The 57671-nt window shown below is 38.6% G+C and carries 45 protein-coding genes, 1 pseudogene and 1 other annotated feature (1 of these 47 running past the window's edge); of the genes and pseudogenes, 7 read left to right on the plus strand and 39 right to left on the minus strand.

All coding sequences use genetic code 11. The annotated features are described in order from the left end of the window. The first annotated feature begins 363 nt into the window (after positions 1–363). Positions 364–1416: an acyltransferase gene (locus SOS22_RS01945; protein WP_320596169.1), complete on the plus strand. Its 1053-nt coding sequence runs from the start codon at positions 364–366 to the stop codon at positions 1414–1416. Between the two features lie 457 nt (positions 1417–1873). Here the strand turns inward: SOS22_RS01945 and SOS22_RS01950 are convergent, their stop codons facing one another. The 19 genes from SOS22_RS01950 to SOS22_RS02040 form a co-directional block, all read right to left on the minus strand. Next, positions 1874–2065, minus strand: coding sequence for a hypothetical protein (locus SOS22_RS01950; RefSeq protein WP_320596170.1), 192 nt, complete (start codon positions 2063–2065; stop codon positions 1874–1876). 423 nt (positions 2066–2488) lie between these two features. Continuing rightward, on the minus strand, positions 2489–3613 hold the full coding sequence (locus SOS22_RS01955) for a 5-methyltetrahydropteroyltriglutamate--homocysteine S-methyltransferase (RefSeq protein WP_320325073.1): 1125 nt from the start codon (positions 3611–3613) through the stop codon (positions 2489–2491). Positions 3614–3738: 125 nt separating this feature from the next. After that, positions 3739–4143, minus strand: coding sequence for a VOC family protein (locus tag SOS22_RS01960; RefSeq protein ID WP_320325074.1), 405 nt, complete (start codon positions 4141–4143; stop codon positions 3739–3741). Between the two features lie 190 nt (positions 4144–4333). Then, positions 4334–9043, minus strand: a complete 4710-nt coding sequence (locus SOS22_RS01965; protein WP_320596171.1) for an EAL domain-containing protein — start codon at positions 9041–9043, stop codon at positions 4334–4336. Positions 9044–9305: 262 nt separating this feature from the next. Continuing rightward, positions 9306–9485 carry a hypothetical protein gene (locus tag SOS22_RS01970; RefSeq protein ID WP_320596172.1) on the minus strand — a complete coding sequence of 60 codons (180 nt, stop codon included), beginning with the start codon at positions 9483–9485 and terminating at the stop codon, positions 9306–9308. Further along, positions 9463–9879 (minus strand): hypothetical protein, encoded by a 417-nt coding sequence (locus SOS22_RS01975; RefSeq protein WP_320596173.1) that lies wholly within the window; start codon positions 9877–9879, stop codon positions 9463–9465. Before SOS22_RS01975 ends, SOS22_RS01970 begins: the two co-directional genes overlap by 23 nt. A gap of 244 nt (positions 9880–10123) precedes the next feature. Then, positions 10124–10825 carry a YoaK family protein gene (locus SOS22_RS01980; protein ID WP_320596174.1) on the minus strand — a complete coding sequence of 234 codons (702 nt, stop codon included), beginning with the start codon at positions 10823–10825 and terminating at the stop codon, positions 10124–10126. A gap of 31 nt (positions 10826–10856) precedes the next feature. Continuing rightward, a complete protein-coding gene (gene brnQ / locus SOS22_RS01985) occupies positions 10857–12170 on the minus strand; it encodes a branched-chain amino acid transport system II carrier protein (protein ID WP_320596175.1) in 1314 nt (437 codons plus the stop codon). Positions 12171–12220: 50 nt separating this feature from the next. Further along, positions 12221–13183 (minus strand): type I phosphomannose isomerase catalytic subunit, encoded by a 963-nt coding sequence (locus tag SOS22_RS01990; protein ID WP_320596176.1) that lies wholly within the window; start codon positions 13181–13183, stop codon positions 12221–12223. A gap of 20 nt (positions 13184–13203) precedes the next feature. After that, the gene (locus SOS22_RS01995; RefSeq protein WP_320325081.1) at positions 13204–13401 is read right to left on the minus strand and encodes a type II toxin-antitoxin system HicB family antitoxin; all 198 of its coding nucleotides are present in this window, start codon (positions 13399–13401) and stop codon (positions 13204–13206) included. A gap of 71 nt (positions 13402–13472) precedes the next feature. Beyond that, positions 13473–13763 carry an HU family DNA-binding protein gene (locus SOS22_RS02000; protein WP_320325082.1) on the minus strand — a complete coding sequence of 97 codons (291 nt, stop codon included), beginning with the start codon at positions 13761–13763 and terminating at the stop codon, positions 13473–13475. Then, complete coding sequence (locus tag SOS22_RS02005; protein ID WP_320596177.1) at positions 13760–14758, minus strand: NAD(P)H-dependent glycerol-3-phosphate dehydrogenase; 999 nt, start codon at positions 14756–14758, stop codon at positions 13760–13762. Before SOS22_RS02005 ends, SOS22_RS02000 begins: the two co-directional genes overlap by 4 nt. A gap of 9 nt (positions 14759–14767) precedes the next feature. Then, positions 14768–16075, minus strand: coding sequence for a ribosome biogenesis GTPase Der (gene der / locus SOS22_RS02010; RefSeq protein WP_320325084.1), 1308 nt, complete (start codon positions 16073–16075; stop codon positions 14768–14770). A gap of 14 nt (positions 16076–16089) precedes the next feature. Further along, a complete protein-coding gene (gene cmk, locus SOS22_RS02015) occupies positions 16090–16749 on the minus strand; it encodes a (d)CMP kinase (protein WP_320596178.1) in 660 nt (219 codons plus the stop codon). 1 nt (position 16750) lies between these two features. Next, positions 16751–17650 (minus strand): hypothetical protein, encoded by a 900-nt coding sequence (locus SOS22_RS02020; protein ID WP_320596179.1) that lies wholly within the window; start codon positions 17648–17650, stop codon positions 16751–16753. Between the two features lie 80 nt (positions 17651–17730). Further along, the gene (locus SOS22_RS02025; protein ID WP_320325087.1) at positions 17731–18600 is read right to left on the minus strand and encodes a DegV family protein; all 870 of its coding nucleotides are present in this window, start codon (positions 18598–18600) and stop codon (positions 17731–17733) included. Beyond that, the gene (locus SOS22_RS02030) at positions 18597–19199 is read right to left on the minus strand and encodes a VanZ family protein (protein WP_320325088.1); all 603 of its coding nucleotides are present in this window, start codon (positions 19197–19199) and stop codon (positions 18597–18599) included. The genes SOS22_RS02025 and SOS22_RS02030 overlap by 4 nt, the downstream gene beginning before the upstream one ends. A gap of 69 nt (positions 19200–19268) precedes the next feature. Continuing rightward, on the minus strand, positions 19269–19829 hold the full coding sequence (gene efp, locus SOS22_RS02035) for an elongation factor P (RefSeq protein ID WP_320325089.1): 561 nt from the start codon (positions 19827–19829) through the stop codon (positions 19269–19271). Between the two features lie 272 nt (positions 19830–20101). Beyond that, complete coding sequence (locus tag SOS22_RS02040) at positions 20102–22033, minus strand: FAD-dependent oxidoreductase (RefSeq protein ID WP_320596180.1); 1932 nt, start codon at positions 22031–22033, stop codon at positions 20102–20104. Between the two features lie 126 nt (positions 22034–22159). On the opposite strand from SOS22_RS02040, the gene SOS22_RS02045 reads away from it, so the two are divergent. After that, entirely contained in the window at positions 22160–23395 is a 1236-nt protein-coding gene (locus tag SOS22_RS02045) for a PucR family transcriptional regulator (protein ID WP_320596181.1), read from the plus strand. A 35-nt stretch (positions 23396–23430) separates the two neighbouring features. On the opposite strand, the gene hpf is transcribed toward SOS22_RS02045, so the two are convergent. Then, positions 23431–23958: a ribosome hibernation-promoting factor, HPF/YfiA family gene (gene hpf / locus SOS22_RS02050; protein ID WP_320596182.1), complete on the minus strand. Its 528-nt coding sequence runs from the start codon at positions 23956–23958 to the stop codon at positions 23431–23433. 237 nt (positions 23959–24195) lie between these two features. Here hpf and SOS22_RS02055 point away from each other — a divergent pair, with 237 nt between their 5' ends. Continuing rightward, complete coding sequence (locus SOS22_RS02055) at positions 24196–25146, plus strand: TIGR01212 family radical SAM protein (protein ID WP_320325092.1); 951 nt, start codon at positions 24196–24198, stop codon at positions 25144–25146. On the opposite strand, the gene tyrS is transcribed toward SOS22_RS02055, so the two are convergent. Further along, positions 25125–26357 (minus strand): tyrosine--tRNA ligase, encoded by a 1233-nt coding sequence (tyrS, locus tag SOS22_RS02060; RefSeq protein ID WP_320596183.1) that lies wholly within the window; start codon positions 26355–26357, stop codon positions 25125–25127. The two genes, SOS22_RS02055 and tyrS, sit on opposite strands and share 22 nt — an antisense overlap. Before the next feature lie 381 nt (positions 26358–26738). Here tyrS and metF point away from each other — a divergent pair, with 381 nt between their 5' ends. Genes metF through SOS22_RS02075 form a run of 3 tightly spaced genes read left to right on the plus strand, consistent with a single transcriptional unit; the run spans position 26739 to position 30632 of the window. Then, positions 26739–27620, plus strand: a complete 882-nt coding sequence (metF, locus tag SOS22_RS02065) for a methylenetetrahydrofolate reductase [NAD(P)H] (RefSeq protein ID WP_320596184.1) — start codon at positions 26739–26741, stop codon at positions 27618–27620. Further along, on the plus strand, positions 27601–28251 hold the full coding sequence (locus SOS22_RS02070) for a vitamin B12 dependent-methionine synthase activation domain-containing protein (protein ID WP_320596185.1): 651 nt from the start codon (positions 27601–27603) through the stop codon (positions 28249–28251). The genes metF and SOS22_RS02070 overlap by 20 nt, the downstream gene beginning before the upstream one ends. Beyond that, complete coding sequence (locus tag SOS22_RS02075) at positions 28248–30632, plus strand: homocysteine S-methyltransferase family protein (protein WP_320596186.1); 2385 nt, start codon at positions 28248–28250, stop codon at positions 30630–30632. Before SOS22_RS02070 ends, SOS22_RS02075 begins: the two co-directional genes overlap by 4 nt. Before the next feature lie 50 nt (positions 30633–30682). On the opposite strand, the gene SOS22_RS02080 is transcribed toward SOS22_RS02075, so the two are convergent. From SOS22_RS02080 to SOS22_RS10870, 17 genes and pseudogenes are all read right to left on the minus strand, one after another. Continuing rightward, positions 30683–31147, minus strand: a complete 465-nt coding sequence (locus SOS22_RS02080) for a hypothetical protein (RefSeq protein ID WP_320596187.1) — start codon at positions 31145–31147, stop codon at positions 30683–30685. A 25-nt stretch (positions 31148–31172) separates the two neighbouring features. After that, positions 31173–31586, minus strand: a complete 414-nt coding sequence (locus SOS22_RS02085; protein ID WP_320596188.1) for a DUF4430 domain-containing protein — start codon at positions 31584–31586, stop codon at positions 31173–31175. A 9-nt stretch (positions 31587–31595) separates the two neighbouring features. Continuing rightward, positions 31596–33992, minus strand: coding sequence for a leucine--tRNA ligase (gene leuS / locus SOS22_RS02090; RefSeq protein WP_320596189.1), 2397 nt, complete (start codon positions 33990–33992; stop codon positions 31596–31598). Positions 33993–34024: 32 nt separating this feature from the next. Further along, positions 34025–34223 (minus strand) — a binding site (T-box leader). A gap of 7 nt (positions 34224–34230) precedes the next feature. Then, on the minus strand, positions 34231–34605 hold the full coding sequence (locus tag SOS22_RS02095; protein ID WP_320596190.1) for a hypothetical protein: 375 nt from the start codon (positions 34603–34605) through the stop codon (positions 34231–34233). After that, complete coding sequence (locus tag SOS22_RS02100; RefSeq protein WP_320596191.1) at positions 34592–34987, minus strand: hypothetical protein; 396 nt, start codon at positions 34985–34987, stop codon at positions 34592–34594. Before SOS22_RS02100 ends, SOS22_RS02095 begins: the two co-directional genes overlap by 14 nt. Next, entirely contained in the window at positions 34953–35120 is a 168-nt protein-coding gene (locus SOS22_RS10860; RefSeq protein WP_414144405.1) for a prepilin-type N-terminal cleavage/methylation domain-containing protein, read from the minus strand. The genes SOS22_RS02100 and SOS22_RS10860 overlap by 35 nt, the downstream gene beginning before the upstream one ends. Further along, a complete protein-coding gene (locus SOS22_RS02105) occupies positions 35104–35487 on the minus strand; it encodes a type II secretion system protein (RefSeq protein WP_320596192.1) in 384 nt (127 codons plus the stop codon). Before SOS22_RS02105 ends, SOS22_RS10860 begins: the two co-directional genes overlap by 17 nt. After that, positions 35465–35764: a competence type IV pilus major pilin ComGC gene (gene comGC, locus SOS22_RS02110; RefSeq protein WP_320596193.1), complete on the minus strand. Its 300-nt coding sequence runs from the start codon at positions 35762–35764 to the stop codon at positions 35465–35467. The genes SOS22_RS02105 and comGC overlap by 23 nt, the downstream gene beginning before the upstream one ends. An 8-nt stretch (positions 35765–35772) precedes the next feature. Next, positions 35773–36675, minus strand: a complete 903-nt coding sequence (locus tag SOS22_RS02115; RefSeq protein WP_320596194.1) for a type II secretion system F family protein — start codon at positions 36673–36675, stop codon at positions 35773–35775. 1 nt (position 36676) lies between these two features. After that, positions 36677–37660 carry an ATPase, T2SS/T4P/T4SS family gene (locus SOS22_RS02120; RefSeq protein WP_320596195.1) on the minus strand — a complete coding sequence of 328 codons (984 nt, stop codon included), beginning with the start codon at positions 37658–37660 and terminating at the stop codon, positions 36677–36679. 50 nt (positions 37661–37710) lie between these two features. Then, positions 37711–38319, minus strand: coding sequence for an MBL fold metallo-hydrolase (locus SOS22_RS02125; protein WP_320596196.1), 609 nt, complete (start codon positions 38317–38319; stop codon positions 37711–37713). 39 nt (positions 38320–38358) lie between these two features. Beyond that, positions 38359–38508: a 50S ribosomal protein L33 gene (gene rpmG, locus SOS22_RS02130; RefSeq protein WP_320596197.1), complete on the minus strand. Its 150-nt coding sequence runs from the start codon at positions 38506–38508 to the stop codon at positions 38359–38361. A 124-nt stretch (positions 38509–38632) separates the two neighbouring features. Continuing rightward, positions 38633–50230, minus strand: a complete 11598-nt coding sequence (locus SOS22_RS02135) for an InlB B-repeat-containing protein (protein ID WP_320596198.1) — start codon at positions 50228–50230, stop codon at positions 38633–38635. 708 nt (positions 50231–50938) lie between these two features. Beyond that, the gene (locus tag SOS22_RS02140; protein ID WP_320596199.1) at positions 50939–52036 is read right to left on the minus strand and encodes a carcinine hydrolase/isopenicillin-N N-acyltransferase family protein; all 1098 of its coding nucleotides are present in this window, start codon (positions 52034–52036) and stop codon (positions 50939–50941) included. Between the two features lie 114 nt (positions 52037–52150). Continuing rightward, positions 52151–53152, minus strand: a complete 1002-nt coding sequence (locus SOS22_RS02145) for a response regulator transcription factor (RefSeq protein ID WP_277634184.1) — start codon at positions 53150–53152, stop codon at positions 52151–52153. A gap of 230 nt (positions 53153–53382) precedes the next feature. Beyond that, positions 53383–54081: an IS1380 family transposase gene (locus SOS22_RS10865; RefSeq protein ID WP_414144406.1), complete on the minus strand. Its 699-nt coding sequence runs from the start codon at positions 54079–54081 to the stop codon at positions 53383–53385. Between the two features lie 35 nt (positions 54082–54116). After that, positions 54117–54698 (minus strand): annotated as a pseudogene (locus tag SOS22_RS10870) (transposase); the annotation flags it as partial. A 569-nt stretch (positions 54699–55267) separates the two neighbouring features. Between SOS22_RS10870 and SOS22_RS02155 the strand changes: the two are divergent. After that, positions 55268–55837, plus strand: coding sequence for a hypothetical protein (locus SOS22_RS02155; RefSeq protein ID WP_320596200.1), 570 nt, complete (start codon positions 55268–55270; stop codon positions 55835–55837). Positions 55838–55955: 118 nt separating this feature from the next. On the opposite strand, the gene SOS22_RS02160 is transcribed toward SOS22_RS02155, so the two are convergent. Then, the coding region annotated (locus SOS22_RS02160) for a penicillin-binding protein 2 (protein ID WP_320596201.1) crosses the window boundary (this coding region is incomplete at its 5' end): on the minus strand, positions 55956–57671 show 1716 of its 1922 nt. The annotated region continues 206 nt past the right edge of the window.

Raw genomic sequence — 57671 nt, forward strand, 5'->3', positions numbered from 1 at the left:
TTTATATAAATCTATTTTATTACATAATATATATTATGCGAAGTAATAGATTCGAAAATTGATCCTATTACTAATGTGTTCTCCTTTATGAGAGGAAAGAAATCATATATCTCTTTCCTGTCCTCTTTACAGGGATGAGAATACAAAAGAAAGGACCACAAATGAACATCATAAGATTCCATCTTTCCATCACTTTGTGCCATTCTATATGCAATACATTTGTCCTGCTAATCCACAAATGATTTATCTCTATCTTATTGTCCGTTTCCATTCTTTGCATTTTTTAAAAATATTTATTATTTTATAAGCATTTATTTATCTTCATTTTAAGTTTATCCGGTAACTTATGCATGAGGTGATGATGTGAATAACTGGTCTATTTTCAGTAAATATCGGAATCAGATCTTTGGATTGGCAAGTTTAAGTATTATCGTTTACCATTTGACCAAAGATATTGAAACATATCACATCCATGGAACATGGGCTACATTCAGTTCAGTCTATCAAACATGGATTGGTGCCTGCGGTGTAGATTGGTTTCTATTTTTATCCGGTATGGGTTTGTTTTTTTCATTACATAAAAATCCAAATATTATTTCTTTTTTCAAACGACGCATTCATCGTTTATTGATTCCTTATATTTTAATTGGAATCACATATTGGATACTTTATGACCTTGTTTTGAACCATAGTTCTTTATTGGCATTTATGAGTGATGTTTGTTTTGTAATGATCTTTACCCCTACTCATCATATTCAATTTTGGTATGTTTGTTTTGTGATCGTTGCTTATTGTATGTATCCACTCCTATTTTCTCTGTGCAATGGAAAACATGAATCTCGTAAACTATGGATTGGCTTCGGTTTGATATTGAGTAGTATCTACGTATTGTCTCAATATAACTACTACATGTATTATCATACACATGTTTTCTTTACCCGTTTTATGATTTTTTACATTGGTTGTATATGTGCTCATAAAATCTATCAAAAAGAATCCATTTGTACATTCGATTCATTATTGTTTACCCTGGGCATACCATTAAAGATCTTATATGAAACTTTGCCGTTAGTGTATTCCCCGATCCTTTATCGATTTGTTGAATGTTTCTGGGCACTATCATTATTATATTTGATCATTTATTTTATGAAACATTTAAAAACAAGTCAATTTTTGGAATTTTGTGGGAAATGGTCACTCGAAATCTATATGTTGCATATTTCGTATCGCTTGCTATTTAAGATATTGATTTATGATCAAACCCAAATTCCTTTTGTAGGAGTCCATGCTTTGGTCATCGCATGTACTTTTCTTTCTATTCCTATTTATAACGAGATACAAACGCAATTATTTCACATATATCGTAAAGAAAAATGTATCTTTCCAACTATTTGCGATATATACAAAAACTCTTAAATCCAATTTCATACTAGGCTGTACACATTAAAATCGTATGTAATGAAAACATTCATCCGATATTCATTGTCTGGGTCTTTTCATAAACAGCAGGCACATAGACGATCGCACTTTTCTCATAGTTTTTGCCTTTAAAAGTGATTGGATAGGTAACCTTTCCCCAATGACCATTGCGGATGGAAGAGGCATTTTCTTGGATCGATCATTGCTTCTGTTTATTGGCTTCTACCAGATCGCACAATGAAACATTTTCATTGCGATATCGCGCCGTTGGATTCGGTTGTTCATATCCAAGAACAGGATTCATTTGGATGGCAAGTTTGGACACACATGAATACAAGCTTGACAATTTTCTGGGGTACGCACGGCAGATGATTTTCAAGATGAATACAACCAACCGGACATAACGATGTACAAATACCACAACCAATACCATCCTCGGTAAAGCGAAGTCTGCTCAAATGGTTTCAGACTGATTTGCGACATTGTTCAAATAATTTTGATGTACCTGTCGATTGGAATCCGCCACAACTTCATGATCATTTCGCTTTGTTTGAATGTCTTTACGAATATTCTCAAATTGAACATCCACATGTTTATCCATGGATGTCTGTTGAACCCTTTCAAAAGCTGGTAAAAAATTATCCATTATCAAGATCGTATGAATATAGTTCACTTGTTTATGCACTTGTTCAAATCCTTTTGTGCCAATTCCACCGCATTGGCATGACGATTTCCATATGTTAAAACTCAATATATATCGTTTGCATCAAACGTTGCTCTCTGCATAAAATCTTTGACCATTTTTGGCATTTCATGCCCATATATCGGACTCACTCCTCTTTAAAATGAAGATCTGAATGAATCATTTGTGGAATACTATACGAGTTTTTATCCAATTCTGTTGCTGAAAAAAATGCGTACTGACCTCCCACAATCATATGTATCCTACCGGTCCCATTTCTTCTTTATACAATATTAGATCTGCATACGAGTATTCATTTTTTGTATTGCATAAAAAAATGCCGATATTACTCGACATTTGATCCTATTTTAATTTTTTGTCAAACGGTCATTCAACTTGCCAAACTTCTTGAGCGATTTCTTTGACTAATTTTAATTTTTCCCATTGTTGGTCTTCACTCAATTGATTTCCAATCTCACAAGACGCAAAACCACATTGTGGACTGAGATACAAACGATCCAAAGGAACATATTTGGCCGCTTCATGGATACGAGCAATGACTTCTTCTTTGTTTTCAAGTTTAGGTGATTTGGTCGTCACTAGACCCAATACCACTTTCTTATCATTGGTTACTTTGGCCAATGGCTCAAAGCCACCAGATCGTTCATCATCAAATTCTAAATAATAAGCATTCACATTTTCTTGGCCAAACAACACATCGGCTACGGGATCATAAGCACCACTATTGGCATATGTCGAATGAAAATTACCACGACATACATGTGTATTGATGATCATATCTTTTGGAGCATTCGCAATGACTTGATTATTGATATCTTTATATGTTTTTTGGATATCCAATACACCTTCTGGGCTCACGCCATAGGCTAAATGACCATTTCGATCGGCCATCATGCCCCATGTACAATCATCCAATTGCAAGTTACGACAGCCTGCATTGTAAAGATCTTGAATGAATTTTCCATATCCCGCAACAATATCGGCCACTAGATCTTCATCGGAATCATAATATTTTTCGGTAGCCAAACGGTTAAATGGCATTGTAAATTGAGCTAAAAATTGCGCTGGTGCCGGAATGGTTTGTTTCGCAATCGTTGTTTCATCTTCAAATTGTTTCACAAAGGAAAAATGATCCACAAACGGATGCTTTTTGGAAAGACCAACCTTTCCTGTAATATATGTATCATCAATCATGGCTGCTTCATCATGAAATGGAAGACCGGTCTTCGTTGGTGCGTGACCGATTCCATCAAATGCCCACATAAAGTCTAAATGCCAAGTTGCTCTACGAAATTCTCCATCTGTGATCACATGATAGCCTAGAGATTTGATCTTGGTGATCAATGCCGTGATAGCTTGGTCTTCCACTTCTTTTAATTGATCATAGCTCAACAAGCCTTGGTCAAATTGGGCTCTGGCTGCTTTTAATTTTTCAGGTCGTAGGAAACTTCCTACATAATCATATCGAAAAGGTGTTTGTAACTTACACATATCTTATTCCTCCTATCAATGAAACTATTATATTTTATATTATCTTTTTCGTATAATATGATTAAACTAGTATTTATATAGTTTCAATCTATAGGTCAATTTAAAACGCCTTTCCTTACGCTTTTTTATGGATTCAATTCCTGAAAAAACTCTATTTCTTCTCCAACCGGTCCAATACAAAAGGCCATTCGTAAAGAATAAGGTGGATTGCTTGGAAGATTCACATTATTTGGTCCTTTTGTGATGGGATATCCCGCTTTTCGAACGGCATCTACACATCCATCCACATCATTTGTAGCCAACGCAAAATGACGAATGGTTCCTTGTGGCAGATCATCAATATCTTCTGTAAACACTTCGATGCCACCATTTCCTGTATCAAACGTAGCACAAGGATGTTTGTCATCTCCCCAACTTCTTAAGATGTCTAGACCTAAGGTCGTCACATAAAATTCTTTTACTTTCGTAAATTCTTCTTTATTCTTGCATTTGATGCATACGTGCTCAATTCCTTGAATGAAATCTTTCATGATCCATTTCCTTTCTTTTTTTATCAATGGTACTACTTTTCTCAAAAATCATCTTCATTTGACTAAGAACCCCGTCCTATGAGGAATTTTCAATCATTTTTTTATTCAAAAGATATTGTACATGATGTGAGACAGGGGGCAAATTGGTAAATTTAATATTGGCATTCACAGAAATAAGTCCTATCCGATATCATCGATCTTCTCGTCTGCGACGGAAGCTATGTCCTTTATCTTGATACATATTTAAATCGGCTTTCGTAAGCAGGGCATCAAAATCCGTTACTTTTCCACGAATGTATGCATAGCCGATGGCCATGCTGATGCCATTGATAGTTGCACTATCTCGCATATGCCGAATCAACAAAAGAATATCTCGTTGTTCAAGGTCCTCTGTCACAACAACAAACTCGTCTCCACCCGTTCGAAAAACGCAATCTTCGCCTGCACATTCCATGAGAATTCGCGCGGATTCACGGATCAGCATATCGCCAGCATGATGGCCCTTGGTATCATTTGTATTTTTTAATCCATTCAAATCGATGGAAATCACACCTAATATGCCATCTCCCTGCCATGTTCGGATCCTCTGCTCCAATGCTCGACGGTTTCCCGCACCGGTCAGTAAATCTATTGTACTTTGTCTTTCCAACTCACGTATACTGTTTCGGTTACGAACCATCACGGCAATGAAATCCGTCAATGTTGAATAGATCACGCTGCCTCTACGGAAACTTTCTTCGGATGGGTTGACAACCATCGTAAAGCCTTCTGTCTGATTTTGAAGTAAAAGTTGGCCAGATATAAAGCTTTGCAAGCCATGCATTCTTAGTTTAAAATCTGGATATTCCTTTTGAAAGGCCTTCATATCGTGAACCATGACCAGTCGCTCGGAAACAAATCTTGTATACAATGCACGTAGTTCTGTTCTTGGTATACTTTGCAGTTCTTCCTTCAATGGAATCACACCCGGTTTGGTCCATTCATAGGTAGCACTGACCGTATTGTCATCTCTTTCTTCAAAAATGAGGAACCGCTCTGGCTGCATGTATTCTGCAATACTTGACATTGTCATCTCAATGCCTTTTTCAGGATCTTCCTCTTCCATGCCACGGGATATTGCCTCATTGGCTCGCATCTCCTGATAAAACATCTCACGATCACCCGCTAACGTATCCAAGTACTCATTTATATTAAACGCAAAGGTAACCTTCAGTGTACGCTTTTCCCATATGGTCAAAAACGAACGGATAATCAGATTATCGCCTGTTTTGTGATTCATATGAGATAATGAGAGTGCACGATCCATTCGAAGCATCAAATTGGGACAATTCTTGCATGGCCCGTCATATCCTTCCAACGTCTGATAACAGAAACATCCTTTCAAACTGCATTCCCTGTCCAATCCAACATCATCTCGGGCAGCTTGATTCATATAGACAAGCTCAAACGTTTTGGGATCACTGATGATCACTCGTTCCGGTAAATCATCCAACAACTCCCGACGGACATAGATTCGATCCTCCGTATAAGTTCTTTCTCCATATGCTTCTTTTTCCGCACTATGCAGTCGACGAATCAGAAGTTGAAACATTTCATCAAGACTCATGACTTCAGAACCATAGACAATGGCATGCGTCATCAAAAGATTGATCTGAATACCAAGTTTTCGACACAATGATGGAAAGATTCCAGAAATTGTAGTCAGTTTTTCTTCGATTTGTTCTGCTTTCTCTCTTTGGCTGAAGCAAAGAAAACAACAAATTCCAATTCTTGCGATGGCCCAACCTGGTGTTAATTCTTCTCGAAGTGTTTCGGTAAGTTTTTCCAAAATGACTTTCGCATTCTCACTATTGTCACGCATCAGTTCAGCATACATAGGCACATCAATCAAAAGGCCCACATAATCAAGCTTTTCTATACGATATAGATCCGCATATAACAAGCCGGCTTCAATCGCTCCACGAAAGCTAAGAACGTCCGTTTCCTTATCAACCAATCCTAGATGCAATTCATCATTCTTTTTATCCGAACTTGTTTTATGAACCATACCCAATGTTCCTGCAAACTCCTTATCCAGATACCAGGGGATGCGTGAAATTTGAACTGGTTTGAATCGACCACCTGTCAACATCAACTCTTCCACTTGGGTTGTCGGATTTCCCAAATGAGGCTTCTTTTCTTTATCGGAATGCTTGTCAAGTAAAGGGAAACTGAAACCAATTTCTTCCTCGGATTTACCAATAAAATCGGATGTATCATGAAAATCTTCCATTGTCTGAAGACTTTTGCTGGCACCAAGAATGCGACCTTTCTGATCTTTCCAGTAAAATAAATATGGCGATGTTTCGCAAAGTACACGAAAAAGACTACTCTCTATCCTTGTTTCTAGTTGAATGGTGTCCGTTGTTGATATGCCAAAAGATTGGCAGAAGATTGGAAGTAGAGTGTTTCTATCTCTCTTGCACTCCCATATATCTTCGCGTTCACAAAGCAGAATATTCTTGGTCGCGCTCTTGTAGATCATCAATGTCTCGAACACTGTCCATCGAAAAGTGCCATCTGCTTTTCGGATGCGCAAAAGTTCGGTTTGGACAACACCTTCACTTTTTGTCTTTGTTTCTATATTTGCAGGATCAATAAATGCCGCAAAGCGTGCTCTATCATCTGGATAAACCAGCGTTTCAGAAAAATAAGCCAAAAAATCCTCAATCGATTGAACAGGTTCCGGATTCAATTCCGGATGGTTGGATCGCAGGATCTTAACTTCACCTTTTCCTCGTTCCATCACATAAAAGCCCTCATAGAATTGGAAGATATCACGCAGTGTATTGTCTAAGGTTTTCGCCTGTTGAATGGCTTCGTTGTTGCTGATATTGTAAATATGGGCTTCACCAATCCAGTGCTCTTCATCTCCAGCAATCCAACGAACACTAACCCTCATATATTGTCCATTATCGGCATAGGTCAGGGTTTCCTGGGATCTGGAATGCAACGCTTTTATCAAAAGTTGCTGAAACCTTCCTCGAAATGGATAGCTTGAATCCATAAGATACGCATTGGCTTCGTCCATCCCTTGCGTTCCCGTACTTCTCAATTCTCTTTTGTAGGCATCATTTTCAATAAGAAGTTCAATATTGGTTCCATCAAAACGGAAAAGTGCAGTGGGAGAATCCGAAATCACGTTAACACTTTCGGCAGCATCCATCAAATGAGCTTCCTCCGATTGCTCAAATTGGAGTCCCCTGCCATGATTAAAAGTAAATGTATCATCATATCTCATGGGCTTTCCATAGTAATAGCCCTGAATACGTCCACAACCAATTTTCTTTAAAAAAGAGACCTGCCCCTTTGTTTCGACGCCTTCTGCCAGTGTCTGTACACCCAGCATGCGCGCCATGGTGACCACCGAAGTGATGATTTGTCGACTTCGATCATCAAAATGACTGAAAAAACCCATATCGATTTTGATCACATCAAAATGATAATTGTGAAGCGTATTCAATGAAGAATATTCACTTCCAAAATCATCCATCCAAACTTGATAGCCAGCTTGCTGAAACTGAAAAACGACCTTGGACATGATCATTTTATTTTGGAACATCACTCGCTCCGTAATTTCAAAACAAAGCAATGTTCTTGGAATCTGATACCGCTTTACCATCTTCTCAATGGTATCCAGTGGATTGGCCACATCAAAGTCATATGCCGAAAGGTTCATGGAGACAGGAAGCAATGGTAGACCATTATCCATTCGATCTCGGATCACACGGCAAACTTGCTCCAAAACATACCGATCCAGTCGGTTGATCAACTGTGCATCTTCGAGAACCGGAATAAATACATCTGGAAAAATCATACCTTGTACCGGATCTTCCCAACGTGCTAAAGCTTCATAGCCACTTAATTTCCCCGTAAGGGTTCGAATCACAGGTTGAAAATACACCTTGATATAATGTTTTTCCAATGCCTCACCAAAATGACGTAAGATATATGTTTTTTTGGCAAGCGTTTTTCCCAACGATGATCGATAAATGGCAATACTTCTGTTTCCGTCCGTCTTGATACTGTCACAAGCAATTTTCGCCAAATCGAAAGCATGTCTCAACGTTTCGATTGAATCTTTTTCCGTAGGCTTATAAATACCTACTTTCAACTGGATTCCATCGTCATTGATAAAGCTATTTATTTCTTTACAGACTTGTTCCAATTTTGTCTCTAGATCATCCGATGGCAACAATGCAACAAAATGATCCGCTGTTAGATGCCCAACCAAAGCATTAGGAAAACATCTCGTAATCGCATCTGCGATTTTTTTCAGGCACAAATCGCCTTGTTGCATGCCATATTGTCGATTGTATTCTTTAAAACTGGTCAAGTCGAAACTGACCGGACAAAAAGCGCGGACTTCCGGAAATGATTTTCGCTTTTCTGCCTGTTGGAGTGCCTCCTGGAAGAAATCATGCATCCCTAGAACCCCTGTTTTGTCTTTTGTCTGCAGATCATTTGTGATTTGTTCCGATGGAAACAGCAAGATCACAAACGTTTTTCCAAAAGAAGTTTCCTTGAGCGTGCCCACACCCACGGCTTTGCGAAAATGACCCTTTTGTGTCTGGTAGTGAAAAGAAAGCGTAAAATGAGCCGGATTTACACAAGCAATCTCTGATAGCGGCTTGTAATCCTTTTCTTCCATCAGATTCTGATATTTTGACGAGCAAAATTGTAAAAACGTATCCACATCTTCACATTCAAAAAGAGATGCAGCTTTCTCGTTTGCGAAAACGATCTCCTCCGTTTCATTCGCAAGGACAAAACAAACCGCTCCTTCAATTAAATCAAAATATTGTTCGTATTCTGTACGCAGTTGCTGCTGCTTAGGTACCATATTTTTTGTCTTATCCATGCCAATCACTCCTAGTTGGTCTATTTCTATTGATCAATGAAAACCATTTTCTACTAATATACCTTACACATATTAAAATTTCCATTTTTATTTTCCTTCGTTAAATCTTTAATTCAATCAATGGACAAACCAAAAATCATGGGCATTTTATTTGATTGTATGCTTATTTTTTTATAAATGGTTTTGTACCCAAAATATTTGTATCCTCACAGATAGCGACAATCTCGTACAAAAAATGCTGATGATTGCATCAACACGCTCCTTAGTGATCATAGACCATATGATCAAAACGTTTCATCGCAATGATGCCCATGCCTATGATCCATACAATAATACCAGTCAAGGTAAAAAACAATGGCAGACTCAACGTCTGTGGAGTCATGATGGCACGAATGGCTTCATGGATCCAAGTCAACGGATCAATCAAGGTAATGATTTGCATGATCGGTAAGGTCGCCAATTGATTCCAAGTATAAAAGATACTTCCAAGAAATACCACGGGCATCAAGAAACCAGGAAACATAGACGCAATTTGACTGGATTAACGATGGTTCCAACAAGTAAACCACCGGCGTTTTGATGACTCTGATATCACGATGACCAAGATGGATAATCATATTTTCATAGAGATCATGAATCAATGGGCGTGTTGTGAAGGGAATGACTTGATCGGGTTCTACCTGGTAGAGATGATTGGCCATATCCATCATCACCTGCACATATTGTTTCCGATCCCTTTCGGTTACCGATAATGCCAATTCTTGATCATTGGGGTGCATCCATACTTCATGAAAAAAACCCATTCCTAACGCATGATCTAGATGACCATGACTCAATGGGCTTTTGGGTCAATGATGGACCAATGCCAGAAGATCAAACGTTCTCGTGCCTGTATCGATCAAAAGAGCCGATTCATCACCTTCTATATGATATGCGATTTCCGTTATAACTTCATTTTGCATTGTTAAAACTACCTCCTATCCAAACATGTTTTCTTATCACTACAGAGTCCGATTTTATCGTAATATACGTTTTCTGATTTTCCATGCTTTGCTTAAAAAAAAAGACACATCGTGCCTTTTAATGTCCATGGGGAATCTGTTCCAAGGAATCCAAATTATGATCTTCTTTGATGAATTGACTCAATAAAATAGCTAAGGGAATCAAAGTGATCCAAATGGCTTTTCCAAGATATAAGTGACAGAAAACTGTACCAATCGTAGCTCCCGACAAGAAACAGACAAGCATACGGATATGTTTGAACAATTTCTCGCGATGACTTGTATCTTTTCCCTTGATCTCTTTCGCAAGGCCAATGCCAATCTGACGAATATGATTGGTCGCAAATGTTGTGGCCATGGGTGTTCCTTGTGCTTGTCGAAAGGTATTATATTGCATTGAAGCAATAAAATTAATGGCTACTTGTGAGATTTGTACAGGTGCACTCTCCGGAATGAATCCCAACCCCAAAACAACCAACATTTCGATGAACAACAATAAAGTATCCCAACGAATCGAAAGTGTATGTTTGATAGGATTTGGCAATAGTTCCGAAACCAAAGATCCCAACATATATGCACCAATCGGAATGACATAGTATAATCCATGACGGATATTACCGGATCCCAATGCCATGCCCATCAAAACAACATTCCCTGTTTGTGCATTACAAAAAACATTACCTCGCAATACATACGTAAAGGCACCATAATATCCAGAAATGAGGATTAGCGAATAAAAAACCCAATTTTTTTCACACATCAAATACTCTTCTGATTTCATTGATTCTTTTCACCCCGCATGAAATATCCTATCATATTTTATTTTCTTTGCGTTTCTTTTTTTTAAAGATACATCCAAGGATCAAACCTATCAACATAGGGTAGAGCCAACCAAAACCAATTTGAAATAAAGGAATATGTGCATTCGCATAGGTGATCCATCCAAATGAAAAGGGTAAGGTCCGGATGCATTCAATCAAAGAACCAATCAAAGTTCCGCTCATGGTCCATCGTGCAACGACTTTCGATGTTCGAGTTAAAGAGAGCAACACCAACATAATGGCTAAAGGATATAACAACATTAAAATAGGGACCGAATATTGAATAATGGTGTCCAATCCCAAATTCGCAATCAACAACATACAACCGCTAAAGAAGAAAACCCATTGTTTGTAGGAAATGGATGGAAACATCTCATGAAAGGTCGTTGAAAAACTGGTTGCTAATCCAATATCTGTTTTCAGGCAAGCAAATAACACAATGGTTGCCAAAAGGATCATTCCTTGTTGAGAAAAAAAGTGAACCGCAATATGAGATAATACGATGCCTCCATTGCCGGCTAAAGTGGAATATCCTAGGCTATATGCGCCAACCACAGCCGTTAAGATGTAGATGATGGCCATCATCACCGAACACAAGATACCTGCTTTTAAGGTATTGTTCGCTATTGCTTTCGGATCGGTGATCCCATATTGTTGAATGACCTGAACTACAATAATACCAAATGCCAATCCAGCCAAAACGTCCATCGTATTATATCCGTTTAAGATGCCTTGCATCATCGGCGCCGTGGCATACAGTTTAGTGGAAGGATGTAATGGATAAGGATGCGATAAAGCCTGAATTAAAAGAATGGATAGGATGAACAAAAATAATGGATTTAATAATTTACCGATGCAATCCATAATTTTACCGGGACGAAGACTAAACCAAAGCATGACTCCGGTAAAGAGCAAAGAAAATAGAAACAGAGCCAATTGTGGTGATATCCGATAGGTAAATAAAGTATTGAATCCCATTTCAAACGGGACCGTTACACAGCGTGGTGCTGCAAAAAAAGGCCCAATCGTCAAATACAAAAGACAAGTAAACAAGAAGCCAAATCGAGGATGGATTCGTGAACTCAGATCCAATAGACCATGACTACCAGTGATTCCAAGTGAAGCAACCGCCAACAAGGGCATTCCAACGCCTGTGATTAAAAAACCAATTACAGCGGGTACGATATGCGTTCCCGATTGCTGGCCTAGATATGCAGGAAAGATCAAATTTCCTGCACCAAAAAACAATCCAAACAACATGCTGGATAATGTGATCATTTCTTTTTTTGTCAAATGTTTTTTCATTCCTGCCTCCATGAAAAAATGGACCAATTCTGATCCATTTTATTCTTCGATCATAGTACAGTTTGAATCCAAGTCAGATTGCCACTCATTTCATACTTGCCATCTTGTGCCGGGATAAAAACCGAATCTCCTTTTCGTAAAGGAAGGACTTGATCATCATAGGATAGGGCCCCTTGTCCATCCAATATGGTAAGACCTTGAAAACTCATTTTTGTGACGGTTTCCGTATAGGTTGTATCCACATGATATTTTGTACAAGTAAAATAATTATTTTTGGTTAAAACTTGTTCTGTATACCCATTCTTCTGGATCAAAGGTCCGTCTGCTTCTCCATTTTTACCAGATGGCGTTAAATTAGAAACATCGACAGCTTTATCAATATGCAATTGGCGTGGCTTGCCATCTTTACCAACCCGTCCAAAATCATAAACACGATAAGTTGAATTGGACGATTGTTGAATTTCAGCAATCATTAATCCGGCACCAATCGCATGGATCGTTCCGGCTTGAATAAAGAAACAATCCCCTTTTTTGACATGTACTTTATTCAAATAATCACAAATCGTATCATCTTGAATATGCGCTCGATATTCTTCTTTTGTCATTGGTTCTTTTACACCATAATATAAGAAAGAATCTGGATCTGCTTCCATGACATACCAAAATTCATTTTTGCCAGGTTCATGTTCATGTTCCCATGCATACGTATCATCCGGATGCACTTGTATGCTCAATGGTTGTTTCGCATCAATAAATTTGATTAAGATAGGAAATGTTGCATCCTTGGCTGCTTTTGTGCCCCACAGATCTTTTGCATGTTGATCAATATAATCTTTAAACAACATACCATCGTAGGCACCCCCAACAATGGTACTGCTCCCATCTTTATGAGCCGATAATTCCCACGATTCAGCCACCGGATCACAATCTGCTTTCTTATCATATTCATCAATTAAGCGACGACCACCCCAAAGATAATCTTTGAATGCGGGTCTTAATTGTATTACTTCCATAAAAGAATCCTCCTAAAACATTATAGAAATAAACATGCAGAAAAACAAGCAAATCCTGAATGCATGGCACCTTGTTTCCATATAGCCAATTCATGATAGGCTTTTTCGATTGCATGAGGCATCGTTTTGGCTTTTGACATGCATCCAGGCAAACCATCAAAATACACGATAAAACCACCGGTATAAGGATCTTCTTTGATGATCAAATTATATTCCATTCTTATCACCTCTACAGGTATCCTATCGTTTTATTTGACATTCTTACTGTCATAAAAAAAGAAGTAGCGAACTACTTCTCATTACATTTATTTTTTAAGGTTTGTGATGGACGAAATTTTGGTAATTTTGAAGAATGAATCATCATTTTTTCTTTCGTAATCGGATTGATTCCCATTCGTTCTTTACGATGAAAAATTTCAAACTTTCCAAAAGACGTAATATCCACATTGCCATCATCTTGTAATGCTTCACTCATTTCATCAAAAATGATATTGACCGCCTTCAATCCATCGGCTTTTGAAAGATTCAATTGCGTCGAAACACTCTGTGCAAGAGAATCCTTATTTACAAATTTACTCATCGAAACTCCTCTTTCAAATCGCGCAACATCAAACTATCTGCACACGTATCTGGTTTTTTATGATTATATAGAATTTGGTACACTTCCTCACAAATCGGCATAGAGATATGATTTTTTTCAGCCACACGATGTACGATCTTAGCGGTACGAACACCCTCTACCGTTTTGGTATTGTTGGCCCAAAAGTTCTCCACGGTATTTTCCTGACCAATTTGATATCCACACTCAAAATTTCGTGAATGCTTGCTAGTACAAGTTACGATCAAATCACCAATTCCGGTCAATCCCATAAACGTTCGTTCTTGTCCACCAAAGAAGGTACCATAACGAACCATTTCTTGAAGACCACGGGTAATCAAAGCAGCTCGCGTATTGTCTTGATAGCCAAGGCCCGATAAGATACCTGACGCAATGGCCATGACATTTTTTAATGCTGCACCCAGTTCACTACCAATTTCATCCGATCCTGTATAAATACGAAAATACCGATTCGAAAACAATGTTTGTACTTTTCGTGCATCTTCGATCTTTAAACTGATGGCATCAATGGTCGTCAACTGACGAATCACTACTTCTTCGGCATGGGAAGGTCCAATCAAAGAGACGACCGAACTCAATTTTTCCAAAGATATCGATCGACGAATGACATCGCTCATTCTCTCATTTGTTTCGGGATGAAAGCCTTTAGAAACATTGATCACGATCGTATTGGGTTTTAAATACTCGTTGATTTTCTTACACATATCCTCGATTGCAATGGTAGGGACAGCTAATAATACAAAATCCACACCGGCTACGACCGACAAATCACGAGTTGCTGTCAATAATGGATTTAATTCTGTCTCTTTGAAATATTTCGTATTGTGATGATTTTCATTGATATCACTGACTTCCGCTTCATTACGGCCATATACGATCACATCTTGTTGATTATCTGCCAATACTTGTCCTAAGGCTGTTCCCCAACTACCACTACCTATAATAACTGTTCGCATATCTACCTCTTATGTTCTAGCACGTGCCAAAATCTTGATGGGCGTGCCTGTAAACAAAAATGCTTCCCGCAATTTGTTTTCAATATATCGTTGATAACTAAAGTGCAATAATTCTGGATCATTCACAAACAAAACAATGGTTGGTGGTTCGACTGCGACTTGTGAGGCATAATAAATCTTCAGCTGACGGCCATTATGCGGCTTAGGTGGATTTAACATCTGCGCATCTAAGATGACATCATTCAATACATTGGTAGGGATCCTTAAGCAGCAAGCATCATGCACTTCATTGATCAAAGGAAGTAATTGATTGACCTTGCTATGGGTCTTTGCTGAAACAAAGACAATGGGAGCATAATCCAAATACAAAAATTGATTGCGAATCTTCGTTTCAATTTCGTGCATGGTTTTCTCGTTTTTATCGACCGTATCCCATTTATTATAGACAATAATGACACCTTTTCCTGCATCATGAGCCAATCCAGCCACGTGTTTATCTTGTTCTCGAATGCCTTTTTCGCCATCAATCAAGAATAAAGCCACATCCGAACGATCGATGGCTTGTAAAGCACGTAATAAAGAATATTTTTCGATATTTTCATAAATCTTACCGCGCTTGCGAATACCCGCTGTATCAATGATGATATACTCTTGACCATCATATTTAAAAGGTGTATCGATGGCATCTCGCGTCGTTCCTTCGACATTGGATACAATGACACGTTGTTCTTGTAATATAGCATTGACCAAAGAACTCTTGCCAACATTGGGCTGACCAATAACACAAAAAGAAGTGATTCCATCATAGGAACGCATTTGCTTTTCGGGCAATAATTCCATAATTTTATCCAAGAGATCCCCAATCCCAATGCCATGGGCTCCCGATAAGACCATTGGATCACCCAGGCCCAATTGATAAAAATCATATTGCATCATCTGCAGGGTTTCATTATCCGATTTATTCACAGCTAAGATCACTGGTTTTTGGGCTTTTTGTAGCTTTCTTGCAATCAAAGCATCATCCGAGGTCACACCTTCTTTAGCGCTTGTTAAAAATACGATCACATCGGCTTCTTCAATCGCAATATCCACTTGCATATTGATTTCATCACCGAATGCCTGATTCTCTAATTGAATACCGCCGGTATCAATCAAACGAAATGATTGTGTCAACCATTCCACTTCACCATAGATACGATCACGAGTTACCCCCGGTGTATCATCGACAATGCTTTTTCGTTGACCAATCAAGCGATTAAAAACCGTTGATTTTCCCACATTGGGACGACCAACAATGGCGACTGTTCCACGTAACATAGCGAATCTCCTTTCTATTTATCGATTGGTATCAATTGTAAGATTGCTTCAACAACTTGTTGAATATTCATCTGTGAAGTATCAATTTCCGTTGCATCGTCTGCTTTTTTCAGTGGACCAATGGTTCGATGGCTATCTTGATAATCTCTTTGTTCAATATCATGTAAGATCTCATCATAATTGGCATCAATGCCTTGACTTCTATATTCTTTATATCGACGATCTGCACGAGCAGATGGACTGGCTGACATAAAAATTTTCACTTCGGCATCTGGTAATACCACGGTACAAATGTCACGACCATCCAAAATATATCCTTTTTCTTTGGCTATTTCTTGTTGTAAGGCAACCATTTTTTTACGAACGGGTTCTAAAGCAGCCACTTTCGAAGTTGCCATGGAAATTTCATTGGTACGAATCGCCTTCGAAACATCCATATCATTTAAATACACTTTTTTGTGATCAAAACGAATATGAATGTCAGCTAAAGCCTGATTGAGAGCATCTGGATCGTGGACATCCACTTGATGTGAAACCAAGTAATAAGCAACACAACGATACATAGCACCCGTATCCAAATGAATCATATGTAGTTTTTCAGCAACAATATCAGCAATTGTACTTTTTCCTACACCACTGGTTCCATCAATCGCAATATTTATTTTTTGATCCATGTTAAGCACCTAAATTTTTCATCATCATATAGGTTGCTCCAATGGCAATCGCCAACAAAATAACAAGAATAATCAATACTACATTCAAGATCGTACCGGTTCGATTTTTCGCTTTTGGTTTTGGCTCCTTAACCGGCATTTGTTTCTTGGCCTTTTTCTTCTTTTTAGCTTTCTTTGGCTTTTGTTTTGGCTTTTCTACCGGTTTTTCCTCAACCGCAACAGAATCTGAAACTTCTTCTGGACGGGTAATGGTTTCTTCATCCTCTTCATAAGCATCTGAACTATCTAGATCGTCATCATCAAAATCAAAATCATCATGTGTCAATACGATCTTTTCTTTGGTTGTTTCTTTGACGGTTTCTGGTTTGGGTTCTTCGATTGGTGTATCTACCACAGGATGTACAGGCAATGGCTCATCACGCATAGGTAAAATATCGGTACCATCTTCATAGTCAACTGTATTTTGTTTTGGTTTTTCATCGACCTTTTCCTGAATCTTTGAAATAGGTAGTTCCATGGTCGATCCCAGCTCTTCTTCTTGTTGCTCCATGGGCATAAAATGCTCATTGCGATGCATGGCTTGCGTACCATCCAATTGTTTTAAGATATTGATTTGGGTATCATCCGATACCGTATTGCCATTTTCAATATTGTATTGTTTGACCTCATCAAACAAATGATCCATCACTGGACTGGTTGGTAATTCTTGTGTGACCGTATGCAAATTTTCTTCTCTTTTTCTTTGTGGTTGATCTGCATGCGATAAGGTTTGATTGACCGAAGCAACACGACTCAATCGTTCTAAATTTTTATTTGTCGAAGGTTGTTGCGTTTGTGTCGTTTCACGATCTAACGATTCCCGCAATCCTTGATAACGTTTCATTCTTGAATATTTAGCCATAATGACCTCCCGATTTCATCCTATTAATTATACGAAAAAAATAACTATATATAAAGGAAAAAAGCCTTTTTTCAAGGCTTCTAGCGAACAGTCGTTCCTTCCACGATTGGTGCATATTGCATCGCAACCGATTTCATTCCCGCATGTGCATTGATGACTGGTGATAAAACATCTTCTTGCCAAACGGCCGTTGGAAAATACTTTTTCAACTCTTGTCGAGCCACTTCTTTTCCTTCAGGATTGCGTGAATCCATCAAAAAGAAAACATACTTATCCGGATCATCCACATCTTCGCAACAAAACTTAACAGCTGTCTTGACCGATTTTGTCATCGTTCGAACTTTCGCTCGCATTCCTACTTTTCCTTGGGTGCGATACGAAACTTCACAAATCGGTTTGATTTGCAGCATACCCGCAAATTTCGCTGCAAACGGTGTCAATCGACCACCCTTAGCTAAATGATTCAGATCATAGGGTTCTAAATATCCTTTGGATTTTTCGATGGAAACATTTAAACGACGCACGATCTCATCAGGATCTACCCCTTTTTCAACAAGCTCTCTGGCAGCTTTCGCCCAATATCCCTCAACCGCTAATGTTGTATAGGTATCCATCGTATGTACTTTTATACCATATTCACGTCCTGTGGATTCAACCAAAGCACGAGTCCCAGATAGTCCTGGTGACATATGAACAGCAACAACATCCGTGACACCATCTTTGACATATTGTTCAAATAAAGCGCGGGCACGAGCTGGTTTTGGCTGACTTGTCATCGCATACGCTCCCGTATCCATGATATCAAATAAGCCTTCTGTCGTGATATCGATACCATCATCATAGGTTTTGTCCCCTATGTATATTTGCATAGGCAAAATATCAATATCATATTGTTTTCCTTGTTCCTGTGTCAAACAGCCGCCACTTTCGGTTACAACGCGAACTTTCATACTTCTTCTTTCCCTTCTTTATTTTCATGATCACTTTTTTTATGTGCACATACATAAATAATTCCACCAACGAAACCACCTAAAGTGTTATAGAAGATATCAGATAACTGAAATGAGCCCAATTTCAATAATAGCTGTAAAAATTCAATACATATAGAAAACAAAAAAGAATATGTGATGGAATGAACTAAGATCCAACGAGCCTTATATTCTTTCATTTGGGAGATCATCCAAAAATATAAAATCGTAAATGGAATAAACAAAATAAAGTTTTCAATACCTTCTGTTTGGATATGACCTTCACTATCATACAAGCTCCAAATACCCAATACATTATTCAATGGATCGACCCATAATTGTCGACATAATAAGGTACGGAATAAGATCATAGCACAATAAAAAGCAAAATAGAAAACATACCGATAACTTTTATGTTTTTGAAAATTGGTTAAGAAAATCTTAATTGCTCGTTTGAATCCCCCGTTTTGTTGAGCAAACATATATAAAAACATAAATAAAAAAGCAAATACCAATGCACTGAAAAATTCTTGGTATAAACTTGCCAAAACATTGGTAAGAACATTACTAAAAATTTGCATTCTATATCCCCCGTGGTGCTATCTTATCATTATTTACATCAAAAAAAAAGAGGTCATGCATGACCTCAATTATTTTGCACGACCCGAATACTTACCATCTGATGTATTGATGACGATCATTTCATCTTGATTGATAAACAAAGGCACTTTTACTTGTAAGCCTGTTTCCAAAACCGCATTTTTCAATGCAGATGTAGCTGTATCACCTTTGACAGCAGGTTCAGCTTCCACAACTTGTAAGGTTACTTTATCTGGTAATTGAACCCCTAAGATCTCCCCTTCATAACTTGTGATATTGACGATATCTTCTGGTTTCATGAATTGACGCTCCCAAGTTAAACGATCCTTTGGAATTTCAATTTGATCATAGGTTTCATTGTCCATGAAGACCAAAGAATCTTCTGTATCATATAAATATTGCATCTCGCGCTTTTCGATTTCGGCTGGTTGTACCTTTTCGCCACCACCCCAAGATAATTCAACATTGCTGCCAGTACGTAAATTACGTACCTTTGCCTTAACGACCATTGCACTACGAGCTGTTTTGTTTTGAGATGTATCTAATACAACATAAATGTCATTATCTACCGCAATTGTTTGTCCGGGTTTCAAATCATTTGAACTAATCATATTCTTTTCTCCTTAACCTTTTCCATTGTATAAAATACGTTTTATTTGTCAACTCAAACCTTTCATGCAAAGTAAAAGACGTCCAAAGACGTCTTTTACAATACCGAAAGGAATCGATATGAATAAATATCCCACATACGTTAAGGAAGGATGCGTCGCATGTGAGCATTTGAGATTGAGCCTGATCTCAAACTTTATCCATTCACATAATACATTATTTTTTAAAAAATGTAAACACTTACACTAGAAATAAATAAAATATACTTAAAAAATCATAGGTGGAATGCTACAGCTGCCGCTTCTTCGGTTGCCTTGTTGGCTTGTCCAGCTTGTGAAGCATCACCAATCACATAAACTTCTGGACATAGATCTTTTATCTCGGCTTCCAGTGGATTATAGGATTTGGATCCCATCGCAATGATGATACTATCAAAGCCAGTCGCTTCTTTTTCTTTATGATCCTGTTCATAGACAAGGCCATCCTTTGTGAACTTTTTAATGGTAGCTCCTAAAATATAGGCGGTATCATTGGAATCAAGACGTGCTTTTAAGTGTGTGCCCACACCTAATACACCATAATTGATGGTAGGAATCTGATCGATGATGGTACTATGACGACCGGCCCGCTCTCTTAAGAAATCGGCACATTCCAATCCAACCAAACCACCACCGACGATCAATACATTGTGACCGACACGAACTTTACCCTCAATGACATCATTGGCCATAAAGACATGTTCACCATCAATGCCTTCAATTGGTGGTTTTGACTGTTTTGCACCTGTCGCTAACACAACCGCATCAGGATGTAAATCGGCAATCAATTCTTTTGTAGCTGTGGTATTGGTCATATATTCAACGCCTTGTTTCTTTCCTTCTTGGATCCAGAAACGCAATGGATTGGCCAATAAAGATTTAGCTGGTGGCAATGCGGCAATGCGGAATTGACCACCCAATTTTTCTTGTGCTTCAATGACCTTCACTTGATGTCCTTTTTTGCTGGCAACATAGGCTGTATACAAGCCAGCTGGACCAGAACCAACCACAACCACATTTTTCGGATGATCCACTGGATCAAATGTATATTCTGCTTCATGTCCTACACGTGGATTGACCAAACAACAAGCTTGTAAATGATTGGGATCCGTCATATATCCCATACAAGATTGTAAACAGTTGATACAAGGAGAAATTTCAGATATTCTTCCCTCCTTCGTTTTATTCGGAAATTCAGGGTCAGCTAAAGATTGTCTGGAGATGGATACAAAATCGGCTTTGCCTGTTTCCAAGATATCTTCGGCAATTTCTGGGGTATTGATACGATCAATCGCAATCACCGGAATATGTACACTTTCACGAATGGCTTTGGCATTGTTTGCATTAAATCCCATCGGTTCATCTTCTGGTGCGGACATCCAATCTAAAGATGCATAGGTACAAATTGTCACTTCGATGGCATCATATCCAGCTTCCTCGAAATATTTCGCAAAAATCTTGGTATCGGAAATCGTCATTCCTCCAGGTACTTTTTCTTCACCCGACAATTTTATGATGACAGGATAGTCGTCTCCACATTTGCGTTTGACATCCTTGCAGATTTCACACGCAAAACGAGCACGGTTTTCTAAACTACCACCAAATTCATCAAATCGTCGATTGGTAAATTGAGATAAAAATTGCTGGACTAAATAGCCATGGCCAGCATGAACTTCCACACCATCAAAGCCTGCTTTTTTTGCTCGCAAAGCAGCATCACCAAACATATGGATATTATCCCAAACTTCTTCTGTCGTGAGTTCATGGGGCACTTCATCAAAGATTGGACAAGCTAATGGAGAAGGGGCAGATACTTCATGTCCTAATATGGTTTTTGTATATTGTCTTCCTGGTTGATGCAATTGTGGAAATACACAAGCTCCCTGCTGATGGATCGCATCGGTGACTTCCTTCCAAGCTGCAATATGCTTATCATCACCTAACGAAGGCTCAAATGGTGTACAAAATTCACTATCCTGTACACGTGTGACCTCAGTGATGATCAAACCATATCCCCCTTTGGCACGTGCTTCATAATAGGCTTTTGTTCGTGCAGTCGGGGTACCACCCAATTCAGCAAAACCAACACCCATGGCTCCCATCACAAAACGGTTTTTTAACTGTAAAGAACCAATTTGACCGGGTTCAAATAATTTGTCAAAATTCATTTTTATACCTCCTGTTGATTGAACTATACCTATTTTAATATTCTTGTTATTTTTTTCACATGTCAAAACAAACGAATTGTTCTATAATATTTGTGCAATTTGCACAAACGAAAGGAATAAAATTCTATGCTCGAAAAAGAAAAGATTGCCTTATTTGATATGGTGACTGCCGATTTAAGTTTTTCTTCTTTGATTGAAAATATTCAAAAAAAGATATTTGATAATCCCATCATGATCACAAATACCTATTTTAAAGTGATTGCCATGAGCACCGATACCGATTTTAATGACGATGTCTGGAATTATGCGAAAAAGTATCATTGCTGTTCAAAAGAATCCATTCTTTCCTTTCGAGAAGATTCTGCATCCAAACGATTGTTTTCTCAAAACAAATCCTTTTTATATAAAACAAATCTAGGAAAGAATATTCCACGGATCTTAGGTCGGATAGCTAAAAATGATGTTGTATATGGCTATATTATTATTTTTGAGATCAATCATAAACTGGAAGACATCGATATACAAAAATCAAATTTGGTATGCAAGGTCTTGAGCCCTCTGCTTGATGGCAAAACAACGAACGATTCCATTTACAATTCACGTAGAGAATACTTTTATTTGAACTTATTGCATATCAACGAAAACAATAAATTAGAGATTGAAAATGAGATTCTTCAATTTCAATGGGATTTTAAAAGTTATTTTCAAGTGTTATCCATCATTTGTCCAACGGATAAAAGCCACTATATTTATTTAAGCAATGAAATCAATAAGATTGCACAAGATGTCACTTCTTTTATCTATGCAGATCAGATTTTGACCGTGCTTAATTTTAATGATGAAAATATAAAAAACACGTACATCAAACAAATTCAACAACTTCTGATCGACTTTCCAGTAAAAATCGGAATCAGTCGAACCTTTTATGATTTATCCGAGCTCAAAGTATATTTTCATCAAGCCCTACGTGCTCGAGAACTTGGTGTATTGATCCATAAAAATGAAATCCTGTATCCATTTTATCAATATGAATATTATGATATGATCGCACATTATCCATCAAAAGAATGGCCTTCTTTGATATGTAACGAATATCATTTATTAAAAACATATGATACGGTCAATCACACACAACTCCTACAAACTTGTATTACCTATTTTTTAACTGGATCCAAGGTATCAAAAGCCGCACAAGAATTGGGAATTCATAGAAATACTTTGTTATATCGTTTATCCACGATTGAAGAAATCATCCATAAAAACAGCAGTAATGTTAAAGTATTAGATCTAATTTATCATTCCCGTTTGATCGATCAACTGATGCAAGTTCAGGATAGCAGCATCTATGACCCGGATTCTTAGAAAGTTTCAAAAAAAGAAGTAGAGGAAAAATTCCTCTACTCCGTTTCAATCAATCCATAATCGCCATCTTTACGTTTATAGACAACCGCAATTTTTTCTGTTTCATCATCGGTATAAATGAAGAAATCATGTCCTAATAATTCCATTTTCATAATGGCTTCATCTAAGCTCATTTCTTGCGGTTCAATGGATTTTGTCTTGACGACTTCATCGATATCGTCTTGTCCAGATTCTTCTTCATCAAGGAATGCCTCTGCTAAAGATAATCGATTCTTTCTTTGCAGACGTGTTTTTTGACGACGAATCTGATCTTCTAGTTTGTCAATGGCTAAATCAATGGCAGCATACAAATCATCATCTACAACTTCAGCACGTAATATTGCATATTTTGTTGGAATCGTGACCTCGATTTTCTGGCCAACCGGATAGGTCCGAATCAACACTTTGGCAGTGACGTTATCGTCGATCAAGAAATACTTCGTCAAGTGATCCAGCTTTTTGTTGACCTTTTCGGCAATAGCCGGTGTAACCTTCACGTTTTTTCCTACAATATTAACTTTCATAATAACACCTCCCAAAGTTGCTATTGTTTCTACAAAAAGTATACCATATTTCATTGGGTATGACCACATTCTAGCTTCCCAAGCTTAATCCAACGTTAAACCCTTGCATCTTTCATCTTTTTATTTCGTACTAGATTCATTCCATCATAGTTGCTATAGTGGAATAGCTAAAAACTTATGGTCTTATCTGTTATTGGATCCAATCATCCATATAAAGAGCAATAAAAGGAGGACATCATGAACAATCCGTATCCCTATTCCGATGACAATAAGCGTTACCAAACGATGAATTATTACTTTAAACATGCCTATCGACATAAAGTAGCCAAAGTTCCCTTAAATGCAGGATTTACCTGTCCCAATCGAGATGGTACAAAAGGAATGGGTGGTTGTACGTTTTGTTCGGCTTTGGGTTCTGGAGACAGTATTCTTCATTTTCAAGATACTCTTTCGATTCAATACCAAACGGGTCTAGAGCGCATGCGACAAAAATGGCCCCATTGTTTAGGTTTTGCCTATTTCCAATCCTTTTCCAATACGTATGCACCATTGGATGTTTTACGATCCATCTATGATCCATTTTTTAATGATCCGACGGTGACAGGTGTAGCCGTCGCCACACGAGCCGACTGTTTGGAACCCGATGTACTGGATTATCTCGCTAAACAAGCTTCAAAAAAAGAAGTCTGGATCGAATTGGGCTTACAAACCATTCATGAAAAAACTATGAAACATCTCAATCGTTGTCATGGTACACAAATTGTCTGGGATCAACTAGCAAAAATTCGGCATACACCCATCAAAACATGTGTCCATTTAATGAATTCGTTACCTGGTGAATCCAAAGAAGATATGATTGACAGTGCCACAGCCGTTGCTGCTCATCATCCCGATGCGATCAAGATCCATATGTTACATCTATTAAAAGGAACCCAATTAGCCAAAGAATATGAAATCCATCCCTTTCCGATTCTTTCTTTAGAAGACTATGTAGATATTGTAGTATCGCAATTGGAAGTCTTACCACCCGATATGATCATTGAACGATTAACAGGTGATGGCTTAGCCGATGAATTGATCCTGCCCACTTGGACAATAAAAAAGACCATCGTTCTCAATGAAATTGATAAACGAATGGCCCGTTTGGATACTTATCAAGGTAAATATTATTGTAGTTCCAAGCAATAGTAACGTTTCTTTCCTCGGCGAATGATCACACAACCATCCACATAGGCATCTTTCGAAGAAATGATGGCATGCACATCTTGTACTTTGACACCATTGACACTGATGGAATTTCCTTTGATCCATTCACGTGCTTCTCGTTTGGAAGAAGCAATATGTGTATTGACCAAAACATCTTCTAAGATTTGGTTATCTGGACAAGATGTTTTTTCCATATTCTTGACTGCATCATGACGTTCGGATGTATCCAAATCCGCCAATTTTCCTCGGAATAAAGCATTGGTAATCTTTAATGCCGAATCCAAAGCTTCTTGACCATGCAGATCACGGACAACTTCACTGGCTAAGGCTTTTTGTGCTTCTCGTTTATGAGGTGCTTCTTTTAAGGATACTTCTAAGGCATCAATTTCTTCTTTGGTAAGGAAGGTCAATTTCTTTAAATATTCAATAACCTTGGCATCTTCCGTATTAAACAAGAATTGGTATAAATCATATGGACTGGTTTTTTCTGGATCCAACCAAACCGTTCCCGTTTCACTCTTACCAAACTTCGTTCCATCGGCTTTGGTGATCAAAGGCATTGTCAAACCATACGCTTTGGCATCGGCTCCGCATTTTTTACGAATCAATTCCAAACCGGATGTAATATTGCCCCATTGATCTTGTCCACCAATCTGTAAGGTACAATTCTTCGTTTTGTATAATGTATAGAAGTCTAATGACTGCAAGATCATATACGAGAATTCCGTATAAGAAATACCCGATTCCAAACGTTTCTTGACCGTTTCTTTATTCAACATATAGGTAATGTTGAATAATTTGCCATAATCACGCAAGAAATCAATGATCGTGATATCTTTGGTCCAATCCAAGTTGTTGACCATGTCAAAACCAAATAATTTTTGAATCTGATCATGAAGGGCATCAAAATTATGTTTCAAAACTTCTGGTGTCAGCATTTGACGCTCGCCAGTCGCTTTAGGATCCCCAATAAAACCGGTAGCCCCACCAACCAACATGATCGGATGATGACCATGTTGCTGCAAACGTTTAGCCATCAATAAGCTCGAATAGTGACCAATATGTAAACTATCTGCGGTTGGATCGGTACCAATATAGAATGTTACCTTTTCCTTATTGATCACATCTTTCACTTCTGGACTGGTGACATTATCAATCAATCCACGCCATTCTAATTCTTCAAAAAGTTCCATGTCTTTCTCCTTCTCATAAAAAAAGAACAAATCATCGAAGGGACGAAATGTTCGTGTTACCACCCTAATTTATCTAAAGATCGCTCTTTAGACCTCAGTGACTGTTGCCAGTTCATCCTTTAATGCAGGATCTACAAGCAGCTCCCAAGCTGTATTCCATAAACGATAGACAGTTTTTCACCCACCAACTGCTCTCTTGACCATCGACCCTATGCCTTGTCTTGTTCTTTGCCTTGGTTGCATCATACCATATTCATTCTCTGAAAGGCAAATAGTTTTCTATTTGTATATAGATTTTATCAATAGATCTTATAAAAAGAATTAATATTCTGTTTCTGCCTCATTTCATCGTATAATTAGGAGATAGAAAGAAGGAAATATATGTCTATCATTGATATTTTAAATAAAAATAAAGTGACCATTTCTTTTGAAGTATTCCCTCCGAAAAAAGAAACAAACTTTAGTGAAGTGGAAAAAGCAGCGCGTCAAATTGCGGATCTCCATCCCAATTTCATGTCTGTCACCTATGGAGCTGGAGGCACCAACAACAAAAATACCGCTCATTTAGCGGCTGATATCCAAAACAAAACCGCTACCCCGGTCCTTGCCCATCTGACTTGTGTTTCTTCTACAAAAGAACAAGTAGAATCGGTGATCCATACATATGAAGATCTTGGCATCGATAGTATCATGGCTTTGCGTGGAGACCTTCCTAAAGATGGCAAACTCAGTCCTGATTATTCTCATGCGATTGATTTGATCCATGATATCAAAGCAATCAATCCCAATCTTTGTATTGGTGGAGCCTGTTATCCAGAAGGTCATGTGGAATGTGAACGACAATCGGAAGATATCCAACATTTAAAAGAAAAGGTAGATGCCGGTTTGGATTTTTTAACGACCCAGATGTTTTTTGATAATGATACATTCTATAATTTTATGTTCAAAATTCGTGAAGCCGGTATTACGGTTCCGGTCTTGGCTGGTATCATGCCTATCACAAAAAAACGTCAAGTTGCACGCAGTGTTGCTTTGAGTGGAGCAACCATCCCGCATAAGTTCCGTCGCATGGTCGATCGTTTTGGTGATAGCGAAGAAACGATGCAACAAGCAGGAATCATTTATGCATCTGAACAAATTATCGATCTAATTTCAAATGGTATCAACCATATCCATGTCTATTCTATGAATCGTCCGGATATTGCAGCGGGAATCATCCAGAACTTGTCGTCTATTATTGATTATGATCGCATTAAAAAATAGTGAAATTTTACGCTATCTTGGCTATCAAAACATACAACCTGATCAACATATCGAAGCTCTCATTGAACGTTGTAAAGAAAAGGTCATTCAACGATCTACGCCAAGAAAAAGTGTCGGTATCTTTCCCCTTGTATTCCAGGATGACACATTGATCATAGAAAGCATGCACATTCATTCAAAAAGTTTATATCGTAATCTTTCTGGATGTGACAAAGTTTGTCTAATGGGTGTGACCATTGGTCCGGCCATAGATCAATTGATTCGTCGTGCCGAAATCACCAATTTGGTAGAAGCCGCCATCTATCAAGCCATTGGCGCTGCTTATGTAGAAGCTTGGGCCGATGCCATCAACGAGGAAATCAAAGAAACCATGCGACATGAAGGCTATTATTGTCGCCCTCGTTTTTCACCTGGATATGGCGATTTTGATTTGTCTTTTCAAACCCAATTTAGTCAATTGTTAGATTTACCACATACAACGGGTATCACTCTTTCTAATACTTTGTTGATGATGCCATCCAAATCCGTTACTGCACTGATTGGTTGTTCAACAAAAGAAGAACCTTGTATCTTAGCCGGCTGTGAAGCATGCAATAAAACCAATTGTACATTCAGGAGGAACAAACAATGAAATCATTTATGGACTGTTTAGGAAAAGAATGGCTCTTTTGTGATGGAGCTACAGGCACGATGTTACAAGCCATGGGATTAGCGAGTGGCGAACTGCCAGAAACATGGAATTTGACCCATCCCGATCAAGTACGATCTTATATGGAAGCCTATTTAAAGGCTGGTTCTACGATCATCAACACAAATACATTTGGATTAAATCGAATCAAATTTGGCGATGATACACCAAAGATTGCAAAAAAAGCAGTAGAAATTGCCAAACAAGCTCGTGATAGGATCAATCCCCAGGCCTTTGTTGCTTTAGACATTGGTCCTACTGGTAAATTATTAGCGCCCATGGGCGACCTTCCTTTTGAAGAAGCGGTTTCGATCTTCGGTGAAGTGATCCAAGCGGGAGCACAAGCAGGCGCGGATCTAATCTTGATTGAAACAATGAATGACAGTTATGAATCCAAAGCAGCTGTACTTGCTGCTAAAGAAAATTGTGATTTGCCCGTTTGTATCACGAACACATATGATGAAAGTGGAACTTTGATGACCGGAGCAACCGTTGAATCTATGGTTGCCATGCTCGAAGGATTGGGTGTTGATGCATTAGGAATCAATTGCGGTGTAGGTCCGATTCAAATGAAAGGTGTCATTCAACGTTTGATTGATACATCAAGCCTTCCTATCATCGTCAATCCCAATGCTGGTTTACCTTCACAGATCCATGGTCGTACAGTTTATGATCTGCAAGCAGAAATGTTTGCTTCTACGATGGCGGAAATTGCGGATATGGGTGTACAAGTCATGGGTGGTTGTTGTGGCACAACGCCAGAATATATCGAACGCATGATTCGTTTGGTCAAAGAGAAACCATTCCAAGTCCAATCAAAGAAATCTCGTAGTGTGATTTCATCGGGTTCACAAGTCGTGGAAATTGGATCAAAACCAGTCATTATTGGTGAACGTATCAATCCAACCGGAAAAAAACGATTTAAGCAAGCTTTACGCGAACATGATATCAACTATATTTTAGGTGTTGGCTTGAAACAAGAAGAAGATGGTGCCATGGTATTGGATGTCAATGTAGGACTTCCCGATATCGACGAGCCAAGTATGATGTGCGAAGTCATGACGAATTTACAAAATATCACTTCCCTTCCTTTACAGATCGATACCTCGGATCCGGTAGCTTTAGAAAGAGCTTTACGTTTATATAATGGCAAACCGATGATCAATTCTGTCAATGGAAAACAAGAAAACATGGATGTGATCTTTCCTTTGGTAAAAAAATATGGCGGTGTGATCGTGGGATTGTGTCTTGATGAAGAAGGCATACCCGAAACAGCACAGGGGCGATATGTCGTCGCAAAAAAAATTGTAGATACAGCCGCGACATATGGAATCGAAAAAAAAGATATTGTATTGGATGCCTTAGCCATGACAATTTCTTCCAATACAGCCAGTGCCAAGATCACATTGGACACGATTCGTCAAATCACAGAAGAACTGCATTGTCATAGTATTTTAGGTGTATCCAATATTTCATTTGGTTTGCCACATCGTGAAATCATCAATTCCCATTTCTTGACCATGGCCATTCATAGCGGCCTTTCTTGTGCCATCATCAATCCGGGTAATGAAAGCATGATGCGTGCCTATCGAGCATCTTGTGCCTTATTAAATATGGATCCACAATGTATGGATTATATTTCCACGTATGCAAATGTGCCTGATGAAAAAATGGAAACGATCCATACAGCCAAACAAACAACAAAGGGTGAAGAAACGTTATCGAGTGCGGTACAGCATGGTTTGGTGGAACAAGCGAAAATTTTATGTGAAAAAGAGATCCAAACAAAAAATGGAATGGATATCATCAATCAAGAATTGATTCCAGCTTTAGATATTGTGGGGCAAGGATTTGAAAAAAAGACTATTTTTTTACCTCAGTTATTGATGAGTGCGGATGCAGCCAAAGCTGCTTTTGAAGTCATCAAGCAATCGATGGCAGATACTCCACAACAAAAGAAAGTAAAAATCATTTTAGCCACTGTCAAAGGTGATATTCATGATATTGGTAAAAATATTGTGAAAGTCATGTTGGAAAATTATGGATATCAAGTGATCGATCTAGGCAAAGACGTGGATCCGGAAGTCATTGTTGATACCGCCATCAAAGAAAATGTTTCTTTGGTTGGGTTGAGCGCTTTAATGACCACGACGGTTGTCAGCATGGAAGAAACGATTCAATTGCTTCATGAAAAGAAGCCGGACACCAAAATCATGGTGGGAGGTGCAGTCATGACACAAGAGTATGCCGATGCCATTGGGGCGGATCATTATGGTAAAGATGCCATGGAAAGTGTCCGTTATGCGAATTCTCTGTTTGCGTAATATTTCATCAAAAAAAGCAGAAATAGGTTTTTGAGCTTGTTTCTGCTTTTTTATTGTTTTGTTAGAAAATGATCCATCACTTTACAGACGGGTCGATATAATAAAAAGACCATCCAAAAATTACTGATGCCATGAAGGATATCAAAGGGAATCCCACTGATCCACCAGGAAATCATGAGATTGGGGCCACCAATGAATAAATAAACGATGGCACACAGCGCACCAAAGAATAAACCGAAGGCAGCAGCAAGAATGCTGAAAGTAATCGTTGAATCCCAACGCTTAACTTTCATCACCAAAAAAACGAGAAAGGGCCAAATGTATAGATACATAAAGACCCATACATTAAAGCCCCAAATCATCGTTTCTAGAAGAATATAGACAGCCACGATCCATAATGTCTTCCAGCCAAAATAAAGTGTATAAACAATCAATAATAAGGTTACAGGCTCTACATTGGGAATGGCAGCCATCGCCATTTTAGAGGTTTCTAAAATAGCAGTTAAGAGTGCCATCAATACAAGCGTATGTGTGTTCCAATTATTTGCCTTGTTCATAAACGAGACGGAATTTATCGTTGTTCTTTACGGTCTGGGAATCCACGCCATTTTGACCATATTTTCCATTTACATAAATGGACCAATATGCTTTGTCTTTATTGTAATCTGCTTTTAATCCATTGACCGTTGTGATATAGGTTCCATACTCACTCTTGGTTCCTTTGATGGAAAATTCATCGGAATTTTTATCCAATTCCTTTAATGCCGCACCTAGATATTTTTTATCCGTGGATGCTTCATATGTTTTTTTCTTGCCTTGATCATCGACTACCGTTACGGTATATTCTTTGGAACCAACCATCGTCGTTGGTTGATTGGCTTGATAAATTCCAAAGAAGATGGCCGCCACAACAACCAGTGCCAGAATGAAACCAATAATTTTTTTTCTTTTCATATTCTCCACCTACTTGGCAACAATGTTGACAACTTTTCCCTTTACCACAATGATCTTTTTGATTTCTTTGCCTTCAAGTTGTCGTTGTACATTCTGTAAAGCTAAAGCACCTTCTTGTAAAGATTGGTCATCGCTGCCCACTGGCATTTCAAATTTACCACGTACTTTACCATTGACTTGCGCAATAACCATTACGGATTCTTCGACTAATTTCGACTCATCATAGGTTGGCCATGGTTCATAAGCGATGGTATCGGTATGACCGAATACGGTTGCCCATAGTTCTTCACCTAAATGTGGCGCAAAACAACTAAACATCTTCACAAAACCTTCCGCATAGTCACGTGGAATGGATTTAGCTTTATAGGCATCGTTGATAAAGACCATCATCTGAGAAATAGCGGTATTAAAACGCAACGCATCGATATCATGACTGACTTTCTTTACGGTCGCATTATAGCTTTTATCTAGGGTACCATCGTTTGTATCGGTGATCTTTGCGACTTCGGTAAAGTAACGATTGACACGTTCCAACCATTTCCGCGTACCATCTAGACCCGTAGTTGACCAAGGTAAAGCCGATTCCAATGGTCCCATGAACATTTCATAAACACGTAAAGCATCGGCACCATGTGATTTGACGATATCATCTGGATTGACCACATTGCCACGTGATTTACTCATTTTTTCACCATTCGATCCTAAGATCATGCCTTGATGGAATAATTTTTGGAAAGGTTCTGGTGTTGGCACAACGCCACAATCATACAAAACCTTATGCCAGAATCGAGAATACAATAAATGCAGAACGGCATGTTCGGCACCACCTACATATAAATCGACAGGCAGCCAGTGAGCCAACAATTTTGGATCAGCTAAGGCTTTATCATTATGCGGATCGATATAACGCAAATAATACCAACAAGAACCTGCCCATTGTGGCATCGTGTTGGTTTCTCGTTTTCCTTTGACACCATCAATTTCGACATTGACCCAGTCCGTCAAATGAGCCAGTGGACTTTCGCCATTATCACTTGGTTGATAATTGTTCGTGGCTGGTAATTCCAGTGGCAATTCATCCAATTCAACGGCACGTTGTGTACCATCTTCCATATTGATGATAGGAATAGGTTCCCCCCAATAACGTTGTCTTGAGAACAACCAGTCTCTTAGCTTATATGTTGTTTTAGCTTGCCCACAATGGTTTTCTTCCAACCATGCCAACATTTTCTTGATGGCATCTTCTTTATTTAATCCATCCAACCATTCCGAATTGATGTGAACACCATCTTCGGTATAGGCTTCTTTCGAAATATCTCCACCAGCTAACACTTGGATGATTGGTAAATTGAATTTCTTTGCGAATTCATAGTCACGTGTATCATGTGCTGGAACCGCCATGATAGCACCGGTTCCATAACTTGCTAATACATAATCAGAAATCCAGATTGGGATCTTCTTTCCGTTGACAGGATTGATGGCATATGCCCCTGTAAATACCCCGGTCTTATCTTTATTCAGATCGGTACGTTCTAGATCCGATTTTGTGGCACAGATCTTTTTATAAGCGTCAACATCGGCTTTTTGTTCAGGTGTCGTGATTTCATCCACAAATGGATGTTCGGGTGACATGACACAATAAGTCGCTCCAAACAATGTGTCACAACGAGTGGTAAAGACCGTAAATTCTTTGTCGTACCCATCAATCTTGAAAATAACATTGGCACCTTGTGATTTACCAATCCAGTTTTTCTGCATTTCAATGGTGGATTGTGGCCAATCCAATAATTTCAAATCATCCAATAAACGTTCGGCATAGGCTGTGATCTTTAATACCCATTGGCGCATGGGCTTACGAATCACCGGATATCCTCCACGTTCACTCTTGCCATCTATGACTTCTTCATTGGCTAAGACAGCCTTTAATTCTGGACACCAGTTAACAGGAATTTCATCAACATACGCTAAACCTTTTTTATACAACTGTAAAAAAATCCATTGGGTCCATTTATAATACGATGGATCTGACGTATTGACTTCACGATCCCAATCGTAACTAAAACCTAAAGATTGAATTTGGGCACGGAAATGATCAATATTTCGCTTCGTAAATGTAGCAGGGTGATGACCTGTCTGAATCGCATATTGTTCTGCTGGCAAGCCAAAAGCATCCCATCCCATTGGATGAAGAACGTTATATCCTTCCATTCTTTTTTTACGTGCAACAATATCTGTTGCTGTATATCCCTCTGGATGACCTACATGCAAACCTTGGCCACTTGGATAAGGGAACATATCCAATACATAATATTTGGGCTTGGAAAAATCAGATGTATCACACTTAAATGTTTTTTCATCCAACCATTTCTTTTGCCATTTTTTTTCAATTGCCTGATGATCGTACATTTTTTCTCCTCCTACAATAAAAAAACGTCCTGTCTAAGGACGTTGGAAACGCGGTACCACCTTAGTTATCAAATAAAAAATTTGATCACTCAACTCTTTTAACGCAAGAGAACGGATAACATTACTTATCGGCTCCTTAGCAAGTTCAAGGCCATTTCTTCTTGATTTTCACCAACCATCAAGTCTCTACGAACAAATGATACCTTTACTACTCTAACTCTTCGCCTATGCTTCGATTTTACCTTTTTTTTAAAACAGAGTCAATATCCATCGAAAGGATTGCTTTCGCATCATAATAGATCTTCATGGTCACGATACGATTGGCTTTTGGATACGTACATTCTACATACGTCTTGTGATCATTCCATTGAATAGGGATTCCATCGATCGTAACCGTCTTGGTTTTAATAGGATGAGGTGTTCCACAACGAATTGCCATTTGATTTTGTCGAATGATCTCCTTTGCATGAGACATACAAGATAAATCAATCACATTTTGTTTGGCACATTGAACCAATGCCACTTGTTGTAATGTCTCAATGGATAATATACTCAATATTTGCATCACCAAAGCGAAACAAACCAAAGCAATCCAAGTACTATACCCATTCATAGATTTGATAGGTCTGTTTTGTTCCTTGATGATCAATGGTAAGATAAATTCCTTTATTTTCTTTATAAAATATAGCCCCATCAATATTCTCCATCCATATTTCATACCCTGGTTGTTTGACCAAACGATGTTTGTCATAACGTATTTGATACGCTTCATGATTGATATCCAAGATCAAAACACCTTCTTGTACATGACAAGTGGCTAATGCGCAGCGTTGTCGTAATTGCAGGATGGCCAGTTCCACCTGGATCATATACCGAGAAGTATAGATATGATAGACACTGACGATTAGAAGCAATGCCAGCATACTGACCAATAAAGAAACATATAAAGACAATAATGTTTCAATCAGTGTAAAACCATTTTGTTTCGATTTCATGATTGATTCTGCTTTCTGCATTCGACTTAACCAAACCTGCCATCATAACAACCAATAATACACATATGGATACAATGAAAAAAGCCAATAGAGCTTCCGCCAATGTAAACCCATTCTTATTCAAGTCGACCACGTCCAGATCCCAGTTGAAAAATCAGACGATTGGATTTTTTCCCTTGGTGACAAGTAATGGTCAAGGCGGATGAGATATTCCCTTTCGCATTATAGTGATAGGTGGCCGCATCACAAGTAATGCCAGAAGGATAAGAAATAGTGTGACCATCTAAAGAAACCGAATGGGATGACCAAACAACCATTACATCTCTTTTTTCAACCATTGCTTTTTCTTGCATCACGATGCTTTGATCCAAGATTTGCTTCATGAATAAGCGAATATTTGGTCGATACGGTCGTACTTGTATTGCCAAGATGCAAATGATCATCAATACAAATAAGGTTTGGATCATGGTAAAACCATTACTGGGTTTTCGCATCTCCATTTACGATCACCACCTGTTTACCATTGGGACATGTATCTTGCCCTTTTTTTAGATAACCACCCGAAATTAATTCAGATACGGAAGACGGTGTTTTATCATGATCGATTTCATACAATAATATTTGCGAATTCACGATATCCAATAAAGCGCTGCAACCTTTAGCACGAATGATTTTTTCTTTTTGTTGGATATTGGGTAAGGTGATCAATAATAAAACCGCAACGATCAACATGACGATCATCATCTCTAAAACAGTAAAAGCATTTTTCTCTTTCATGAATCCTCCTAGAAAGTTTGTAATAAATTTAAAGGTAACAATAAGACTTGATAGAAAACCAACACCAAGATGGCGACGCTTGTATAGGCAAACAATTGTACAAACAAAATATATTTTTTGATACGGGTTTGAATTTCATACAAAACACGAGATTGATAAATAGGCAAGATATGCAACAAATTGGAACTATGCATACCCAATTGAATACAACGCATAAATAACGGATCTTTACCAAATTCATTATGAAGGGCATCCCATAAAGACAACCCCATTTCCAATCCCGATTGGATGTGCATCGCCATGATCTTGGTTGTTTTCATTTTTGTCATCATTTGAATACAAGATTGGGTCGAACAACCATTTTCTAATAAAGCCGTCCAAATCAATGAAAACGAATAATGATCGATCGAAGAAAATAAAGGCAACATATCCATTTTTTTCTGTATAAATGGGATCCAATGTCGACAAACAAAGCCAAAAATCAGTAGCAGCAGTAAGAAAAACACGATCGTATAGCCAATCTGAAGCGCACGGACCAATCCCATGGATGTAGAGGAGGAACCATAAGTCAATAAAGACGGTATGATCGTTCTTGAAAAGAAGAGAATGAGTCCATAGGAAAATAGGAAGAGAAATGTCGGATAGGCCAGTGCGCGTAAGACTTTGGTCTTTAATTCAGATTGGACAGTATCTAAAGCATCCGCACATTGGATGGCTTTATCAAATGAAAGGGACTGACATAAAATATGCAAGGTTTGAAAATAAGGATCATTGGCATTCATACATAACAGATCGACTAGTGATTTCCCTTGTGCCAAACCAGCCAATATTTTTTTATGCTCCTTAAAGCTCAATTCAACCATGGTGGCTGTATCCAATCCATGTTGATTCAATAACGCAAATTGTTTCATTTCATCCTTTGAGATCTTGTATGTCCAATTCGGCTTGTTTGTCAGTGATATCTCCTTGAATAAGAGCTTTTCGAATGGCTTGATCCAATGTGATATGCGTTGATGAATAAGCATCTTTTTCCAAGACATAGCTCAATTCCTTTCCCGTTAATAATTCATAAATACATTGTTTTGAAGACATAGAAGACATGTATAATCGCTGAGCTAAGATTGCCGTTAGTGTTGTCTTTAGCTCATATTTCGCGATGCCAAAATCCAACATACGAGAAATACTTTCCTTGCCATTTTTAGCATGTACGGTCGTAAAAACCATATGACCAGTCAAAGCGGCACGTATCACCATCTTAGCAGTATAGCTATTACGCGTTTCACCGATTAAAATCACATCGGGGTCATGTCGTAATAATTCTTCAATACCGCACTCATAAGTAAAGCCTTGTGAGGGATTGATCTCCAATTGCAGATAAGAGGGGTCTTCAATTTCGATCGGATCCTCTAAACTCACGACTTTATAACGTTTCTTTAAAGCAATTTCATGTAAGATGGCATGTAAGGTAGTGGTCTTTCCTGAATTGGTTGGACCCACACATAAAACTAGACCTTGACGTATGGTCGTCAATTGATGTAAGAATTGTCGTTGTGCAGGATCTAAGGTCAAATCTTCAATTTTCATATCGAGTTGGGTATGAAGCAAACGTAAGACACCAGTTTGGATATCTTGGTTATAGATGACACTAAATCGACAAAAGATATCGTGATACACAAATTGTCCGCTTTGTGGTATCCATGGATTGGTCAAATCAAAACGGGCATGGAATTTCAAAAATTCAAAAAAAGCAGGTTTCCATACGTTTTGATTGATATCTATCAATCCTTGCATGGTGCGCAATTGAATATGCAGTTGACCATGACTACAGGTAAAATGAATATCGCTTGCTTTTTTATTCAGTGCTAGTTGGATCAATGCATCTAATAGTTCTTCCATGTACTCTTATACGGCCATAAAAAAAAGAAGTACAAAATGTGTACTTCCAATCATTCCATAAAAGAATTCCATTGTTTTTCATGTTCAAGTGTAGAAGCTGGGCCATGACCTGGATAAACAATATAGTTGATATACAATTTTTTTAAACGATGAAGCGATTCATTCATTTGTGAATAAGAACCTGTTGGCATATCAACTCTTCCACAAGATCCCATGAAAAGGGTATCCCCTGAGAACATATATTGATCAATCAAAAAAACACAAGATCCTCTAGTATGTCCTGGTGTATGGAGAACTTCCAATTCAAAAGAGCCAATCTTACATTTTGGCAATGTAAGTGCCGTTGGTGAAATCGTGCATCGAAAGGGTCTACCAAAATAAGAAGACACATTCAATTTGTCATCCTCAAAAAAATCAAATTCACTGGAGTGGACATAGACAGGTACTGGATGTTTTTCTAAAATGCTAGGAATACCACCAATATGATCAAAATGGGCATGTGTCAATACGATTGCATCCAATCCTGCATTTTCCGTTTTTAAGATTGAATCCAATTCATCAAAAGGTCCACCTGGATCAATAACTAAAGCATGGCCTTCATTGATCACAACATAACAGTTGGTATCAATGGGCCCTAACATACGTGTAATTACTTTCATATCTATCACATATATAAAAAAGACCGAAATCGGTCTTTTTTATCTTTTCTCCTTATGATCAGTCATTTTATTACATTTTGGACAATACTTCTTAATTGTCATGCGATCAGGATGTTTCTTTTTATTACGAGTACCAATGTAGTTTTCTTCTCCACATACAGAACATTTAAAAGTAATACGATCTCTCATTCGTCTCACACCTTTCCACGTTAACGATAAAATTGTATCAAAATTGCACCCATAGTGCAAGAACAATTCAACATACATTGAAAAAGTGGGTCACCCCACTTTTTCATTTGAATCAAAACAATGATCATTCATCGTCTTTTCTTCTTCGTTTTAGACTCAGCAATAATCCTGCAGCCGCTAACATCGCTGCAGCATACGTACCACCAAAGGACTCAACACCAGTATTTGTATTTTCCTTATTGACTTTTTTAGGTGTCAAGATCTTATCGGATGTATGTCCTGGAACGATGACTGGGTCATCGCCGGTCGATGTTTTTGCACTTGCGGTTACATCATTCACAACCGAACCTTTTACTTGATCCGCTTCTGTTACGATATAACTTGTTGTCCATGTCTTAGATTCACCTGGTTGTAAGGATTCAATCGACCAAGTATCCTTTGTGAGAGGATCTTCTACCTTAATATCACGCAACTCAACATTACCATCATTTTCGGCTTTAATACGGTATGTGATTGTTTCACCCTTCGTATAACCGTCTTTATTTTGTGGTGTGCTTGTTGTTGTCTTCGTTAAGGTCAGATGCGGCTGACTCTTTTCTGTTTCATTCGTTACTTCACCTGGAGTCACATCTGGTTTGTCGCCTGTTGAATCTTCGCCATCGGCCGTAGCCACATTGACAACTTTGCCTTTCGCTACATCTGCTTCTGTTACCTTGTATTGGGTATCGAACGACTGTGATTCACCTGGTTTTAATGTGCCAACATCCCAATGATCATCCGTTAATTCATCATCAACGGTTACATTCTTGATCGTTACATTACCCGTATTGGTTACTTTCACTGTGTAGTGAATCGTTTCACCTAGTTTTGCAGGGCTATCCTTATCGGAAGTCTTTTCAACCAATAAACTTGGGTTAGAAGTTTCTACTGGCGTATCCACTTTATCTTCCACTGGATCTAGATTGTCTGCTGAAACGGTCGCAACATTGCTTACTTTACCTGCTTTGGCATCCTGATCCGTAACCACATAGGTAGTATCAAAAGATTTTTCTTCACCAGCAGCCAGTTCATTCAATGTTTCCTTCAATCCAGTTAAGTCATCATGAACCTGAACATTCTTGGCAACAGTATTACCTGTATTCTTGACGGTGATTCGATACGAAATAGTTTCACCATTTTTATATAGATTACCCTCTTTCGGTGTACTCGTAACCGTCTTTGAAATCTCTAAGCGACCAAATTGATCTTCTTTATCTTGACCTTCATAGTCCTTACCATCTTCGAATTTTGCCGTTACGATATTGGTATATTCTTTGGCATTTACATCCTCATCACTCACAACGTGAGTCGCTGTTGTCGTAACGGTTTCACCTGGTGCTACATTGGTAAATACATTTTCACCCGTGATCTGAACATCATCTTGTTCAACGATCGTAATGGTTTGTGGCTTATCATAAATATTGGTTACTTCAATCGTAAAGTGGATCGTATCACCAGCTTGATAGGTCTTCGAATCATGTTTCTTTGTGACTACAAGATCCGTTGGAACATTTTCATCAGTAACTGTTAAAGTTCCTTCCTCTAAGGTGACAATATAGTTATCATCTTTAAAGTTCTTTCCTTTCTTGTAGCTAATTTCATTTTTCGATTCACCTACATACAACTGCGATCCATTGGCCTTTAATTCTGTCACTTCACCATCGACAAAGGTATCGCCAGAAACTGTAACTGCCGGACTCGTTAATGCTTTACCATCATACACTTTGCTTGCACTCGCCGATTGCAAGTTCACTTTCCGTTTGTTCACCGTTAAAGTTCCATCTACTTTATGAATATTCGCAAATTGATCGGTCACATCTTCGTCACCTTTTAGAATTTTAACCGATGAAACTAAGTTCGATGCTTTGCCAGCATCCGTGATTTCACCCGTTGTCGTAGCTGTTGCACTAAAGCCATCTGGCAATCCCGTAACAACATAACCATCTTCATTCAACGACGTACCATCATATGTCTTTTCTGCATCTTTGGCTTGCACATGAATCATCTTGGTATTTGGTGTAATGGTTAATTGACCTTCCGTATAGGTGATAGCATAGTTGCTTGCCTTAAATGTTTCTTTGTTTTCAGTGTAGGCAATGGTATTCTTCACTGTACCCACTTTTGTGATGGTTCCAGTTGCTTTCAGATCACTGATTTCACCATCGACAAAGCCATCACCACTCACACGAACACTTGGTGCTGTTAATGGAGTACCATCGTATTCTTTTGTTCCCGATGCAGATACTACATTCACCTTACGTTTGATGATCGTCAATGTACCTGGATTTTTCTGGATGGACTTGAATTGATCAGTTACATCGTCTTGATCTGCATCTTTAATCACTACAGATTCAACGATATTATCCACTGTGCCAACGTTGGTGATCGTGCCTTTTGTCTTGACTTCAGCTGTGTATCCCTTTGGCAATCCCAATACATCTGCATTGCTTTCGGTCAATGGAGTACCATCATATCGTTTCGTTACGCTTCGTGCATTGACTACGATTTCTAATTCACTTTGCGTAATGGTCAAAGTACCTTCATCTTTTGTAATCACATAATTTACTTCGTTAAAAGTCGCATTGGTTTTATAGGTAATCGCATTCTTGACAGAACCCACTTTCTTGATAAAACCGGTAGCTTCGATATCCGATACCTCACCTTCCACAAAGCCATCGCCTGTGATCGTGACTTTTGATGCAACTAATGGGGTTCCATCATAAATCTTATCTGCACTTTCCGAACGCAAATGAACAGTTCGAGGATTAATCGTTAATGTTCCATCAATCTGTACGATATTGGCAAACTGCGATGTTACATCCTCATTATCTTTCATGATCTTGACGGATGTGATCTTGTTTTCTTTCGTACCTACATTCTTGATACTGCCACTCGTTTGGACATCTGCACTAAATCCTTCTGGTAAACCGGATACATCTGCACCCACATCGCTCAATGTAGTGCCATCGTACATCTTCTCCATGCTCTTTGCTTTTACGGTAATAACATCCGTATTTGGAACAATTTCTAATGTACCTTCCGTCTTGTTAATTTCATAATTGGTTTCATTGAAACGAGTATTTGTATCATACGCAATCGTATTCTTTTCTGTACCGACTTTCGTGATCGTACCGGTTGCACGTACATTGGAAACTTCCGTATCCAGGAATCCATCGCCTGTGATGGCAACAGTTGGTGCTGTTAAGGCTTGGCCATCATATTCTTTCGATGCACTCGAAGAACTTAAGTTGACAACACGTTTCGTAACGGTTAATTTACCATTCACTTTTTTGATTTGTGCAAACTGATTTGTGACATCTTCATCGCCTTTCTTGATAACGACATCACCCACTACATTATCCGTACTACCAACATTCGTTTGTTGACCACTCACACTCGTTTCGATAGTGAAACCTTCTGGCAATCCCGTCACGGAATACCTGTCATAGACTAAGGCAACACCATTGTATTCGCGTGTCGCATTTCCTGCTTTTACCGTGATCGACTGCGTATTCGGTGTGATCTTTAATGTACCTTCGTTTTTAACGATTTCGTAATTACCTGCATTAAATCCAGCATGGGCCGTATACTCAATCGCATTTGGGGTACTGCCAACTTTTGTGATAGATCCAATCGCTTCTAGATTGCTTACTTCACCATCGACAAAGCCATCACCAGATACGGTAACCGTACTTGCGGTTAATGGCGTACCATCATATTCTTTCGATGCACTCGAAGAGCTTAGGTTCACGCTTCGTTTTGTCACGGTCAACGTACCCGACACTTTCGTAATATGAGCAAATTGATTCGTCACATCTTTACCATCACTATTTCGAATGACCACTTTCGCAATGACATTTTCGGCTGTTCCCACATTTGTGATACTGCCACTTGTCGTTACTTCCATGGTAAAGCCAGTTGGTAATCCAACATAATCATAACCACTCTGTGTTAAAGGTGTGCCATCGTATACCTTTGTTGCATTGTGTGCAGCAATAACGATTTCATCTTCATTACTTGTGATTGCTAACGTACCTTCGTCCAAGTTGATTTCATAATTGTCTTGCTTGAATCCAGAACCTGGCGTATAGGTCAGTTTGATCGTATTGATCGTACTACCAACATCCGTAATTGTACCGGTTGCTTCAACCGTTGGTGCTTCTGCACTCACAAAACCATCACCACTTACAGTTACGGTTGGTGCTGTTAATGGCATGCCATCATATTTTTTGGCTTTACTGTCCGATTTCAAATTCACAACACGTTTATTGACAGTCAAAGTTCCATCTTCAGTGATGATATTGACAAATTGATTGGTGACATCATTTCCATCTTTCAAGATTTTGACCGATGTTACATCATTATTTGCCACGCCTGCATCAGTAATGCTACCACTTGTTGTAACTTCCGCTGTAAAGCCAGCTGGTAAACCGGTGACTGTCGCATTCTTCTCTTCTAAAGCCGTGCCATCATAGGTCTTCTGCGCATCATTGGCTTTGACATAAATAGCCTTCGTACTTGACGTGATCGTCAATGTACCATCATATTCAGTGATATCATAATTGTCTGCCTTAAAGGAAGAATTCTTTGTATACGTAATATCATTTTTAACCGAACCTACGTTTGTGATCGTACCGACTGCTTGAATGTCTGATACTTCACCAGTCACAAAGCCATCGCCTTTCACCGCAACATTTGGTACCGTCAATGGCGTACCATCATATTCTTTGGATGCCGATTCCGACATCAAATTCACAGTACGTTTATTCACTTTCAATACACCGTTGATCCGTTGGATATATTCAAATTGATCGGTCACATCATTACCGGCAATATCGCGAATAATAACCGATTCAACCACATTTGCCACTTCGCCAACATCGGTGATGCTACCTGTGATCTTTACTTCCGCCGTGTAATTGCTTCCCAATCCAGTAATGTCATAATCGCTTTGGGTCAATGGAATACCATCATACAACTTGGTTCCATTATGTGCCGCAACAACGATTTCATCACTATTCCGCGTGATCGTTAATGTACCTTCATTTTTGAAAATATCATAGTTATCCGCTTTAAATTTTGGCTGCGTTGTATAACTGATCGTATTGGTTACACTTCCTACTTTGGTAATCGTTCCAATCGCTTTGATGTCACTGACTTCACCATCCACAAAACCATCGCCACTAATGGTTACTTCAGCATCCGTGAGTGCTTTGCCATCATAGGCCTTGCTAGCACTGTTGGAAGCCAAGTTCACATAACGCTTGTTAACTGTTAATGTACCATTGACTTTGATGATATTTGCAAATTGATCCGTCACATCTTTATCACCATACTTGATTACGACAGATTGTACAGTATTGTCCGTTGTTCCTACATTGGTAATACTACCTTCCGTTGTCACTTCGACACTAAAGCCATCCGGCAAACCTGTCACTTCCGCATTCTTCTCTTCTAGAGCTGTGCCATCATAGGTCTTTGTTGCATCATTGGCCTTAACTAAGATCTCATCGGTATTTTGCGTGATGACCAATGCCCCTTCATTCTTGATGATTTCATAGTTTGAATCTTTAAAACCACTATGCGTCGTATATTCAATTGGATTTGGAACACTACCTACTTCAGTGATCTTTCCGGTTGCATGAATATTGCTTACTTGTCCATCCACAAAGCCATCGCCAGTCACGGTAACATCCGGTGCTCGCAATGACTTGCCGTTGTATGGCTTCGTTGCACTTTCCGAACTTAGGATCACCGTACGTTTGTAGACAGTCAACGTTCCATTGATCTTGATGATATTCGCAAATTGATTGGTGACATCGTTGCCATCCGCATTGCGAATGATCACATTCGCGACTACGTTATTGGCGTTACCTACATCGGTAATGCTGCCACTTGTAACCACTTCAGCGGTATAGCCATCTGGCAAACCAAATACATCGGCGTTCTTTTCGGTTAATGCTGCGCCATCATACTTCTTAGACGCATCTCGAGCACGAACCGTAATCTCATCTTGATTTTGCGTAACCGTCAAAATACCTTCGCTCTTGATGATTTCATAGTTACCGGATCGGAATGCATCGTTTTCCGTATATGTGATGAAATTGGTCACACCACCAACATTCGTGATCGAACCTGTTGCATGAATGTTGCTTACTTCACCATCCACAAAACCATCACCACTTACGGTAACATTTGGTTTGGTCAATGCCTTACCATCATACACTTTGCTTGCACTTTCTGAAGTTAACGTCACTGTGCGCTTCGATACCGTTAATAGACCGGCTACCTGAATAATGTTACTAAATTGATTGGTAACATCTTTGTTGTCTTTTTTGATCACTACCGAGGCTACAAGATTGTCGGTTGCACCCGCATTGGTAATGCTACCTTCCGTTGTCACTTCAGCTACAAAACCATCTGGCAAACCAGTAACCGTTGCACTGCTTTCCTTCAAAGCTGTACCATCATATTTCTTTTTGGCATCATTGGCTTTCACTAAGATCCTTGTAGAATTTTGCGTAATCGATAACGTACCTTCGGTTTTGGTGATTTCATAGTTATTGGCATTAAATGCCGCATTTTCCGTATAAGAAATGGTATTTGGTACCCCACCAACTTCGGTAATCGTTCCAATTGCTTTGATATCGGATACTTCACCATCCACAAAGCCATCACCACTCACACTGACTGTTGGTGCAGATAGCGGTGTGCCATCATATTCTTTAGAAAGACTTTGTGAAGTTAAATGGACAGTGCGTTTAGTGACCGTTAAGGTACCATTGATTCGAGTAATATTTTCGAATTGATCTGTTACATCTTCGTCACCTTTTTTGATGAGAACGCTTTGAATCACATTATCGGCTTTTCCTACATCTGTAATGCTGCCTTGGACATGAACCTCAGCGGTATACCCATCTGGTAAACCAACGATGTCATACGTATTGTTCGTTAAAGCAGATCCATCATAGGTCTTGGACGCATTATGTGCCGTAACCACGATTTCATCTTTATTATGTGTAATCGTTAATGTACCTTCGTTTTTAACGATGTCGTAGTTGTCTTCGTCAAATTTTGAACTTGTATCATAAGCAATGGTATTCGGTGTAGAACCTACTTTTGTGATAGATCCTGTTGCACGAATATTGGAAACTTCACCATCGACAAAACCATCACCAGAAATCGTAACAGTTGGCGATGTTAGTGCCGTACCATCATAAGTCTTTGTAGCACTGCGCGACGATAAAACGACACTTCGTTTATTGACCGTCAAAGTACCATTGACACGAACGATATTTGAGAATTGATTCGTCACATCTTTTCCATCAGCATTTTTGATGCTTACCAAAGTTACTCGATTGACCGTGACGCCGACATCCGTGATACTTCCACTTGTTTCTACATCAGCTGTATACCCATCTGGTAAACCTAATACTTCGGCATCGGCACGTAATGCTTTGCCATCGTAAAGCTTTGTTGCATCTTTGGCACGCACAATAATTTCATTCGCATTATGCGTAATGACCAACGTTCCTTCGGTTTTTGTAATGTCGTAGTTGGTCTCCTTGAATCCACCTTGCGTCGTATACGTGATCGTATTGGTCACACCACCAACCTCAGTGATCGATCCGGTCGCTTTGATATCTGTCACTTCACCATCGACAAAACCATCGCCGCCTACGGTAACATCTGGTTTGGTCAATGCTTTGCCATCATAGACCTTGCTAGCACTTTCGGAAGTTAAGGTAACCTGACGTTTGGTCACGCTCAAGACACCATTTTTTCGAATGATGTTGCTAAATTGATCGGTTACATCGTTGCCATTGCTATCTTTGATCACAACCGTTTGGATCACATTATTGGTTTCACCCACATCGGTAATGCTACCACTTGTGGTTACTTCTGCCGTATAACCGTCTGGTAAGCCAGTAACACTAAATCCTTTATCACTCAAAGGTGTACCATCATACACTTTGGTCGCATGATTGGCACGAATAGTGATCTCATCTTCATTCGTTGTGATGGTCAATGTACCTTCATTGATTTGGATAGTATAGTTCTCTTTATCAAAACCACTATTTTCTGTATACGTAATCGTATTCGTTGTAGAACCTACTTTGGTGATCGAACCCGTCGCTTTAATATTTGAAACTTCATCATCAACGAATCCAGCCCCACTTACTGTCACATCTGGTTTCGTGAGTGCCTTACCGTCGTATTTCTTTGTGGCACTTTCGGAAGTTAAAGTCACCTGACGTTTTGTCACCAACAAATGACCATCACTGACTTGAATCGAAATCGAATACTTATTCAAATCATTGCCAGTTACTTCAAAATCACCAGCGGTCAAGCCCATCGCATACGTGCCGGCTTTTTTACCAGTAGCTGCTTTTGCTTGGGCAGCCGATTCATCCAATGTCAATCCAGAAGGTAGATCCGAAGTAGCTTTACCATCTACCGTGTAAGATAATGTATAACCACTAGCCGAATGACTCTTTCCATCATAGACATGAGATGCCTCATTTCCAGTGACTTGGATCACGAGTGATTTTTTCTTTTTCCATTGTGCATACAAGTCGTTATCACTGGTATTGTCGACCAAAATAGTTTCACCGGCTTGGATCGATTTTCCACTACTATCTTTCCAGCCATCAAAGTAATATCCATTTGGAACTGCAAATCCAGCTTCTGTATTGGTATAGGCCTTGAACGATACGTTGTTTTCTAATTCATCCGAATTATTGATCGTTTGTTTTTTTGTTAATTCAACACCATCTGGATAATTCGAATGATATGTTAAACTGGTTGTCTTGGCAGGATCGCCATAGATCGCATACAACGTCATATTACCAGTCACTTCTATTTTATCGCCTGGATAATAAGTAGTGCCAGATCCGTTTTTGTCTGTTGCCCAATATAAGAATGATTTCTTATTTGGTGCCGTCAAGCCTTTAGCTGATTGAATGTCTGCATACGTTCCATTTACATACTGTTTAGGATCGGTAACGCTTCCGCCACCACCATTCGCATCATAGGTGATCATATACTTTTGCGTACTTAGATAATGTGGATACAACACAATATCACTATAGAGTTGGGTATCCAAATTAAAGGTCGTATAGTTGTTGCCATCTTTGGTTGCCCAACCAACCCATTCCGTATTTTCTGGAATCGTGATAATGGTGCCAGATCCTTCCGATAGAATATTTCCATCTGCATCTTTTACAGTTGGCAAAAGACCAGGATTAATTTTTTCTCCATACTGGACATCGATTGGAATTGTCATTCCATCACCACTCATTGTCGTATGAATGGTTGCCGTATAGGTTGGGGCTGCCCATTTCGCATACAAAGTCAATCCAGCTGCTGGCATCACCGAATGGAAATCAAATTTTTGTGTCGTTTCGGGATCTTTATACCATCCCTGGAAAGTAAAACTATCTGGAATTCCCGAAGGACGAGCTGGTGTATAGTTCGCAAACGAATTTAATGATTGTTCATACAGAACGGATTCCTCTCTCGATACACCATTATAGTTATAGAATGCTAATTCATAACTATTTCTTGTATACCTCACTTCGAGATCTCGATTGTTCATGGGAACCGATTTGCCTGCACTGGTATTTGTCCATGAACCACCTGCTAAACGGTATTGAGAAACCGTAAATCCCGTATATTTATTCGTGAACGTAAAGCTTCCATTACTTACCTGTGTGGAATTATCAGCCGTTGCGTCGTTGTACGATCCATCTATATTTTGCTTATAATGACGAATGGTATTTGATGCAGTGAACGTATACTTTGTAAGATTCAATGTTTGATTTCCATTTTTATCCGGGGTATAGTCCAGATCATCAAAGATGAATGCATCCAAGAAAGTTAATGTTGTGTTATCATCTTGTACCCATCGATATCCATATCCTGGTGATGGCCAGCTATATCCATTTTGTTTCAATGTCTGGCCATATAAACCGGTAAAGGTATAAAGCAATGTATTCCGTTGTCGAAAATTAATTGTCATTGAAATGCGATCATAATAAACATTTAATACAGTAGTTCCATCGCCATTGATACTAACGGACGTGGATTTTGATGCATTGTAACGGAAACCCGTATAGTTCTTATTTTGATCCGAAGAGGATGGAGAAGCCACATCTCCGGTTTTGCCCTTACGTGTTTCGGAATCATCGTAATCATAAGTCTTACTGCTATCGGTTGCATCCTTACTATCATTGACGGATTGTTTCCAATAGATGACTGTATAAGATGTATCCGTATTGGCAGACCATACGGCATAGATCGTTTGATTATCACTCAACGTTTGTCCAAAATGATAGTTTACGGATCCGCCTTCTGTGGTCGACCACCCTTTAAATGTATAACCTGGACGCGTTGGATCGTTTGGTTTTTGGGTTTGTTTTCCAGCGGCTACAAATTCCGGTTCGATATATGAAGCATTATCTCCGGTTGAAAAATATAAATAATGACCTTTTTCAATTTTGGGATATAATGTCACATTGTGATCGGATAAAGTTACTTCACTGACTGCATTGGTCAACGCTTTATCGGTATACCAACCAGTTACGGATTCTTCTGATCCCAATGGTACCGAAACATCGGAAGTCGTAATGACATCACCAGGTGCTCCCTCTTTGGTATTGAAAACACGACCTGTCTTATCTGTAAAGAATACGTATAACTTTTGTGAAAAGACAGGATATACGTCAACTGTCGAAGTCTTCTCAACCGTGACCGGTTTCGTAATATCAAAGTTGGCTTCACTCGCACCTTGACTGGTTGCCCATCCTTTAAAAATATTACCTTCTTTTTCTGGTGTTTCTGGTGCTGTTAAAATCTCACCATTTTTCACCTTTTGAGTAGAATATACATCACCATTGGCATCGTGGAATTGATACGTCGCCACAGCGGGATCTTCATCCTCCGTTCCAATACCCGTAATGACATAAATAGAAAAAGCATTGGCTTGAAAGGTTGCGCCTTGTGCGGAAGCATTCTGAGATACGGTTTGAACGGTACCATTGTCTTCTTGATGGACAACGGTAAAATCTTTACCCTTCAAACTCTCATTTAATTGCATGTTTACTTGTACACCCTGTCCATCTTTTGGCTCGATTTCTTTGCCCGAAGAATCATAGAATGTAATATCTACACCAATCGCATCTTCTACTTTTTCATTTCCTGTAATCGTTTGTTTCGCAATTTGTGTTGCTTTCGTACTCGATACAGGCGTGATTGTCATTGTCGTGCCTTCCGGGAATATTCCTTCCACCGCACTGACATGAACCGTTATTTTCCCTGCACTCTTCGAAAAATTTTGTGCGGGATAGGATACTTTTTCTTCTTCATTGCTTGTTGTGTTTGTATCCTCTTCATTGGTTGCTGTTTGGGTTGTTGGTTCTTCCTGTGGGGTTGTCTCAACTTCCGTTGTTGCCTGTGGTTCTGTTGTCGTTTGTTCAGACGGAGATGTATCTGTCTTTTGTGGAACATTCGATTCAGTTGTTTGATTCGCCTCCTCGGTCGATGGCGTTTCTGCCGTTGTTTCCGTTGTTGGTTGTTCTGTAATATCTTCTCCATACGTTGGTGTAACGGAAGAAGTGAACGTTGAAACGACCATACCGAAAACGATCAAAACACTGAGCAGTTTTTTAATACCTTTCTGCATCAGTAGTCCTCCCTCTTAAAATTGTTGTTCAAAAAATAATACAAAAATGCGCTCTTTCATTGAATGATTGTTCTGTTCTTTTTTACTGAATCTGAAATAGGATACACTTCGAATTTTTGGTTTTCTTTCGATATCTTTCTATTGTGTATTTTGCATACACCATATGGGGTTGATTCTATTTTTTTTACAATTCATTGATTTAATTTCATTTTTAATTTTGATTTACAGCTATTTTTTTGCCGATGTGATCAACCAATTTTTTCACTTCATTGTGTTCTTATTTATTGTTTCTATTTTACTTAACGATATCTTCTCAGTTCATTTGTTATTGCAATCCATTGGATGCTCTATATCTGAATTCGAAATCGTAACCTGCCGATTCTCTTTCATCGCTCCTTTCTCTTTTTCGTATATATAATTGCGGTAGGAATTTGTACTTTATTTATTTTCACTTATTATTTTAGCATACATTGATTTTTTTGATAAATATTTTGGCTAAATTTACCATAAATGTTGCTAGATAAGTAAATGACATCATATATATCAATATTAGATCTATGATTGAGTTGTAAAGAAGGTTGAGGTGCCTGTTATGACTCAAAGATCCAGATTGATCGATAGGATATCCAGTATTCCCTCAAGAAACTTTACAAAATGCCGTTTGGTTCGCTATTCTTCTCTACTTGCCTCAAAGTTTTCTTATACCTTTTAACGAATCATAACTCCACTTGTTTCAAAATCTCTTTTTAAAGCGATTTGTGCAGTAGCGTTAAAATCAGAAAATGGATTAAGAGCAGAAATATTTTCATATACAACAGACCATTGTGTATTACTTGTCGCATCGTCTCCAGGAAGCTGTGCGCTTGCTTTTAAAGCTTCCCAGACCTCATCATTTCCACAATTATTATTGTGTTTGTCTATGATATCCAACACAGCATTATACCTGTCTTTTCCATGTCCATAGATGCCATTTTTCTTTCCCGGTGCAACTTTATCTATATAGTTTATAAAGAAATTCGTAGCACACTGTAATTCTTCTTTGTGTCCATAGCTTTTAACTTCATATGTAGATTTAAACGTTCGATTTCTAGATTCATCATCATAAATATATTCAACAACACGGCAGTTGCCATCTGCATCAAGTATAAAGAAATGATAATCTCTCCCTCCTGTGGCATACATATTATATCTTTCTAATATTCTTACAGCATGATCCGCACTATCTGCTTCATCTAATACAGCTCTAATCGCCAATGTTGTCGCAATCGTAGACTTATTATCATCATGTTCAAATACTGGCTCACTATCAAGAGTCAGGACGGCTATAGACACTCCTGCACTGTTTATCCCATCCAAACAAATAAAAGGAGCCGCTAAACATGCATATTTTTCATAGTTATTGTCCAAATGATTTGCATGAATATTATCTAATGCTGCAAAGGCAACAGAAGAATGCATGCCTTTTGGATGGCACTTAACAAGCATACACGAAGTATCATTTTTAAAATCATAGTTTCTGCCCATTCTGACGGTGTTATTATCTACCATTTTAAAAGCAGTACATCCAAAAGAATTAAAATTAATTCTTCCAGGAATTCCTATTGCTTCTCTGAAAATAGCGGCACTTACTATTTGGTCATTCAATATTGGATGCTCCGAATGATTATACGTACTAATCTCATTAATAATCCGAATCAAATTGTATTCATACCTTATGTCCATTTGAAACAAATTATAGTTAGCATAATCCGTTACAGGCTTAATGCTGCTGACCGTAGATTTACGTTCATCATCTAATCTCAACATAATACCCCCTATAAATAAATATCAAATTTTGTTGGTGATTTCTGTATATAAAAATTTTATCATATTGACTTCTTCAACGTAATCTCCGTTTCGATACCAAAAAGTATATTCTGCCTATTTCAGCATATGATTTTTTAATTCATCCCTCTTTTTTATATTCAGTTTCACATAAATCCTGCTTAGATAAGTTTTAACCGTATTTGGTGAAAATCCCAGATAATCGGCGATTTCCTGGTTATTCCAGTCACGGCTTGCTAGCATGGCAATCGAAAATTCCACGGTGGATAATGCGTCCGTTACTGAATTTTCTGACATCGGATTGTGGATTGCCATCCATCCCCTGCTAAATGCAATGACTTTATCAGATAATTTGTTATACAGTTCTGAATCTTCCTTGCGGATACATGACTCAAGAAGTCCCTGCAGCAAACCATGATGTTCAATAAAAGGTTCCAGAAATTCGTCTTCTTTCGCCATATTCCATGCCACCATCAAAGCATCTTTTGCTTTCTGCTGATATTTCAGATTCATTTGACACATTGCAATCATACAATACAGATAAATCATACTAATAGGATATGTGCCATTCCTGAACATTAGTACCGCCTCACAAATTCCAAGTGCTCTTCCATACTCTCCTTTTAAATATGCCATGTGGGCTGTTACATAAGCAGAAAACATCTTAATTCCAGGTGGCAATGTTGCTGCATAAAGCCCCACATCCGGAAGTTCATTTACAGGAAGATGTAAAAGTACAGAAGACATATATCCCGCAAATACACTGATAGCCCTATTCTCAGCGGATGAAGGATTTTTCATTTCTTTTTCAAGACATTCCTGAATCTCCCTCATCCCTTTTCTGGAAGCAACTGCTCTGCCAAGTGTCATATTAGAATATACATATAACAGGCAGGATGACATCTTCAGTTTTATATTATGGCTCACCAGGTAACGTTCTGCTATATGACTGCATTTTTCTGCCTGTCCGGTAAAATAATAATATTCAGCACGTGCAATCTCCTGAAAATCCCTGTCTTCAAAACCAGCTACTATCTTATTCGCTTCACCCGGTTGAAACGATGAATTGATCAACGGAAGGATAGTATACTCACTCATGATTATGCACCTCCAACAATTTCTTACAAATAACTTTTATACTCAGCATAAGATTATCTCCTTTCCGAATATTTTACCTGAATTATTCATGAGCATATAAAAATGCTCAATACTGCAAATCCTTGAAACAGTTTCCTTGAATTCAATCGAATCATCCCCAAAAAGTACAGACTACCCCCTGTGAAACTTGATTAAGTTACTTTGGAACTGTCAAGGTACATTAATAGTTTCTATTCCAACTGTACAAACAGCTGATGGATATTTGCCAATGTCCTGTAGAACTCCTTTTTATAAGGACAGCTGCTACACAGTTTAAATGTGATAGCTCTTGCTGAATGGATTGCCCTTGCAGCAATCTTTATTAGCTTTAAGCGAATGGTGTCCACCTGTTGCTTCCGCATACTGGCTGGCAGTACCAGTCGCCTGAACCAATTGAATAGGTTGTAGGCAAGCATATGAAGTCTCATACGGTTTGCATTTACTATTTCGGAATGACTGCTTACAGCAGCAAAGTCAAATTCACTTTTGCTTTCCTTAATGAAGTTTTCCATCTTGCCCCTGCCACAATAAAACTGGATGATCTGATAAGGTTCCATATCCATGTTTGTAACAATAAAAGTGTACATGTGTGTCAGCTGTCCGTATGGTTTCTCAATTTTGAAAACTACACGTCTTGGATATTTCCATGAACCTGCCTGATACATAAATTCGCCATAAGTTACTGCATAGCTGATCTGATCCTTTTGAGTGGCTTGGTACAAATCTTCCTCTTTATCTGAAGCCAGGGCAATGAGTGCGAGATTCTGTTTTAAACGGATAGCATAGGAGCACCCATTACTCTCACAGGTTTCATAAAGTTTTGGGGAAGAGAATCCGCTGTCGCCACGAAGATAAATTTTAATGCCCCTTTCCAGGTAGTCCTGAAAAATAGATTCCATAAGTTTATCTGCCCCATTGCTGCAATGGAGCGTTCCATCTCGGAGTTCCGCTTTTTATCAGGTCTCCAGTCAGTCCGTCATAGCATAGTAATGGATGATATCCATGTGCCTGATAATGGAAGTTGAATCCTTCTCCTTCCTGCCTGCCATAAGTACCAAAAAGAGTGCTGTCTAAATCCAGAAGCACATGCTCCGGACATTTTATGGAATAAATGATATCCCTAAGATTTTTATCAATGTCATCAAACTGTACCAGAGTATCTTCATCCATACGGTTGAAAAATCTTGATAATGTTGGCTGCGATGCCAGACTTTCTTTATCAAGAATGACATTGAAAACAGGATCCAGAGTTAGTTCATCCGCACAGTCATCCTGAAAATATGCAGAGATGATCTGATAGATCATCTGTAATAAGTTTTCATTGTCTTTGTGAAACCGGATAGACTTATCATTGGTTTAAACTTTTTTTGATCAGCTTTGTAAAGCCGATCTTTGCAGCGAATTCTTTTATCAAAAGAAGACCTGCATCGGAGGATAGATCACCTCCATCAAAAGTTATTTTAATTTGCCTATTGCTTTGAAGTGAAAAGGTGTTTACAAAATAAATATATATAATTACGGTTGGAATTTGTACTTTATTTATTTTCACCTATTATTTTAGCATACCTTAATTTTTTGATAAATATTTTGGCTAAATTCACCATAAATGTTGCTAGATAAGTAAATGACATCATATATATCAATATTAGATCTAGGATTGAGTTGTAAAGAAGGTTGAGGTGCCTGTTATGACTCAAAGATCCAGATTGATCGATAGGATATCCAGTATTCCCGAAAATAGAATTCATCCTGTATACGATGAGATTTATCCGATATTGAAACAAAATCTTACAGATAATGATAAACCAATTACCATTGTTTGCTGTCCTCATTGTGGTTCGGTTTCTATTAAGAAAAATGGCAATTATAATGGTAAACAGCGGTATTTTTGCAAAGATTGTCATAAGAGTTTCAGCATGAATACAAATACGTTTTTGTTTCATAACCGCATACCAGAAAATCTGTGGCTCCAATTTATTGACTATGAATTGTCCGGTATAGCGCTTCGACATGAAGCACATTTTCTTGGCTTGAGCATTCACACTTGTTTTCGCATAAGGTACACGGCCTGAAAACATGCCCAGATATAGTAAAAAACGTGGCAATGGATCCGCTTATTCCGGAATTAGCCATCATAAAGTTTGTATCGTATCCGCAATAGACAGTCAGGATAACATGTTCTTGAATATCGTCGGTCTAGGTGTGGAGACCTTTGAAAAATATAAGGACTGTAAATACAAATTTGATGATCCTGAACTCATCGTTGCTGATTCTAAACCATGCATTCGCTTGTTTGCGAACGATCTAGGTGTAGAGATTGATCAAATCAAAACAGATCCTAGAGTCAAACGATATACAACAGATCTGGGCAATCATCTAGGAGATCTCAATCAACTGGATGCAGAGATCACATCCTTGATAGCCCGAACCCATGGTTGTGCTACAAGGTATTTTCAACAATACCTTGATTTCATCACGTATCGAAAGAAAACCATGTACGATATCGATAGAGATAAAGTTGCCAAATATGTATTTGATGATATACGGCAAACAAAAGCATATAAAGAGGAAGAGCTTGTATATGCAGAACTGCCAATTTCACTGAAGGATGCCTATAATGAATATCGTTATGGAACATTTGCTTAAAACAGTCTAGCAACAAATAAAGTTAATTTAGCGAATATTTTTGTGCATATCTTTCTTTTTGTCTATCTCTATACTCTAAAAAAGCACAGCTTCCATAACCGAAAGTTGTGCTCTTTTTTTATGATGCCGGATATAATTCAAAATACTTTTCTAATACAGTAGGAACCACATCATACGTACATGTATTTTCCGATAGGCTTTGTAAGTTGACAGTTGATGTTGGTGCTACACACGCAAACGATACCGTTGGATTTTCATATGGTGCATACCCTACAAAGGCGGCTGTTGTCCATTGATTGACCTCGGCTGTACCAGTCTTACCAGCAACTTCTACATCCATATTCTGTAGATCATCACTTGCATTACCCTCCGAAACAACCGCTCGGAAACCTTGTTGGACACGATTCAAATACGCCTTGTTCTTTTCAGGTAACGTGCTCTTTAAGACACCTCCACCTGTTTGAATGACTTGATCACTATTGACTTCTTTGATGTATTTCATCAAACTTGGCTGATACATCTTACCACCTGTCGCAATGGTTGATACATATTCCATCAACTGTACGGGTGTATACATATCCATCTGACCAATCGCATAGTTTAGAAGCATACCTGGTTCAAAGCCAACACCCATGTACCCACTCACTTCATCAGGTACATCCAGACCGGTCTTATTGCCTAAACCAAACATCGAATAATACGATCGCATCTTGTTCAAGGTACCGGTGACATCATTGATATGGAGCGATTCACCTTCCTTATACGTATCTCCACCGAGTCGAATCGCAATGTTGGACATATAAACGTTACTTGATACAGCCAATGCCTGAATATCATCGACCGGACCATGATCTTCATAACTACTGAATTCCTGACCACCAATATTCATTGTCTGGTCAACGATGATCTCGCCCGGTTTCACAGCGCCTTCACTCAAACCCATATAAACCGTAGCTCCTTTGACACTGGAACCTGGATTGGCCAGTGATGCATAACAACCCGACGCAAAATACGTCATTTTCCCAGAATCCAAATCTTTCTGATAACCCGACATTGCCAGTACTGATCCTGAATTTGGATCCATCATACACATAAATAGCGTTGAGAAATTCTCACGATTGGTCGAACCACCTTTTTCTTGTAGGACAGATTTCACGGTTTCATCTAATTTTTGCTGCAAATCAATATCAATGGATAAATACACATCATCCCCCTTGACAGCAGATTGTACAACCGTTTTCTTTGCCAAGCCATTGGAATCATACGTGATCTTTGAAACTTGTGCTTGACCCGCTAAAACATCATTGTATTCATATTCCAAACCGGATTTTCCAACGGTTGCATTATATTGGAAACCACGTTGCAAATAATAATTCGCATTTTCGGATGGTAATCCTTGAGTACTTGTAGAAACTGTTCCCAATACATCCGAGAGCGTTTCACCATAGGGATACTCGCGTTTCCAGCCACCAAAATCGACATCAAAACCGGGAAAATCACTCTTATGTTCTACTAAGTAAGCGACATCGTCATCGCTTACATCTTCCAAGATCACATTTTCTTGTCCGGTAGAAGCATTTTCGGTCATGCGTTGATAGATGACTGCAATCTTTAATTGCTTATCCGACATTTCTTTGAGTTGTTTTTTGCCAATTCGCTTCATCAATATCTGATGACGGCGCGTTTCAGCATTCGTTCCCCATAATCCCGATTTATACGCATTTAATTCTGATTTTGTCAATAAATTATTAGCAGCATATTCGGAATTGGATGGAGATAAAAACGATTTCCACGTAATATAGGCTTCTTTTTTATCCGTTTCAGAAAAATCATC

The sequence above is a fragment of the Absicoccus sp. genome, from assembly GCF_034090965.1.
Classification (GTDB): Bacteria; Bacillota_I; Bacilli_A; order Erysipelotrichales; family Erysipelotrichaceae; genus Absicoccus; species Absicoccus intestinalis.

Excerpts from the sequence above, each read along its gene's own strand:
- SOS22_RS01950 (WP_320596170.1), bottom strand. The coding sequence starts at position 2,065 with ATGGATAATTTTTTACCAGCTTTTGAAAGGGTTCAACAGACATCCATG.
- SOS22_RS01955 (WP_320325073.1), bottom strand. The coding sequence starts at position 3,613 with ATGTGTAAGTTACAAACACCTTTTCGATATGATTATGTAGGAAGTTTC.
- SOS22_RS01960 (WP_320325074.1), bottom strand. The coding sequence starts at position 4,143 with ATGAAAGATTTCATTCAAGGAATTGAGCACGTATGCATCAAATGCAAG.
- SOS22_RS01965 (WP_320596171.1), bottom strand. The coding sequence starts at position 9,043 with ATGGATAAGACAAAAAATATGGTACCTAAGCAGCAGCAACTGCGTACA.
- SOS22_RS01970 (WP_320596172.1), bottom strand. The coding sequence starts at position 9,485 with ATGCAAATCATTACCTTGATTGATCCGTTGACTTGGATCCATGAAGCC.
- SOS22_RS01980 (WP_320596174.1), bottom strand. The coding sequence starts at position 10,825 with ATGAAATCAGAAGAGTATTTGATGTGTGAAAAAAATTGGGTTTTTTAT.
- brnQ (WP_320596175.1), bottom strand. The coding sequence starts at position 12,170 with ATGAAAAAACATTTGACAAAAAAAGAAATGATCACATTATCCAGCATG.
- SOS22_RS01990 (WP_320596176.1), bottom strand. The coding sequence starts at position 13,183 with ATGGAAGTAATACAATTAAGACCCGCATTCAAAGATTATCTTTGGGGT.
- SOS22_RS01995 (WP_320325081.1), bottom strand. The coding sequence starts at position 13,401 with ATGGAATATAATTTGATCATCAAAGAAGATCCTTATACCGGTGGTTTT.
- SOS22_RS02000 (WP_320325082.1), bottom strand. The coding sequence starts at position 13,763 with ATGAGTAAATTTGTAAATAAGGATTCTCTTGCACAGAGTGTTTCGACG.
- SOS22_RS02005 (WP_320596177.1), bottom strand. The coding sequence starts at position 14,758 with ATGCGAACAGTTATTATAGGTAGTGGTAGTTGGGGAACAGCCTTAGGA.
- der (WP_320325084.1), bottom strand. The coding sequence starts at position 16,075 with ATGTTACGTGGAACAGTCGCCATTGTTGGTCGTCCCAATGTGGGAAAA.
- cmk (WP_320596178.1), bottom strand. The coding sequence starts at position 16,749 with ATGGATCAAAAAATAAATATTGCGATTGATGGAACCAGTGGTGTAGGA.
- SOS22_RS02020 (WP_320596179.1), bottom strand. The coding sequence starts at position 17,650 with ATGGCTAAATATTCAAGAATGAAACGTTATCAAGGATTGCGGGAATCG.
- SOS22_RS02025 (WP_320325087.1), bottom strand. The coding sequence starts at position 18,600 with ATGAAAGTTCGCGTTGTAACCGAAAGTGGCGGCTGTTTGACACAGGAA.
- SOS22_RS02030 (WP_320325088.1), bottom strand. The coding sequence starts at position 19,199 with ATGCAAATTTTTAGTAATGTTCTTACCAATGTTTTGGCAAGTTTATAC.
- efp (WP_320325089.1), bottom strand. The coding sequence starts at position 19,829 with ATGATTAGTTCAAATGATTTGAAACCCGGACAAACAATTGCGGTAGAT.
- SOS22_RS02040 (WP_320596180.1), bottom strand. The coding sequence starts at position 22,033 with ATGAATTTTGACAAATTATTTGAACCCGGTCAAATTGGTTCTTTACAG.
- SOS22_RS02045 (WP_320596181.1), top strand. The coding sequence starts at position 22,160 with ATGCTCGAAAAAGAAAAGATTGCCTTATTTGATATGGTGACTGCCGAT.
- hpf (WP_320596182.1), bottom strand. The coding sequence starts at position 23,958 with ATGAAAGTTAATATTGTAGGAAAAAACGTGAAGGTTACACCGGCTATT.
- SOS22_RS02055 (WP_320325092.1), top strand. The coding sequence starts at position 24,196 with ATGAACAATCCGTATCCCTATTCCGATGACAATAAGCGTTACCAAACG.
- tyrS (WP_320596183.1), bottom strand. The coding sequence starts at position 26,357 with ATGGAACTTTTTGAAGAATTAGAATGGCGTGGATTGATTGATAATGTC.
- metF (WP_320596184.1), top strand. The coding sequence starts at position 26,739 with ATGTCTATCATTGATATTTTAAATAAAAATAAAGTGACCATTTCTTTT.
- SOS22_RS02070 (WP_320596185.1), top strand. The coding sequence starts at position 27,601 with ATGATCGCATTAAAAAATAGTGAAATTTTACGCTATCTTGGCTATCAA.
- SOS22_RS02075 (WP_320596186.1), top strand. The coding sequence starts at position 28,248 with ATGAAATCATTTATGGACTGTTTAGGAAAAGAATGGCTCTTTTGTGAT.
- SOS22_RS02080 (WP_320596187.1), bottom strand. The coding sequence starts at position 31,147 with ATGGCACTCTTAACTGCTATTTTAGAAACCTCTAAAATGGCGATGGCT.
- SOS22_RS02085 (WP_320596188.1), bottom strand. The coding sequence starts at position 31,586 with ATGAAAAGAAAAAAAATTATTGGTTTCATTCTGGCACTGGTTGTTGTG.
- leuS (WP_320596189.1), bottom strand. The coding sequence starts at position 33,992 with ATGTACGATCATCAGGCAATTGAAAAAAAATGGCAAAAGAAATGGTTG.
- SOS22_RS02095 (WP_320596190.1), bottom strand. The coding sequence starts at position 34,605 with ATGAATGGGTATAGTACTTGGATTGCTTTGGTTTGTTTCGCTTTGGTG.
- SOS22_RS02100 (WP_320596191.1), bottom strand. The coding sequence starts at position 34,987 with ATGAAATCGAAACAAAATGGTTTTACACTGATTGAAACATTATTGTCT.
- SOS22_RS02105 (WP_320596192.1), bottom strand. The coding sequence starts at position 35,487 with ATGGAGATGCGAAAACCCAGTAATGGTTTTACCATGATCCAAACCTTA.
- comGC (WP_320596193.1), bottom strand. The coding sequence starts at position 35,764 with ATGAAAGAGAAAAATGCTTTTACTGTTTTAGAGATGATGATCGTCATG.
- SOS22_RS02115 (WP_320596194.1), bottom strand. The coding sequence starts at position 36,675 with ATGAAACAATTTGCGTTATTGAATCAACATGGATTGGATACAGCCACC.
- SOS22_RS02120 (WP_320596195.1), bottom strand. The coding sequence starts at position 37,660 with ATGGAAGAACTATTAGATGCATTGATCCAACTAGCACTGAATAAAAAA.
- SOS22_RS02125 (WP_320596196.1), bottom strand. The coding sequence starts at position 38,319 with ATGAAAGTAATTACACGTATGTTAGGGCCCATTGATACCAACTGTTAT.
- rpmG (WP_320596197.1), bottom strand. The coding sequence starts at position 38,508 with ATGAGAGATCGTATTACTTTTAAATGTTCTGTATGTGGAGAAGAAAAC.
- SOS22_RS02135 (WP_320596198.1), bottom strand. The coding sequence starts at position 50,230 with ATGCAGAAAGGTATTAAAAAACTGCTCAGTGTTTTGATCGTTTTCGGT.
- SOS22_RS02140 (WP_320596199.1), bottom strand. The coding sequence starts at position 52,036 with ATGTTGAGATTAGATGATGAACGTAAATCTACGGTCAGCAGCATTAAG.
- SOS22_RS02145 (WP_277634184.1), bottom strand. The coding sequence starts at position 53,152 with ATGAGTGAGTATACTATCCTTCCGTTGATCAATTCATCGTTTCAACCG.
- SOS22_RS02155 (WP_320596200.1), top strand. The coding sequence starts at position 55,268 with ATGCCCAGATATAGTAAAAAACGTGGCAATGGATCCGCTTATTCCGGA.